This is a genomic window from Pseudomonas sp. SWRI81 (assembly GCF_014268545.1).
Classification (GTDB): domain Bacteria; phylum Pseudomonadota; class Gammaproteobacteria; order Pseudomonadales; family Pseudomonadaceae; genus Aquipseudomonas; species Aquipseudomonas hamedanensis.
Genome location: NZ_JABWQS010000046.1, coordinates 1 through 47,920, shown reverse-complemented (window position 1 = coordinate 47,920; position 47,920 = coordinate 1). Strand labels below are relative to the sequence as shown.

Here is a 47,920-nt window from a genome sequence, read left to right as displayed (position 1 = left end):
GCCCTGATGAAAAACCAGAGCGAATACCAATCGAAAGGGGGAGTTATGGCTTGATGACAACCATAGAATCTCCCACAATGGGTTTTGTGTCGAACCGTCAGATTTGCGACGTTCCCCATCCCCGCCACACCTTCACTTGTCCCCACCCCCTCGCCCGTGTAGAAAGCTCCTTCCAGAATTTCGCACAAGGACTTTCGATGAAGGCGTTGCCATGGCTCTATCTCGCGCTTCTCGGCCTCGGTTACGGACTGGCCCTGAGCTACGGCCAGCTCGGCTGGCTGGCACTGATCTCTGTCGGGCTTTTGTTATTCGCCGCGTTCGCTGTGCGCCAGCAACAGGTGCCGGTTGCGCGTTGGCTCGGCCATGGCCTGTTTATCGTGCTGGCTCTCGCGCTGGCGATGCACTGGCTGCCAGGTTTCGCCAACGGTCGCGCCATCGACCCGCAACGTTTCACGGACGATGCTGTGCCATTCGCGATGTACCTCAACCTCGACAAACCGCTGATTGGCTTCTGGCTGTTGCTGGTCTGCCCGTGGATTGTCGCGCGACGTTCGTTGCGCCTGAGCGTCTATGCCACCGCCCTCGCCCTGACCCTGAGCGCGGTCCTCGCCCTCGGCGGCGCATTGTTGCTCGGCGTGATCACTTGGGCGCCGAAGTGGCCTGATCAGGCCTGGCTGTGGGTGCTGAACAATCTGCTGCTGGTGACGCTGGTCGAGGAGGCGCTGTTTCGCGGCTATCTACAGGGCGGACTCAGCCGTCGCCTCAAGCACCTGCCCTACGGCGACAACCTCGCGCTGCTGTCGGCTTCGCTGTTGTTTGGCCTGGTGCACGCCGGCGCCGGCTGGACCTGGGTGTTGCTGGCGGGACTGGCCGGGGTCGGCTATGGTCTGGCCTACCGTTTCGGCGGACTGGGCGCGGCGATCGCCACGCATTTCGGCCTGAATCTGCTGCACTTCGGTCTTTTCACCTATCCGATGCTGGCCAGTTGATGCAAGCGCCGTTTTGCGACGGCCTACTTAAATCTGAAAAAAAACTTCAATAAAAACCTGTCAGCGCCGACAACCTTTCAAAGCCTTGCGGATTGAAAAACCATGCGTAACAACCAGCCCATTACACAACGCGAGCGGACCTTTCCAGCTCAGCAACGGTTGATTTCCACCACCGATGCCAAGGGCGTGATCACCTACTGCAACGACGCGTTTGTCGAGATCAGCGGGTTTTCGCGGGAGGAACTGATCCGCGCGCCGCACAATCTGGTCCGTCACCCTGACGTGCCGTCGGCGGTGTTTTCGCACATGTGGGGCACACTGAAACAAGGCTTGCCATGGATGGGCATTGTCAAGAATCGCTGCAAATCCGGTGACCACTATTGGGTTAACGCCTATGTCACACCGGTGTTTGACGGCAGCCAGGTGATCGGTTACGAATCGGTGCGTGTCAAGCCCACCGCCGAGCAGATCCGCCGCGCCGAAGCGCTCTACCAACGCATCAATCAGGGCAAGTCGGCGATTCCTTCGACGGACAAATGGCTGCCGATCCTGCAGGACTGGCTGCCGTTCATTCTGGTCAGCCAGTTGAGCTTCATGATCGGCGCGACGCTGAACTCGCAGTGGGGCTTCGCCCTCGCCGCCGGTTTGTCGGTGCCGCTGGGCCTGATGGGCCTGCAATGGCAACAGCGCGGACTCAAGCGTCTGCTGCGCCTGGCCGAGCAGACCACCTCTGACCCGCTGATCGCGCAGATGTACACCGACAGCCGTGGCGCGCAGGCGCGTCTGGAAATGTCGATCCTCAGCCAGGAAGCCCGCCTGAAAACCTGCCTGACCCGTCTGCAGGACACCGCCGAACACTTGACCGATCAGGCCAAGCAGTCCGACGCCCTGGCGCACAACAGCTCGACCGGCCTGGAACGCCAGCGCGTGGAAACCGAACAGGTCGCTACCGCCGTCAACCAGATGGCCGCCACCACCCAGGAAGTCGCCAGCCACGTGCAACGCACCGCTGACGCCACCCAGGAAGCCAATCGCCTGACCGGCCGCGGCCGCGACATCGCTGGCGAAACCCGCGAAGCCATTCAGCGCCTGTCCGTGGTCGTCGGTGAAACCGGCCTGACCGTGACGCAACTGGCCAAGGACAGCGACGAAATCGGCGGCGTGGTCGACGTGATCAAAGGCATCGCCGACCAGACCAACCTGCTCGCCCTCAACGCCGCCATCGAAGCCGCGCGTGCCGGTGAAATGGGCCGTGGTTTTGCCGTCGTGGCTGACGAAGTTCGCCAACTGGCGCAACGCACCAGCGAATCCACCGGGCAGATCCATGCCTTGATCGCCAAGCTGCAACAGACAGCGTCGAGCGCCGTGCAAACCATGGAAGCCGGGCATCGCCAGGCCGAAGAAGGCGTAGCGCGGGTATTGGAAGCGGATCAGGCACTGGTCGGCATCAGCGAAGCGGTCGCCAACATCACCGACATGACCACCCAGATCGCCGCGGCGACCGAAGAGCAAAGTGCGGTGGCTGAAGAAATCAGCCGCAACATCAGCAATATTTCGGAGTTGGCGGATCAGACCTCGGAACAGGCGCATAACTCGGCGTTGCTGAGTGAAGAGCTGACCAAGACTGCGAATACACAGTATTCGTTGGTGGCGCGGTTTAACCGCTGACAGCAAAAGATCGCAGCCTTCGGCAGCTCCTACAGATAATCGATGTAGGAGCTGCCGCAGGCTGCGATCTTTTAACCTTGAAAGCCCGGACGGCGAAAGCTGCCCGGTTTTTTTTGGTTCCGGGATTGCTGACGTCTGGCAGACCGCTATCGCGAGCAGGCTCACTCCTACACTGGATCTGCGGTGGCCACCCATTATGTGTCCGGCCACGGCCTCCTGTAGGAGTGAGCCTGCTCGCGATAAGGCCTTTTATACCTCACAAGATCATCACTCCATGTCCAGTCGCTTCCGAGCATTCTCGAGCAAGCATCCGCTCATGGTTTTTTCGCAATCACACCCGCCATGTATCCATGCAAATCACGAAAAATCCTTAACGCTCCAGATATGCGCCGGGATCTTCACGCCGTTCTCCTGCAAGTTTTTCGGTATTAGATTGCCGTTCGGGCGCAGGAATTCGATCGCCACGATAGTGGCACATTAATAGCCGCTACCCCTTCAGAATTCCTGCATGCGGACGACAACCTCCGCAAATCCATTCCTTGTTATGAGTCCTTCATGAAGAAGTTCGCTGTCCTGATGTTCGCCGTTCTGTTCCTGGCCGGATGCGCCAACCAGAAATTCAAGCCCGAATACCGTACCCAGATCCACACCGTGAAAATCCTCCCGGTGTCATGGAAACCCCGGGAAATGAGCTATATGGGCCGCGAACAAGCATGGGGCGCCGCCATTGGCGCGGGCGTCGGCACCGGCGTAGGGCTGGCGGCGGGCGCTGGCAAAATCGGTACGGCGGCACTCGGCGGTGCCGGTTTTGCCGCTGGTTTGAAGGCCGGCGACCTGGCCTCCATGTCGACTGTCGATGCGATTCTGTACAACATGGAAACCGCCAACATCAACCTCGGCGACTTGGTGAAAAAGAGCTTCGAAGAAAAACTCGCCGCCAGCGGCCGCTTCAAAATCGTCGGCGACAACGAACCAGCGGACGCGCAGATTGAACTGACCGTATTCAACTGGGGCTTCGCCCTGACCCAAGGCTTCAGCAGCGTGGTTTACCCGACCATCGCGGTCAACGGTGTGATGAAGCGCGGCGACGAGTTGATCTGGCAGCGCAACGAGCCGATCACCGCGTTTAACGGCGCCAACACCTACGGTTATGAGCCGCTGCGCTATCGCACCGAACCGGAACTGGTACGCACCGCGTTGACCGGTGTTTCACAGATTGTCGGCGACTATCTGGTCAAGGATTTGAACGAGTAAGGGTGATGGCGCTGCGCTGAGCCCAAGCAGGGTTATATGAATCGTAATGCCTCTTTCAATCGATCCCCCGGAGAGTTCTGTGCAGCGCATCATTCTTTGCATCAGCACATCGCTGCTGGCCGCTTGCGTCACCCAGCCCAAAAATACCGACCGCCAGGCAGTGTTGCTGGCCCAGCCGTTGACGCCCAACAGCCTGATGCGTGAAGGCGAAGTCATCAACTTTCAGGTGATCGAGCCGCGCGATCCGCAATCCGTGGTGGTACAGCGCTTCCAGTACTCGGCGGCCTGCAACACGGCGCAGATCAAAATTTGTGGAGTCTGGCAAGCCGCCATCGCGAGCAGGCTCACTCTTACAGTTGATCTGCGGTGATCGCAGATTTTGTGCCTGATCACGATCCCCTATAGGAGCGAGCCTGCTCGCGAAGAGGCCTTCCCTGCCGACGACGACCTCACTCAAGCAATGCAGACACTGCCTACAACTCGCCCAGAATGCGCCGACTGGTGCTCGCTGAGGCTAGGTTCTATCGTTTGCCGGTCAAAACTTATTCACATAAGCTGGTCAGCATGAATACACATCCTTCGGAGGCTCCGATGGCCACCACCCGAAAAACCGACAAACCCAGCAAAAAGGAAGTTCGCGAAGAACTGACATTCCTTGATGTTCGGCAAGCCGCGCGTGATGGGCAGAAAGTGTTCGATAAATTTGTGATCACTGGCAGGCTACTCATTACCGAGTAAATCAAAAAGATCGCAGCCTTCGTCGGCTTTTGCACGGTAACTGTAGGAGCCGCCGATTGCTGCGATCTTTAGATCTTGGAAGCCCGGACGGCGAAAGCTGTCAGGGCTTTTTGTTTTGATCTGAAATAGTGGGGTCTGGCAAGCCGCCATCGCGAGCAGGCGAAGGCCTACATTGGGTTTGCGGCGACCACAGATTGTGTGCCTGATCACGATCCCTGTAGGAGCGAGCCTGCTCGCGAAGAGGCCATAACAGCCAGCGAAATTACTGCGGCAACTTCAGCTTGTCCAACAGTCGATTGACCAACAGTTCGTTGAGCATGATCACTTGTTGCAGCGCAAGCAGTGGTTTGCGTTCCGGGCCGCCTATTGAATTGGCGATGTTGCCGGCCATGGCGTGGGCGTATGAAAGCGACTCGCAGGCCTCGATCAACAGGGTCTCGTCATCCAGCGAGGGATCGACAACATAGACGGGGCGATATTTTGGCGAACCTGGCGGTGCTGCCAGGTCTTCGGGCCGGAGGTAGTAATCGAGGGCGCGGTCGGTGGCTTCTTTGACTTTTTGCGGGTCGAGCGCGCGGTCGTGGGGGATTGGCGGGTTGGGGGTTACTTTGAACATAGATGAAGCTCCATATCGAAGAAATAGGAGCCATCACCCTCGCTACCAAACGACGGGTGGCGGCCATGCGCGGGTTGGTAGACCGGTCGATACGGAAACCCGGCGCTCACGAATGAGCCCCACGCATGTCCACCATATAAAACGCAGCCGCAAAAAGAGGCTGAATAAGGTGGCGCCATACGGCGGTACCGAAGCGGGCTACCAAACCCGATCACTGAGTTTGTCAGTGACGGAGAAACGATATAGCCAACCTCATAGCCGCGTAAGCCGGCGGATTCTGGCGTACGCGTAGGCAACGGCGCAAGGAGTTGTAGCCTGGATGGCGTAACGGATCGTGTAGTTTAAACGTGGTTATTTGATGATGTTTAAGTGCTGGGATTGCCTTTGACAGTCAGATGGCTTGATGTCGTCTGGAAGAGAGCTTTCGCGAGCAGGCTCGCTCCCACAGTTGAGCCGGGTACGTCAGTGAGGGATTGGTTGGCGCGGATGCCGCCATCGCTGGCAAGCCAGCTCCCACAGGGATTTGGTCCAACCGGTGGATATTGGTCGGTTGTCAGCGCGCTTTCGCGTGCAGGCTCGCTTCCACAGTTTTTGGCTGCATTGATATTGATGTCTCGATGCAGGACCTAGTGTGGGAGCGGGCTTGCTCGCGAAGGCGGTGTGTCAGGCAACCGAGAGGTTGGCTGTGCAGGCCTCTTCGCGAGCAAGCCCGCTCCCACAGGGATTGAGTACAACCGGTAGCGACTGGTCGGCTGTCAGGCCGCCTTCGCGAGCAGGCTCGCTCCCACAAAAGCAAAGCAGCGCAGCTGCCCGCGGCGAAGCCGCCCCACTCAACAATGAGCGTTAGCTCGAGTAAAGCTTTTGATCTTGATCCACGGGCGACTTCGGAAGGCTGAGCGCAGGGATTGATCCGGGCGTGGGAGCGCAGCGACCGTCTGGCGCAGCCAGACACAGCGGAAGGAGGTGCAGCGAAGCAAACCGGAGCCGCTGCGCCCGGATCGATCCCGGAGCGAAGGAACCCCGAGCCTAAGCGAGCGGGCCGAACGTAGGAGCAAGCCTTTTTGGTTACTTTTTCGGCGTCTGGAAAAAGTGACCCGCCGTAAGGGCGGAACCCTAAGTGGCCCTTACCGCAGCAACGGATATACACCCGAAAAATCAACGAAAAAAACAAGCCACCGCCTGCGCGGCGCTAGCCAAATGCTGTTCATGGGTAAACCCGGAAACCTTCAACGGCTTCAAATCATGATCACCTGCCGCCAGCCAAGTCACCTCAATACTCGGTGACAAGCTGTAAGCCGCAACCGCCTCACGATTACCCAGCGCATCCCGCTCCCCCTGCACAATCAACGTCCGCGTACGCAACGAAGCCAAATGCTCAACCCGCGGCTTCTCCGGCTTCCCCACCGCATAAAACGGATACCCCAGACACACCAACGCATCCACCCCCAACTCATCCGCCACCAAACTGGCCATCCGCCCGCCCATCGACTTGCCGCCAATCGCCAAAACCCCAGCGACATGACGCCGCACTTCGCCATACACCTCCCGCCAGCAATCCTGCAATTTCGGCGCAGGATTCGGCGGACGCTTAACCCCATCCACGCGCCGCTGCGCCATATACGGAAACTCAAAACGCACTACGTTGATACCCAGCGCAGCAAGACGCCCAGCCATATCCGACATCCAGTCACTGTCCATCGGCGCCCCCGCCCCGTGCGCCAGAATCAGAGTCGCACAAGCCTCACCAACAGCGGCGTCCCACAGCCACCCATGATCACGCACACACTGCGCCCATTGATCCCCGTCAATACTGGCCTTGTGCTGTTTGTCCATGCTTGCCTCGCTTTTAGTCTGCCTATAACTCCAGACGAAGGATTCGCGCCGTTCGCGCGCTCACTTCGGCTGAACCGTGGATGGGGAACCATGAACACTTCTATCAGTACCGCCTACAACTACAAGGTGGTCCGCCAATTCGCCATTATGACGGTGGTGTGGGGCATCGTCGGCATGGGCCTCGGGGTTTTTCTCGCGGCGCAATTGGTCTGGCCCGAACTCAACTTCAATTTGCCTTGGACCAGTTTCGGCCGTCTGCGCCCGCTGCACACCAACGCGGTGATCTTCGCCTTCGGTGGCTGCGCGCTGTTCGCCAGTTCTTTCTACTCGGTACAACGCACCTGCCAGACGCAATTGTTTGCACCAAAAATCGCCGCGTTCTGCTTCTGGGGCTGGCAACTGGTGATTCTGCTGGCGGCGATCAGCCTGCCGCTGGGTTACACCAGTTCCAAGGAATACGCCGAGCTGGAATGGCCGATCGACATTCTGATCACCATCGTCTGGGTCGCTTACGCGGTCGTGTTTTTCGGCACGATCATGCAGCGCAAGACCAAGCACATCTACGTGGGCAACTGGTTTTTCGGCGGGTTCATCATCACCGTGGCGATTCTGCACATCGTCAACAACCTTGAGTTGCCGGTGAGTTTCACTAAATCCTACTCGCTGTACGCCGGCGCAACCGACGCCATGGTGCAGTGGTGGTACGGCCACAACGCCGTGGGCTTTTTCCTCACCGCAGGCTTCCTCGGCATGATGTATTACTTCGTGCCGAAACAGGCCGAGCGGCCGGTGTATTCGTATCGCCTCTCAATCGTGCACTTCTGGGCGCTGATCACCCTGTACATCTGGGCCGGTCCGCACCACTTGCACTACACCGCGCTGCCGGACTGGGCGCAGTCGCTGGGCATGGTGATGTCGCTGATTCTGCTGGCGCCGAGCTGGGGCGGCATGATCAACGGCATGATGACCCTCTCGGGCGCCTGGCATAAGTTGCGCAGCGACCCGATCCTGCGCTTCCTCGTGGTGTCGCTGGCGTTCTACGGCATGTCGACCTTCGAAGGGCCGATGATGGCCATCAAGACTGTGAACGCCCTCTCCCACTACACCGACTGGACCATCGGCCACGTACACGCCGGCGCCCTCGGCTGGGTGGCGATGATCTCAATCGGCGCGCTGTATCACATGATTCCGAAAATCTTCGGCCGTGCGCAGATGCACAGCATCGGTCTGATCAACGCGCACTTCTGGCTCGCGACCATCGGCACCGTACTTTATATCGCCTCGATGTGGGTCAACGGCATTGCCCAGGGCCTGATGTGGCGCGCGGTCAACGAGGACGGCACGCTGACGTACTCCTTCGTTGAAACCCTGGTGGCCAGCCATCCGGGCTTTGTCGTGCGACTGGTCGGCGGGGCGATTTTCCTGAGTGGCATGTTGCTGATGGCTTACAACACCTGGCGCACCGTGCGGGCCTCGCAGCCTGCTGACGTCGTTGCTGCCGCGCAGATGGCCTGAGGAGTCCGCCATGAAACACGAAACGATTGAAAAGAACGTCGGCCTGCTGATGCTGCTGATGGTGTTCGCCGTGAGCATCGGCGGCCTGACCCAGATCGTCCCGCTGTTCTTCCAGGACGTCACCAACAAACCGGTGGAAGGCATGAAGCCCTACACCGCGCTGCAACTGGAAGGTCGCGACATCTATATCCGCGAAGGCTGCGTCGGTTGCCACTCGCAGATGATCCGCCCGTTCCGCGCCGAAACCGAGCGCTACGGGCACTATTCGGTGGCCGGCGAAAGCGTCTGGGATCACCCGTTCCTGTGGGGTTCGAAACGCACCGGGCCGGACCTTGCCCGCGTGGGTGCGCGCTACTCGGATGACTGGCACCGCGCGCACTTGTACAACCCGCGCAACGTGGTGCCGGAATCGAAGATGCCGGCCTACCCGTGGCTGGTCACGCAGGCGGTCGACAGCAGCCACACCGAAACCAAGCTGAAAACCATGCGCACCCTCGGCGTGCCGTACACCGACGACGACATCAGCGGCGCGGTCGCCAGCCTCAAGGGCAAGACTGAAATGGACGCGCTCGTCTCCTACCTGCAAGTGCTCGGCACTGCGATCAAGAGCAAGAGGTGAGCACGATGATCATTGAAATGAGTGCAGGCCTGATCCGCGGCCTCGGCACGGTCGTGGTGTTTGTCGCGTTTGTCGGTTTGACCCTGTGGGTGTTCAACCGCAAGCGCACCCCGGAATTCGCCGAAGCGCGCCTGCTGCCGTTTGCCGACGAACCCCAACCCGAAACAATTTCCGCCCCTGAAACAAGGAGTACCCGGCCATGACCACCTTCTGGAGTACGTGGATCTGCGTACTGACCATTGGCAGCCTGATCGGCCTGACCTGGCTGCTGATCGGCACGCGCCGGGGCGAGACCAAGGGCAGCGTCGACCAGACCATGGGCCACAGCTTCGACGGCATCGAGGAGTACGACAACCCGCTGCCGCAGTGGTGGTTCATGCTGTTCGCCGGGACGCTGGTGTTCTCGGTGGGCTATCTGATTCTGTATCCGGGCCTGGGCAACTGGAAAGGTATCCTGCCGGGTTACGAGGACGGCTGGACCGGCGTGCACGAATGGGAAAAGGAAATGAACAAGGCCGACGCACGGTTCGGGCCGATCTTCGCCAAGTTCGCGGCGATGCCGCTGGAAGACGTGGCCAAGGATCCGCAGGCGCTGAAAATGGGCGGTCGCCTGTTCGCTTCCAACTGCTCGGTGTGCCACGGCTCGGATGCCAAGGGCGCGTTCGGTTTCCCTAACCTCGCCGACAGCGAATGGCGCTGGGGCGGCGACCCCGAGACCATCAAGACCACGATCATGGGCGGGCGGATGGCGGCAATGCCGGCCTGGGGCGACGTGCTTGGCGAGGCCGGAGTGAAGAACGTTGCCGCGTATGTGCGCCATGAACTGGCCGGCCTGCCGCTGCCCGCCGACAGCAAGGCGGACCTGCAAGCCGGGCAACAGGCGTTCAGCACCACTTGCGTAGCTTGTCATGGCGCCACCGGCCAGGGCACGCCCGCCATGGGCGCGCCAAACCTGACCCATCCGGCAGGCTTCATTTATGGCACCAGTCTGACCCAACTGGAACAGACCATTCGCCATGGTCGCCAGGGCCACATGCCAGCGCAGAATGAATTGCTGGGCAACGATAAAGTGCAATTGCTTGCCGCTTATGTGTACAGCCTTTCGAAAACTAGTGAGCAATTGAGCGGCAAGCTTCAAGCTGAAAGCTCCAAGTAAAATCAACATATTTGTATACAATTCTGCAAGCGACTTGAACCTACTTGTCGCTTGCAGCTTACAGCTCCTAGCTGCTTCTTTTTGTCGCACCCCTTGCAACCTCTCCTTTCGAATCCCCGGAATCGGGTCTACGCTTCATCGAAGCGGACCGGCCAGCGTCGGTTTTCAGATCAATCCCGAGCGATGCGTTCGATGAACCGGTTGACAGATTCGCCGCAAACGCTGATGGATAACGGCTGTTGCGCCGATTGCGCTTCATCCCCCGATCACGACGCATGAAGATGGACCGTCGACCGCGATCCGCAGCGCTGGTTTTTTTCGCTCGGTGCGACATTTTGTCAGAGGTCATTTTTGACCCTACGCGGCGCATGGAAAGGCCGCAGAATCAGCGTTGGAAAGCATTGACCCAGGTCATGGCGCGTTGCAATGACCCCCTGCTCTCTGCATACTTGCGGCCGATTTTAATCCTAATAAAACACCCAAACCGTGGAACCTTAGAATGAGCACAGCAATCAGTCCGACTGCTTATAACTATAAGGTAGTCCGCCAGTTCGCCATCATGACGGTGGTCTGGGGGATCCTTGGCATGGGGCTCGGTGTCTTCATTGCCTCGCAACTGGTCTGGCCGGAATTGAACTTCGGTCTGCCGTGGACGAGCTTTGGACGCTTGCGCCCGTTGCACACAAACCTGGTGATTTTTGCCTTCGGTGGTTGTGCACTGTTCGCCACTTCCTACTATGTCGTGCAGCGAACCTGCCAGACGCGACTGATTTCCGACAGCCTCGCGGCCTTCACGTTCTGGGGCTGGCAAGCGGTCATCGTCGGCGCAATCATTACCTTGCCGCTGGGTTACACCACCACCAAGGAATACGCCGAACTGGAATGGCCGCTGGCCATTTTGCTGGCCATTGTCTGGGTCACCTACGGTCTGGTGTTCTTCGGCACCATCACCAAGCGCAAAACCAGGCACATCTATGTCGGCAACTGGTTCTACGGTGCGTTCATCGTCGTGACGGCGATGCTGCACATCGTCAACCACATGTCGCTGCCGGTCAGCCTGTTCAAGTCGTACTCGGCTTATTCGGGCGCCACCGACGCAATGATTCAGTGGTGGTACGGCCATAACGCGGTGGGCTTTTTCCTCACCACCGGTTTCCTCGGGATGATGTACTACTTCGTGCCGAAACAGGCCGAACGTCCGATTTATTCCTATCGTTTGTCGATCGTGCACTTCTGGGCGCTGATCACCCTGTACATCTGGGCCGGCCCGCACCACCTTCACTACACCGCCCTGCCGGACTGGGCACAATCGCTGGGCATGGCGATGTCGATCATCCTGCTGGCGCCAAGCTGGGGCGGCATGATCAACGGCATGATGACCCTCTCGGGCGCCTGGCATAAGCTGCGCACCGACCCGATCCTGCGTTTCCTCGTGGTGTCGCTGGCGTTCTACGGCATGTCGACCTTTGAAGGTCCGATGATGGCGATCAAGACCGTCAATTCGCTCTCGCACTACACCGACTGGACCATCGGCCACGTACACGCCGGCGCGCTCGGCTGGGTAGCGATGATCTCGATCGGCGCGATCTACCACATGATCCCGAAACTGTTCGGCCGTGCACAGATGCACAGCACCGGGCTGATCAACGCGCACTTCTGGCTCGCCACTATCGGCACCGTGCTCTACATCGCCTCGATGTGGGTCAACGGCATCACTCAGGGTCTGATGTGGCGCGCCATCAACGATGACGGCACCCTCACCTACTCGTTCGTCGAAGCGCTGCAGGCCAGCCACCCGGGCTTCATCGTCCGTGCGCTGGGCGGTGCGTTCTTCGCCAGCGGCATGCTGCTGATGGCGTACAACGTGTACCGCACCGTACGTGCGTCGGACCCGGTTGAAGCCGAAGCCGCCGCCAAGATCGCCGTCGTTGGAGCTCACTGATGAAGCATGAAGCTGTCGAGAAGAATATTGGCCTGTTGGCCTTCTTCATGGTGATCGCCGTCAGCGTCGGTGGTCTGACCCAAATTGTTCCGCTGTTCTTCCAGGACGTCACCAATAAGCCGGTCGAGGGCATGAAGCCACGCTCGGCGCTGGAACTGGAAGGCCGCGACGTCTACATCGCCAACGGTTGTGTCGGCTGCCACTCGCAGATGATCCGTCCGTTCCGCGCTGAAACCGAACGCTATGGCCACTATTCGGTTGCCGGTGAAAGCGTCTGGGACCACCCGTTCCTGTGGGGTTCCAAACGTACCGGCCCGGACCTGGCCCGTGTGGGCGGTCGTTACTCCGATGACTGGCAGCGTGCGCACTTGTACAACCCGCGCAACGTGGTGCCTGAGTCGAAAATGCCGGCTTACCCGTTCCTCGTGGAAAACAAGCTCGACGGCAAGGAAACCGCGAAAAAAATGGAAGTCTTGCGCACACTCGGCGTGCCTTACACCGACGAAGACATCGCCGGTGCACAGGATGCCGTGAAGGGCAAAACCGAAATGGACGCGCTGGTGGCCTATCTGCAAGGCCTGGGCACCATCATCAAAAGCAAACGGTGAATCTGATGGATATCGGGATGATTCGAGGCCTGGGCACCGTTGTCGTGATGGTGGCCTTTATCGGTCTGGCGTTGTGGGTGTTCAGCCCCAAGCGCAAGTCGGAGTTTGAAGACGCGACCTTGCTGCCTTTTGCGGATGATCCCGAAGCCATCAAGCACGTCGAGCAAGCTTCTAGGAGTAACAAAGAATGACTACATTCTGGAGTCTGTACGTCACAGTCCTCAGTCTCGGTACGATCTTCGCCCTGACCTGGCTGCTGCTGTCGACCCGCAAGGGCCAGCGCAGCGAACAGACGGACGAGACGGTCGGCCACTCCTTCGACGGGATCGAGGAGTACGACAACCCGCTGCCGAAATGGTGGTTCATGCTGTTCGTCGGCACCATCATTTTTGCCTTGGGTTACCTGGTGCTGTATCCAGGCCTGGGCAACTGGAAGGGCCTGCTGCCGGGCTACAACTACCTCGATACGGAAAAGCAGACCGCGTTCGCCAACGGTCAGACCGGCTGGACCGGCGTGCACGAATGGGAAAAGGAAATGGCGCGTTCGGACGCCAGGTTCGGTCCGATCTTCGCCAAGTTCGCCGCCATGCCGATCGAAGAAGTCGCCAAGGATCCGCAAGCACTGAAAATGGGCGGCCGTCTGTTCGCCTCCAACTGCTCCGTGTGCCACGGTTCCGACGCCAAGGGCGCCTACGGTTTCCCCAACCTGACCGACGCCGACTGGCGCTGGGGCGGTGAGCCGGAAACCATCAAGACCACCATCATGGGCGGCCGTCACGCGGTGATGCCGGCATGGGCGGAGGTGATCGGTGAGCAAGGCGTGGCTGATGTCGCGGCTTATGTAGTGACCAACCTGGATGGCCGCAAGCTGCCGGAAGACGCCAAGGCCGACCCGGCCAACGGCCAGAAACTGTTCGCCGCCAACTGCGTGGCCTGCCACGGCCCGGCCGGCAAAGGCACGCCAGCGATGGGCGCACCTGACCTGACCCATCCGGGCGCGTTCATTTACGGATCGAGCTTCGCGCAACTGCAGCAGACCATCCGCTACGGCCGTCAGGGCCAGATGCCGGCGCAGGAACAACTGCAGGGTAACGACAAGGTTCACTTGTTGGCGGCGTATGTGTATAGCCTTTCCCACGGCGAAAAAGCACCGGAGGCGGAGGCCGAGTAAAGCCTGCGCCTGAAGCAATACGAGACGGCCCCGCCAATGGGAATTGGCGGGGCCGTTTTGTTTGAGCAGAAGCATCAAGCGGTTTGCGCGTAAAGGCGATACTGGATACCTTCAATCCCGCAATAATTCAGAGGAGAACAATCATGGATAACCGATCAGAGCAAATGCCGGCACAAAGGAAGCGGAACACAAAAACCGATGAGAAAGGGTTAGGCGCCGAACTCCCTGAACAGGTGCCAGTGCCTTGCACACTAGTGCAAATAGCAAATATCGCCGACTTGTTACGCATGCCAGAGAACGACATCGATTTCTTTGTTGAGCGTGGATTAATCTTCACCAGGCAAGCGTTTGACTGATCCGCTTGTCCCAAAAGTTCGACCATACTTCATAAGTCAATTGATCCAAGTCACTACACCATCAATTGGTTTTCCCCAACGCGACCAAAGGTCGCACCCTTGAGCCAGAGCTGCAGGCGTATCATTGCGCCACTGCAACAGCCCTTTTTGACCTTGGTTGGCACGTATCGACCGAGGCATTTTTCCACTGCCGTGGGATGCAATGATGAGCAATCAGATTCCGGTACACGACGTCACGCCGCCGAGTAAAAACCCGAGCAACAGCGTCGATCTTTACGCCTCACGAGAAAAAATCTACACCCGCGCCTTCACCGGCCTGTTCCGCAATCTGCGGATGCTTGGCGGTGCGGCGCTGTTTCTGTTGTATTTCGGCACGGTGTGGCTGAACTGGGGCGGCCACCAGGCGGTGTGGTGGAACCTGCCGGAGCGTAAGTTCTTCATCTTCGGCGCTACGTTCTGGCCGCAGGATTTCATCCTGCTCTCGGGCCTGTTGATCATTGCCGCGTTCGGCCTGTTCTTCATCACCGTGTATGCCGGTCGCGTCTGGTGTGGCTACACCTGCCCGCAAAGCGTGTGGACGTGGATTTTCATGTGGTGCGAGAAAGTCACCGAGGGCGACCGCAACCAGCGCATCAAGCTCGACAAGGCGCCGATGAGCGCGAATAAATTCATGCGCAAACTGGCCAAGCACTCGCTGTGGCTGCTGATCGGTTTTGTCACCGGCATGACCTTCGTCGGTTACTTCTCGCCGATCCGCGAGCTGGTCATCGAGTTCTTCACCGGCCAGGCCGATGGCTGGTCGTATTTCTGGGTCGGTTTTTTCACCCTCGCCACGTACGGCAATGCCGGTTGGTTGCGTGAGCAGGTGTGCATCTACATGTGTCCTTACGCGCGCTTTCAGAGCGTGATGTTCGACAAGGACACGCTGATCGTTTCCTACGACCCGCGCCGTGGCGAAAGCCGTGGCCCGCGCAAGAAAGGCGTCGACTACAAGGCCCTGGGTCTGGGCGATTGCATTGACTGCACGATGTGCGTGCAGGTCTGCCCGACCGGCATCGACATCCGCGACGGCCTGCAGATCGAGTGCATTGGCTGCGCGGCGTGCATCGATGCCTGCGACAGCATCATGGACAAGATGGACTACCCGCGCGGGCTGATCAGCTACACCACCGAACACAACCTGTCCGGGCAGAAAACCCATAAACTGCGGCCACGCCTGATCGGCTATGCGCTGGTGTTGCTGGCGATGATCAGTCTGTTGGTCGCCGCGTTCTTCATGCGTTCGCTGGTCGGTTTCGACGTCAGCAAGGACCGCGTGCTGTACCGCGAAAACGCCGAAGGCCGGATCGAAAACGTCTACAGCCTGAAGATCATGAACAAGGATCAGCACGATCATACCTACGTGCTGGAAGCTGAGGGCCTGCCGGACCTGCGCCTGCAAGGCAAGCGCGAGATCAAGGTTGCCGCCGGAGATATCGTCAGCATGCCGGTCGAGTTGTCGAGCGCACCGGAGCAACTGCCATCGAGCACCAACGAGGTGAAATTCATCCTCAAGGACGCCGATGACGACAGCGTTCACGTTGAAGCCAAGAGCCGATTCATCGGCCCACAAATCCGTTGAGAGAACTGCACATGCCCGCTGCAAACGCTGCAAGTCCTTGGTACAAGCACCTCTGGCCATGGATCATCATCGCGATTCTGGCCTGCTCGGTGACCCTGACCCTGTCCATGGTGACGATTGCGGTCAACAACCCGGACAATCTGGTCAACGACAACTATTACGAAGCAGGCAAAGGCATCAACCGTTCGCTGGACCGCGAGTTGCTGGCGCAGAACCTGAAGATGCGCGCCAACTTGCACCTGGACGGCGTCACCGGCGAAGTCGACGTGCGCCTGAGCGGTGACAGCCAGCCGCAAACCCTGGAGTTGAATCTGATATCGCCAACCCAGCCGGAGAAGGACCGCAAGATCGTCCTGACCCGCAGCGACAGTGAAACCGGGCGCTACATCGGCCAACTCGGTGACAAGGTCGAGGGACGTCGGTTTGTCGAACTGCTCGGCAGTCAGGATGACCACGTGTGGCGTATGTTTGAAGAAGAACTGGTCAGCCATGACAAGGATCTGCTGCTCGGTGATGAGCCGCTGCAGGGCGCGGAAGATCTGAAGAAATAAGCCTGCCATTGTGGCGAGGGAGCTTGCTCCCGCCGGGGGCGCGAAGTGCCCCTGAAATTGGCTTCCTGGCTCATTCAGGCATAGTGAGTCTGCTGCTTTGCGACTGCTTCGCCGTCGAGCGGGAGCAAGCTCCCTCGCCACAATAGATTTCCATGGCAACAGAAATGACCACCCCACTTCCCTGCTACCACTGCGCCCTGCCCGTCCCGTCCGGCAGCCGCTTCACCGCCGTCGTACTCGGGCAGTCCCGCGAATTCTGCTGCCCGGGCTGTCAGGCCGTGGCCGAAGCCATCGTCGCCGGCGGTCTGGAAAGCTACTACCTGCATCGCAGCGAAGCCTCGGCCAACCCCGAAGCGCTGCCGGTGCAACTGAGCGATGAACTGGCGCTGTACGACCGCGCCGACGTGCAACAACCCTTCGTCCGCCACGAAGGCGATCTGGCCGAAACCACTCTGTTGATGGAAGGCATCAGTTGCGCTGCCTGTGGCTGGCTGATCGAGAAACACCTGCGCACGCTGCCGGCGGTCGCCGAGGCGCGACTGAACCTGTCCAACCATCGTCTGCACGTCAGCTGGGCCGACGCGCAATTGCCGCTGAGCCAGTTGCTCGCCGAACTGCGCCATATCGGCTACGCCGCCCATCCCTACCAAGCCGACCGCGCCAGCGAACAACTGGCCAGCGAGAATCGCCTGGCCCTGCGCCAGCTCGGCGTCGCCGGGTTGCTGTGGTTCCAGGCGATGATGGCGACGATGGCCACCTGGCCGGAATTCAACATTGACCTCAGTCCCGAACTGCACACGATCCTGCGCTGGGTCGCGCTGTTTCTGACCACGCCGATCGTGTTCTACAGCTGCGCACCGTTCTTCAAAGGCGCGATGCGCGATTTGCGCACCCGTCACCTGACCATGGATGTGTCCGTTTCTCTGGCGATCGGCAGCGCTTATATCGCTGGGATCTGGACGTCGATCACCGGGGTTGGCGAGCTGTACTTCGATGCGGTCGGCATGTTCGCGCTGTTTCTTTTGGCCGGGCGTTATCTGGAACGCCGCGCCCGCGAACGCACCGCCGCCGCCACCGCGCAACTGGTAAATCTGTTGCCGGCCTCGTGCCTGCGTCTTGATGCGAACGGCCAGAGCGAACGCATCCTGCTCAGCGAGCTGCGCCTGGGCGAGCGGATTCTGGTGCAGCCCGGCTCGATTCTGCCGGCTGACGGCAAAATCATCGACGGCCAGTCCAGCATCGACGAATCGCTGCTGACCGGCGAATACCTGCCGCAGCCACGAACCTTTGGCGATGCGGTGACTGCCGGCACGCTCAACGTCGAAGGCGCATTGACCGTGCAAGTGCAGGCGTTGGGACAGGACACGCGCCTGTCCGCAATTGTCCGCCTGCTCGACCGCGCCCAGGCGGAAAAACCACGTCTGGCAGAAATCGCCGACCGCGCCGCGCAATGGTTTCTGTTGCTGTCGCTGATTGCAGCGGCGGCCATCGGCCTGTTGTGGTGGCAGCTGGATGCTTCGCGGGCGTTCTGGATCGTCCTCGCCATGCTGGTCGCGACCTGCCCCTGCGCGCTGTCGCTGGCGACGCCAACCGCACTCACCGCCGCCACCGGCACGCTGCACAAACTCGGCCTGCTGTTGACCCGCGGCCATGTGCTTGAAGGCCTCAATCAAATCGATACGGTGATTTTCGACAAGACCGGCACCCTGACCGAAGGCCGTCTGGTCCTGCGCTCGATTCGCCCGCTAGGTGGCCTCGACAGCGATCAATGCCTGAGCCTTGCCGCCGCCCTGGAAAACCGTTCGGAACACCCGATTGCCCGGGCGTTCGGCCGCGCCCCGCTGGCCGCTGAAGAAGTCCACAGCACGCCGGGGCTGGGTCTGGAAGGCGTGGTGGACGGCCAGCGTTTGCGCATCGGCCAGGCAGCATTTGCCTGCGCCCCGAGCGGCGCGCCGGTGCCGTTGATGCCCGATGAAGCCGGGCAATGGTTGCTGCTCGCGGACACTGACGGCCCGCTGGCCTGGTTCGTCCTCGACGATCGCTTGCGCGACGACGCCCCCGCCCTGCTCGCGGCGTGCAAGGCACGTGGCTGGCGCACACTGCTGTTGTCCGGGGACAGTTCGCCGATGGTCGCCAGTGTCGCCGCCGAACTGGGCATTGATGAGGCCCGCGGCGGCTTGCGCCCGGATGACAAACTGCAAGTGCTGCAGCAACTGCACCAGCAGGGTCGCAAAGTGCTGATGCTCGGCGACGGCGTCAACGATGTGCCGGTGCTCGCCGCTGCGGACATCAGCGTGGCGATGGGTTCGGCCACCGATCTGGCGAAAACCAGCGCCGACGCGGTGCTGCTGTCCAACCGCCTCGACGCCTTGGTGCAAGCCTTCAGCCTGGCGCGACGTACCCGCCGGGTGATCATCGAGAACCTGTTGTGGGCCGCGCTGTACAATGGCCTCATGTTGCCGTTCGCCGCCCTCGGCTGGATCACTCCGGTTTGGGCCGCCGTCGGCATGTCGATCAGTTCGCTGACCGTGGTGCTCAACGCCCTGCGCCTGACTCGCGTGCCGGGCGCGCCAGCCGCGCGCACCTCGTCAGAAACCCGCCCATTGCCGGCCTGAGCCGCACGGGCCTGGAGTACAGATGCCAGCTCTCTACGTGATGATCCCCGCGGCCCTGCTGATCGTGGCCATCGCCGTGTACATCTTCTTCTGGGCGGTGGACAGCGGCCAGTACGACGACCTCGACGGCCCTGCCCACAGCATCCTCTTCGACGACCAAGACCCGAACCACACCGCTGCGGTGGACGAAGCCAACGCCGGCAAACCGGACGACAAGGCGCCACCCCATGCTTGAACTGGCGCCGTTACTGGTCTCGGCGCTGATCCTCGGCCTGCTCGGCGGCGGCCATTGTCTGGGCATGTGCGGCGGGTTGATGGGCGCCCTGACCCTGGCGATTCCCAAGGAACAGCGCAGCCGACGCTTTCGCTTGTTGCTGGCCTACAACCTGGGGCGGATTCTCAGTTATGCCACGGCAGGGTTGTTGATCGGGCTGGCCGGCTGGGCGCTGGCAAACAGCCCGGCGGCGTTGTTCATGCGGGTAGTGGCCGGGTTGCTGCTGATCGCGATGGGCTTGTATCTCGCGGGTTGGTGGAGCGGCCTCACGCGCATCGAATCCCTCGGGCGGGGGTTGTGGCGCTATATCCAGCCCGTGGCGAATCGCTTGCTGCCGGTGTCGAGTGTGCCGCGCGCCCTGCTGCTCGGCGCGTTGTGGGGCTGGCTGCCGTGCGGGCTGGTTTACAGCACGTTGTTGTGGAGCGCGAGTCAGGGCAATGCGCTGGACAGTGCGTTGCTGATGCTCGCGTTTGGTCTCGGCACCTGGCCGGTGCTGCTGGCCACCGGGCTGGCGGCTGAACGGGTCACGGCGATCCTGCGCAAACGCAGCGTACGCATGGCTGGCGGGTTGCTGGTCATCCTTTTTGGCCTCTGGACGCTGCCTGGGCCGCATCAGCATTGGTTGATGGGCCACTGATTATTCTGTGGCGAGGGGATTCATCCCCGTTCGGCTGCGCAGCAGTCGTAAATCGGTCTACAAAGTATGACTGGAGAAAAGAAGGGGGCGCTTCGCGCCCCAACGGGGATGAATCCCCTCGCCACAGGGACACTTCCGAGCACTGTTGATGCAAATCAACAGCCCCATCGCCGCACCCCGATAGACTCGCCACACTGCCAGCCTATCCGGGGGGAATGCCCGCATGCTCGACGCCATTCGTTGGGACACCGATTTGATCCGCCGCTATGACCTGGCGGGGCCGCGCTACACCTCGTATCCGACGGCCGTGCAATTTCACGGTCAGGTCGGCACCTTCGACCTGTTCCACGCCCTGCGCGACAGCCGCAAAGCCCTGCGGCCGTTGTCGCTTTATGTGCATGTGCCGTTCTGCGCAAACATCTGCTACTACTGCGCCTGCAACAAAGTCATCACCAAGGATCGCGGCCGTGCACAGCCGTATCTGCAACGGCTCGAGCAGGAAATCCAGCTGGTCGCCTGCCACCTCGACCCCGCGCAGACAGTCGAGCAGCTACATTTCGGCGGCGGTACCCCGACTTTTCTCAGCCACGACGAACTGCGCCAATTGATGGCGCACTTGCGCAAGCACTTCAATCTGCTGGAGGACGACTCTGGCGATTACGGCATCGAGATCGACCCGCGTGAAGCCGACTGGTCGACCATGGGCCTGTTGCGTGAACTGGGTTTCAACCGCGTCAGCATCGGCCTGCAAGACCTCGACCCGGCGGTGCAGCGTGCGGTCAATCGTCTGCAAAGCCTGGAGGAGACTCGGGCAGTGATCGACGCAGCGCGCACGTTGCAATTTCGCTCGATCAACATTGATTTGATCTACGGCTTGCCGAAGCAGACTCCAGACAACTTCGCCCGCACTGTCGACGAAGTCATCAGCCTGCAACCGGACCGGCTCTCGGTGTTCAACTATGCGCATCTGCCGGAACGCTTCATGCCGCAGCGGCGCATCAACAGCAGCGAGTTGCCGAGCCCGGCGCAAAAACTGGAGATGTTCCAGCGCACCATTGAACAGCTCACGACCGCCGGCTATCGCTACATCGGCATGGACCACTTCGCCCTGCCCGACGACGAACTGGCGATCGCCCAGGAAGAAGCCACCCTGCAACGCAACTTCCAGGGTTACACCACCCACGGTCATTGCGACCTGATTGGCCTGGGGGTTTCGGCAATCAGCCAGATCGGCGATCTGTACTGCCAGAACAGCAGCGATCTCAACGCCTATCAAAACACCCTCGCCAGCGCGCAACTGGCCACCAGTCGCGGCCTGGTGTGCAACGCCGACGATCGCCTGCGCCGCGCGGTGATCCAACAACTGATCTGTAACTTCAGGCTGGAATTCGCCACCATCGAACAGCAATTTAACGTCGATTTTCAGGGCTATTTCGGCGCGCTATGGCCGCAACTGCAGAGTATGGCCGAGGATGGCCTGATCAGACTCGAACGCGAACGCATCGAGGTGTTGCCGGCCGGACGCCTGCTGGTGCGCTCGGTGTGCATGGTGTTCGATGCCTACCTTGAGCAGCAGAACCGCCAGCGCTTCTCGCGAGTAATCTAGGGCTTGGTCAGGAGCGAGCCGACCTTGAAGTTTTGATCCGGGGTCAACGCCGACTGATTCATCACCTTGGACAGGGCAAGGTTGGCGGTGATCAGGCCACTGCTCAAGGCTGCGATGGCACCGCGCAGCGCGGCGAGCTTGTTGGTTTTTTCTTCATTGGACAGGGTCTTGTCGGACATCACAGCCGCCATGCGGGCTTTTTTCTCGACAATCTCTTTTTGTATTTTGCGGATCATTTTCAGCAACTGCTGGATGTTCTCCGGCAAGCCACTGTTGTCGATATCGCTGTTTTCGCCGCCGACCGCGGCAGATTTTGCAATGGCAGCACCGGACAGCGACACTTTGACGCCCTCGACCAAGGTCGGGGTTGCCTGCGTTGAAGAGTCGGCGTCGCGGTCAACGGCAGAGTCATTATTCAGACCCTCCGGCAACGCCGCAACGCCATGATTACCGGGGTTCAGCGTGCCAATGGCGCTCATCGAATCCTTCCTTCCGTGCGTTCTGATACCGGTTTATCGGCCGCCGGGGCTGCGGCTTTATGCCTGTAGGACAACGTCGTTGCACGCTGGCCTGAATGTCCTCCCGTGAGTTACCCTTACGGCTTATGTGTGTTTTCCCACAAGGATTTAAGAAATGTCCGAGCCAGTTAAACTGCGCGCTCACAACCAGGCCCATTGCAAGGATTGCAGCCTGGCCCCTCTTTGCCTGCCACTTTCTTTGAATCTGGAAGACATGGATGCGCTGGACGAAATCGTCAAACGCGGCCGCCCGTTGAAAAAGGGCGAGTTCCTGTTCCGTCAGGGCGACACGTTCGATTCCGTTTATGCAGTACGCTCCGGCGCCCTGAAGACCTTCAGCCTCAGCGACGGCGGCGAGGAGCAACTGACGGGTTTCCACTTGCCGAGCGAGCTGGTCGGACTGTCCGGCATGGACACCGAGAAACACCCGGTGTCGGCTCAAGCGCTGGAGACGACCTCGGTCTGCGAAATCCCCTTCGAACGCCTTGATGAACTGGCCTTGCAACTGCCGCAACTGCGCCGTCAGTTGATGCGCGTGATGAGCCGTGAGATCCGCGACGACCAGCAAATGATGTTGCTGCTGTCGAAGAAAACCGCCGACGAGCGCATCGCCACCTTCCTCGTCAACCTGTCGGCGCGTTTCCGTGCCCGCGGCTTTTCGGCCAATCAGTTCCGCCTGAGCATGTCGCGCAATGAAATCGGCAACTACCTGGGCCTGGCGGTGGAAACCGTGTCGCGGGTGTTCACGCGCTTCCAGCAGAACGAGCTGATCGCCGCCGAGGGCAAAGAGATCCACATCCTCGACCCGATTCAGCTGTGCGCCCTGGCCGGTGGCTCGATCGACGGCTGATCACGACCCGCGGTTGAGCGAATCGTTTCAGCCGCGGGTATACTGCGCCGTTTGCAGCCCTGCCAGGACACCCCGATGGTCTTCGACTCCTTCGACATCAAATCCCTGATCCGCCCCGTGATCGACTTCCCGAAACCGGGCGTGATCTTTCGCGACATCACCCCGCTGTTCCAGTCGCCAACGGCCCTGCGCCTGGTGATGGACAGCTTCGCCCACCGCTATGTCGAAGCCGACTTCACCCACATCGGTGCGATGGATGCCCGTGGCTTTCTGATCGGTTCGGTATTGGCCTATCAGTTGAACAAGCCGCTGGTGCTGTTCCGCAAACAGGGCAAACTGCCGGCCGACGTGCTGGCCGAAGGTTACGCGACCGAATACGGCGAAGCGTTTCTGGAAGTCCACGCCGACAGCCTGTGCGAAGGCGATTCGGTGGTGATGTTCGATGATTTGATCGCCACCGGCGGCACGCTGATCGCAGCGGCCAATCTGATTCGCCGCATGGGTGCGCGCGTGCATGAAGCGGCGGCGATTATCGACTTGCCAGAGTTGCAAGGTTCGCAGCGCTTGCAGGACATGGGCATTCCTACCTTCTGCCTGACGCAGTTCGCGTTGACCGACAAATAAGCAGCGCCCTTCTAGCCGCCATCGCGAGCAGGCTCACTCCTACAAGTTGGAACGCATTCCCCTGTAGGAGTGAGCCTGCTCGCGATGGGGCCGGCAGCTACACCGCAAAACTTAAAGCCCCATCTGCTTGCTGATGATTTCGTTCATCACCTCACGCGTCCCGCCGCCAATCGACAGGATGCGGTTATCCCGATACAGCCGCTCCACCAGGCTTTCGCGCATGTAACCCAGCCCGCCAAGAATCTGCACCGCCTCCGTGGTGATGCGGTCCGAGGTGTCGGTGGCGAAGTTCTTAGCCATGGAAATTTCCTTGATCACACTCTGCCCCGCCGCCATCTTCGCCGCTTGCCGATAAGTGAACTCCCGCGACACTTCCAGCGCCGTGGCCATCTCGGCGAGGCGATGCTTGATCACCTGAAATTTGCTGATCGGCTTGCCAAACGCCTCGCGCTCGCGCGCCCATTTCAGGCTCTGTTCCAGCGCCAGTTGCGAAGTCATGTTTGCCATCAGCGCCAGCGCCAGGCGTTCGCTCTGGAAATTGCCCATGATGCAAGCGAAGCCCATGTTCTCGGCGCCGATCAGATTGCCTACAGGCACGCGGCAGTCATCAAAGAATAATTCAGCGGTGTCCGACGCCCACCAGCCCATTTTCTTCAGCTGCCGGCCGACGGTGAAACCTGGCGTGCCCTTCTCGATCAGCAACAGGCTGATGCCGCCGAACCCCGGCGCGCCGGTACGCACCGCAACGGTGTAGAAATCGGCGCGCACGCCACTGGTAATAAAGGTTTTGCTGCCGCTGACCCGGTAGAAATCGCCGTCACGCACGGCGCGGGTTTGCAGGTTGGCGACGTCGGAGCCGCCACCCGGTTCGGTGACTGCCAGGGCGCTGATTTTTTCACCGCTGAGCACTGGCGGCACGACCCGCTCGCGAACCTCGGGCCGCGCCCATTTGACGATCGGCGGCAGGCCGATGTCCAGCGAGCCCAGACCGGCCACCAGGCCACCGGAGCCGCAGCGCATCAACTCCTCACTGGCGGCAATCTTGGCGAACAGATCGCCTTCATGGCTGCCGCCCAGGGCTTCGGCATAGCCGATGCCGAGAATGCCCGCCGCGCCGGCCTTCAGATACAGCTCGCGGGGAAAAATTTCGGCTTCTTCCCACTGATCAATGTCCGGCAGGATCTCGCGCTCGACGAAACGTCTGACGCTGTCGCGGACCAATTGGTGGCTGGGGTCGAAGTATTCCTGAAAGGCAGGCATGGGCGAGCTCCACGGAAGGGTTCGCCGACGTTAACCGAGCGCTTGCTTGGTTTTCAATGAAATTGTTTTGCGAGTCTCGGGGACCGAGTCGCGGCTATCGCGAGCAGGCTCACTCCTACAGGGTAACGCATTTCAATGTAGGAGTTAGCCTGCTCGCGATAGGGCCAGAACAGACGATGGAGATTTACAAGGAGATAGGCTTGCGCCCGGCAAACGAATGCGCCAGCGTCCCGCCGTCGACCAGCTCCAGCTCTCCGCCCAACGGCACGCCATGGGCAATGCGCGAAGCGATCAAGCCTTTGTTGCTGAGCAACTGCGCGATGTAGTGCGCTGTCGCCTCGCCTTCCACGGTCGGGTTGGTCGCGAGGATGACCTCGGTAAACGTCCCTGCCTCTTCAATCCGCGCCATCAGTTGCGGAATGCCGATTGCTTCGGGCCCCAATCCATCAAGCGGCGACAAATGCCCCTTGAGCACAAAATAACGGCCACGGAACCCGGTCTGCTCGACCGCGTAAACATCCATCGGCCCTTCGACCACGCACAGCAGCGTGTCGTCGCGCCGGCTGTCGGCGCATTGCGGGCAGAGATCGTCTTCGGTCAACGTGCGGCACTGGCGGCAGTGGCCGACCCCTTCCATCGCCTGGCTCAGGGCCTGGGCCAGGCGCGTGCCGCCGCTGCGGTCGCGTTCGAGCAACTGCAACGCCATGCGCTGGGCGGTTTTCTGACCCACGCCCGGCAAGGTGCGCAGGGCGTCGATCAGTTGGCGAATCAAAGGGCTGAAGCTCATGGGTAAACAGTCCGACTAAACAACGAGACGCGGTTTATACCCGCGCCTCCGGCCAGCGTCAAATCCTCAGTCCTGGGCGACCCGGACCACCAGTTTGCCGAAGTTGCGTCCCTCCAGCAGACCGATAAACGCTTCAGGCGCCTGCTCCAGGCCTTCGACCACGTCCTCGCGGAATTTGACCTTGCCATCGCGCACCCACGGCACCATGTGGCTGATGAATTCCGGCTGGCGATCGCCGTAGTCATCGAACACGATAAAGCCCTGGATGCGCACCCGCTTGGTCAACAGCGTGCGTTGCAGCAACGGCAGGCGATCCGGGCCTTTGGGAGTTTCCGAGGCGTTGTAACCGGCAATCAGACCGCACAGCGGAACGCGCGCCTTGGGATTGAGCAGCGGCACGACAGCGTCGAAGACATGACCACCGACATTTTCGAAATAGATGTCGATGCCCTCGGGGCAGGCCTTGGCCAGTTGTTCGGCAAAGTCTGCCGCCTTGTGGTCGATGCACGCGTCGAAACCCAGCTCTTCAACCACGTATCTGCATTTCTCGGCACCGCCGGCCACACCGACGACGCGCAAGCCCTTGATCTTCGCCACCTGACCGACCACCGAGCCGACAGCACCGGACGCTGCGGCCACCACCAGCGTTTCGCCTTCTTTTGGCTGGCCGATGTCCATCAGGCCCATGTAGGCGGTCATGCCCGGCATACCCAGGACGCCGAGGGCCATCGACGGGCTCGGCAGGCCGGCCGGGATCGGCATGATGTTGCGGCCGTCGCTGATGCTGTGGCTTTGCCAGCCGGTCGCGCCAACCACCAGGTCACCGGCATGGAATTTCGGATGATTGGAGCGTTCCACCCGGCTGACCGCACCACCGGTCATGACTTCGCCGATTTGCACCGGAGCCGCGTAGGACGGTGCGTCGCTCATACGCCCGCGCATGTACGGATCGAGCGACAGGTACAGGGTTTTCAGCAGCACCTGACCGTCCTGCAGGTCTGGCAGAGCTTCGCGCTCCAGGCGAAAGTTTTCCGGCGTCGGCGCGCCGGTCGGGCGCGAGGCGAGGACGAAGCGTTGGTTGAGGGTGAGAGGGTCGGACATGTCAGCGTCTCCTGTAATGGGAATTGGGCGGTATAGGGAGCAGACCTTTGCAGCGGTGCTGTGTTCGATGTTTTCTTCAACTGTGACCGAGACGCCCCCCTTCGCGAGCAGGCTCGCTCCCACTGATCGTTCCCGCGCTCTGCGTGGGAATGCCTCAAGGGACGCTCCGCGTTCCAGCTTGGGATTGGAACGCGGAGCGTCCCGGGCTGCATTCCCACGCAGAGCATGGGAACGATCAGCGTCGCGCAGAAACAAAAATGCCAGGCGCAAGGCCTGGCATTTTGTGTAGCTCATCTGTCGCCGGATGGCGAATCAGAACGGCAGTTTCATCCCCGCTGGCAGGTTCATGCCGGCGGTCATGCTGCCCATTTTTTCCTGGCTATTGGCTTCGATCTTGCGCACGGCGTCATTGACGGCGGCGGCGACCACAGCTTCGAGCATCTCTTTGTCGTCTTCGCTCAGGCCTTCGACCAGGCTTGGGTCGATGCTGACGCTTTTGACGTCGTGACGCCCGGTCATCACCACGGTGACCATATCGCCGCCGGCCTTGCCGGTGACTTCGGCGTTGGCCAGTTCTTCCTGCATCTTGGCCATTTTTTCCTGCATCTGCTGCGCCTGCTTCATCAGGCCGGCCATGCCACCTTTCATCATGGGAATCACCTCAAAAAGTACTTGGATCAAAACAGCGCCCGGCCAGCGAAGCCGAACGCCTTCAGTTATTTAGCCCTGAGTCACCAGGGCGTCGACAGGTTCAATAGTATCGTGTCGCACCACTGCACCGAACTGCTGGACCATTTGCTGGATGAACGGATCACCGTGGATCGATTCTTCCGCCTCGCGCTGTCGGTTCGCGCGTCGGCGGGACGCGGCCTGGGCGGGGGTTTCCTGCTCGGGCTTGATCAGCTCGATGGTCAGGGTCAGCGTGCGCCCGTGGAACTGGTTCAATGCATCATTCAGCCGGCGCTGTTGCGTGGCGTTGAATAACGCGCTGTGAGCCGGATCGAGGTGCATCAGCCAATGATCGCCATCGACCGCGATCAAGGTGCAGTTGGCGGCGATGCTGCCGGTCATGCCGGAAATCGGCAGTTTCGGAAACATTTCCAGCCATTGCAGGGCCAGACCGGTGGCCGGCGCGGCGGCCGGTTCCGGCTCGGGCGCAGGTGTCGGCTCGGCGGCGTGTTCGCTGGCCAATTCGTCGAGATAGCTGTAGGCCGAATCCATGTCCGGCTCGATGTAGTCTTCGTCCAGCGGCGGTTCGTCGTCCATGTCCATGCCCGGTGTGGCAGCATCGACGTCGGCGACCGACGGCTCGGGAATCGGCGCGGCGGCCCACTCCGGCGCGTCGGGGACGACGCTGTCCGGGGTGGGCAGCGGCATCGGCGGCAACTCGGGTTGCTCGGCGGCGGTTTCCAGCACCGGTTCGACGGCCGGTTGCTGCACCGGCGCCGGCTCAGGCTCGGCTTCTACCGGGTCGTTCCACGGCAGATCGACGGCAGCTTCAACAGCAACCGGCTCGGGCTCAGGTTCCGGTACAGGTTCAGCAACCGGCGCAACCGCTACTGGCTGAGGCGTCGGCGCGGTTATCGGTGCAGCCGGCGTCACGGGCGCAGGTGTCGGCGCAACCGCCGCAGCGACGACCGGGGCAGGCTTGGGCGCGGCAGCCACTGCGTTCGCGGAATCAACTGTGGCCTGGCTGATCCCCACTGGCTTTAGCGGTTGCCTAGGGGCGTCCGCGGTATCTGCCGGTCGGAACGCCAGCATCCGCAGCAAGACCATCTCGAAGCCACCGCGCGGGTCCGGCGCCAGTGGTAAATCGCGGCGACCGATCAGGCCCATCTGGTAATAGAACTGCACGTCTTCGGCGGGCAATGCCTGGGCCAGCGCCAACACGCGATCGCGGTCGCCATGGCCATTGTCGACACCTTCCGGCAAGGCCTGGGCAATCGCGACGCGGTGCAGTACGTTGAGAATTTCCGAGAGCACGCCATTCCAGTCCGGCCCCTGCTCGGCCAGATGCCGCACCGCTTCGAGCAGTGCCTTGGCATCACCTTCGATCAGCGAATGCAGGACGTCAAAGACCTGGCCGTGATCCAGCGTGCCGAGCATCGCCCGCACATCGGCGGCCAGCACTTTGCCCTCACCGAAGGCGATCGCCTGATCGGTCAGGCTCATGGCGTCACGCATCGAGCCATCGGCGGCGCGACCGAGCAGCCACAGGGCATCGTCTTCGAACGGCACGTTCTCGGCGCTGAGCACGTGGGTCAAATGCTCGACCACGCGCTCCGGCGTCATGTTCTTCAGTGAGAACTGCAAGCAGCGCGAAAGAATCGTTGCCGGAAGTTTCTGCGGATCGGTAGTCGCCAGGATGAACTTGACGTAGGGCGGTGGCTCTTCGAGGGTTTTCAACAGCGCATTGAATGAATGGCTGGACAGCATGTGCACTTCGTCGATCAGGTAGACCTTGAAGCGCCCACGGCTTGGCGCGTACTGCACGTTGTCGAGCAGTTCACGGGTGTCTTCAACCTTGGTGCGGCTCGCGGCGTCGATCTCGATCAGGTCGACGAAACGGCCCTCGTCGATTTCGCGGCACACCGAACATTCGCCACAGGGGTTGGAAGTGATACCTGTCTCACAGTTCAGGCATTTGGCAATGATCCGCGCAATCGTGGTCTTACCCACCCCGCGCGTACCGGTAAACAGGTACGCGTGGTGCAGCCGCTGGCTGTCCAAGGCATTGATCAGAGCCTTGAGCACATGGGTCTGGCCGACCATTTCGCGGAACGAGCGCGGACGCCATTTACGTGCAAGAACCTGATAACTCATCGAAAACCGTCGCAACGAAGGAAGCTGAAGCGGCTAATGCTAGCGGAGCAAGGGCAAAATTGCATCCGGTGTCCTCGTCTAATGTGGCTAAGCTGCATGGACAAAGGCTTTTATCGGCTCGGGACGGGCAATGACCAGAGCGTTAATGCGGTGGGCCATGGGGGCATTGCTGGGTATCAGCCTGAGCGCGACGGCAGCACCACCCCCCTTGCGCTTCGCCATGCCCGACAGCTGGGCCATGCCGATGGTGCAGTTCGAAGGCGGCCGGCCGACCCAGGGCATCCTCCACGACATCATGCTCAGCCTGGCGACGCAGGTCGGCGTACCGGCGCAATTCATCGTACTGCCGCGCGCTCGAATACAGAGCGCTATGGAACACGGCGAAATCGACGTGCGCTGCTATGCCGCGCAATCGTGGCTGCCAAACCAGTCCGGCGACTACCTCTGGAGCGTGCCGCTGTTTTTCCAACGCGATCTGTTGATCAGTCGCAAGAACCAACCTGCAACCACCGATCCTGCCACCCTGCCCCGCCAGGCCATCGGCACCGTCCTCGGTTACAGCTACCCCACCCTGCAACCGCTGTTTGACGCTGACCAACTGCAACGCGAAGACGCGCGCAATCAGGAGCAGGTGCTGGAAAAACTCCTGGCCGGGCGTTATCGCTATGCGGTGAGCAATCAGTGGACGCTGGACTGGGTCAACCAGCGTCTGATGCCGGAGCAGCAACTGCAAGGCGTCGCGGTGCTGCAGGAGCAGGAAGTCGGTTGCTATGTGAGGAACGATTCGCAAGTGCCGGTACAGCGCATCTTGCGCACGTTGTTGCGGATGAGGATGTCCGGGGAGATTGAGCAGATTATCCGGCTCTACACCGGCAATTCTGAAAACACCCCATAACCCCTGTAGGAGTGAGCCTGCTCGCGATGGCGGTCTGTCTGCCCACTAATAAGTTGACTGATACTCCGCTATCGCGAGCAGGCTCACTCCTACAGGGGGATTTACGTCAATCCGGCAAATCACAGACACAAAAAAACCGCAGTGGGCGAAACCCATGCAGTTCTGGTTGAAGCATTCAGTTGTTCGTTAAGGTGGTGCCCCCACCAGCCACACCCCGGCACACAATGTTCCCGCTGTGGCTGCTTCCTTCCGGATCTGACCAGGTTCACGGGTAATCGTTGCGGGGGGACCGATGGGGTCACCATAACGACGCTTGCCTGTCGGCGAGCCGCGCCATTGTACCTATCTGAGGTGAAGTTACAACCGTTGGTTGCAGATAAAAAACCTGAACGGCTTCAAGGACATAAACATCGCGGCTACAGCGCCAGCACCTCGTCCGCCCTGCCGCCGGCCTGCTGGATCACCAGATGGATAAAGTGCAGCTTGGCAATCGCCGGCGCCGGCAGGACGAACGGGTAGAAATCTGGCTGGCCCATGCTGCGCGACAACTCGTTGAGCATACCGGCCAGTTCGATCCAGGCGTTGACGAATGACAGGAATGCTTCACCGCCGGGATGCTGCGGGTCGTACAGGGTGCTGGTCGGAAACGGCTGATAGTCGAAGTCCATTTCCCGCGCACTCATGCCGAAGCCCAGCGCGGTGTCCACCGCGTCCATCATGTGCAGGTAATGCGCCCAGGTTTCCGCCCAGTCTTCCCACGGGTGCATGGTCGCGTAGGCGCTCACGTACTGTTGCGGCCAGTCCAGTGGCGCGCCCTGCTGATAATGACGATCAAGCGCCTCGGCGTAACTGGCACGTTCGTCGCCGAACAGGTGGCGGAACGCATCGAGCCAAGGGCCGTTGGCGATCAGTCGATCCCAATAATAGTGGCCGACTTCATGGCGAAAATGCCCAAGCAGTGTGCGATAAGGCTCGTGCATTTGCGCCCTCACCCGCTCTCGGTGGGCGTCGTCGGCCTCCTTGATGTCGAGGGTGATCAGGCCGTTGGCGTGGCCGGTCATGGGCGCGTTGCCTTCAAGGTCGACGCCGATGAAATCAAAGGCCAACCCGGTCTCGTCGTCCACGGTTTTCGCAATGACCGGCAGGCCGAGGGTGATCAATTGCGCGACCAGACGACGTTTGGCGATCTCGACCTTGCGCCAGCGCTCGTGGTTTTCTGGAACCGACAGGTCTGGGATGGTGCGATTGAGACTGCAGGCGACACACAGGCTGTCGTGGTCTTTGGCCGGCAGCAGCCAGTTGCACGCCGCGGGCATGTCGAGATTGGCGCAGCGGCGGAACAGACCGGCAGCGGGATCGACGTCGAGCGTCCAGGTGCCTTCCTGTGGTCCTGGCTGCAATGAGGTCAGGCGACTTTCTTCCGGCTGGTAGCCGAGTAACGCGTTGCAGGCCAGGCACTGGCTGTTGCGAAAGAACAGCGACTGCCCGCAACGGCACGGCCAGACTTTGCTGTTGCGTGAAGATCCGCCCGCAAACGGCGCGATGATGCGGGAACTGAGCTGCTCGAAAAAACGGTGCATGGCGATCTCTCCCTGGGACTGGCCAAGACTAGATCATCCTGAAGACAACATCGTTCCCGAATACAGCCTGCTGCTGAGTGACACCACTATTGTGGCGAGGGGATTTATCCCCGCTCGACTGCGCAGCAGTCGCAAAAAACCGTACACGCGATAGAAGTGAAATGATCGGTCGCAGGGTTTTGGGGTCGCTGCGCAACCCAGCGGGGATAAATCCCCTCGCCACAGGTGCTCATCCTGTCAGACAGCTATGCCATGGGTTTTAAGGAAAGCGATAAACGCCTCTTCATCCATGACCTTCACGCCCAGCTCGTTGGCCTTGGTCAGTTTCGACCCGGCACCTGGACCGGCGACCACACAATGGGTTTTCGCCGAGACTGAACCGGCGACCTTGGCGCCAAGGCTTTCGAGGTGATCTTTAGCCACATCCCGGCTCATCAGCTCGACCTTGCCGGTCAGCACCCAGGTTTCCCCGGCTAACGGCAGGCCTTCGACGACCTTCTTCTCGCTCTGCCAGTGCATGCCAAAATCGCGCAGCTGTTGCTCGGTTTGCTCGGCCAGTTGGCGATGCTCGGGCACGGCAAAAAATTCGCGCACCGAGTTGGCCTGTTTCTCCGGCAACGCCTGACGCATGTCCAGCCAGTCAGCGTTCATCACCGCTTCGAGCGAACCGAACTTGTCTGCCAGTTTTTGCGCGCCACCGGGACCGACGAAAGGAATATGCAGCTTGTCGAGCAAGCCGCCCAGCGTGGTGCTGGCGGCGAACTCGGCGCCCAGTTCGCCCTGATCCTGAATTTGCAGGCCGTGGCCCAGCAATTGGGTGATCACCTGCTGGTTGTGCGCGTCTTCGAAGAAGCTGTGAATCTCATGCGCCACTTCCAGGCCGACGTCCGGCAGGTAGGTCAGCACGTGCGGCAAGGCCAGTTGCACGCGTTCCAGCGATCCCAGCGAGCGCGCTAGCACCTTGGCCGTTTCTTCGCCAACATCGGGAATCCCGAGGGCGTAGATGAAGCGTGCCAGGCCCGGTTGCTTGCTGTCTTCAATGGCCTTCAAAAGCTTGTTGCTGGAGACCTCGGCGAAGCCTTCCAGATCGACGATGTCATCGAATTTCAACGCATACAGATCGGCCGGCGAGTTGACCAGACCTTCATCGACCAGTTGCTCGACGCTCTTGTCGCCCAGCCCTTCGATGTCCATCGCCCGGCGCGAGACGAAGTGAATGATCGCCTGCTTCAGTTGCGCGCCACAGGCCAGCCGCCCAACGCAGCGATACACCGCGCCCTCGCTGACGGTTTCCTTGCCCTTGCTGCGTTTGACCAGTTGCGTGCGTTCAACGTGCGAGCCGCACACTGGGCAGCTTTCAGGAATGGCGACCGGGCGCGCATTATCCGGGCGACGCTCGGTGACCACTTGCACCACCTGCGGAATCACGTCACCGGCGCGGCGAATGATCACGGTGTCACCGATCATCAAGCCCAGACGCGCGACTTCGTCCATGTTGTGCAGCGTGGCGTTGGCCACAGTGACGCCGGCGACTTTCACCGGCTTCAGACGCGCCACCGGCGTCACCGCGCCCGTGCGACCGACCTGAAATTCCACATCGAGCAATTCAGTGAGTTCTTCCATCGCCGGAAACTTATGCGCAATCGCCCAGCGCGGTTCGCGGGCGCGAAAGCCCAGCTCACGCTGGTCGGCAATGCTGTTGACCTTGAACACCACGCCATCGATTTCATAGGCCAGCGCATTACGCCGTGCGCCGATGTCGCGGTAGTACTCGAGGCATTCGTCGATGCCTTTGGCCAGCTTCAGCTCGTGGCTGATCGGCATGCCCCACTTTTGCAATTGCTTGAGGTTGCCAATGTGGGTGTCGGCAATATCGTGGGAGACCTGGCCAATGCCATAGCAGCAAAATTCCAGCGGCCGGTTGGCAGTGATTTTCGAATCCAGCTGACGCAGGCTGCCCGCCGCCGCGTTGCGCGGGTTGGCGAAGGTCTTGCCGCCAATCTCCAATTGCGAAGCGTTGAGGCGTTCGAAACCGGCCTTGGACATGAATACTTCACCGCGCACTTCCAGGGTCGCCGGCCAGCCCTCGCCGTGCAGCTTCAGAGGAATGTTGCGCACGGTGCGCACATTGACGCTGATGTCCTCGCCGGTGGTGCCATCGCCACGAGTAGCGCCGCGCACCAGCAGGCCGTCCTGATACAGCAGGCTGACCGCCAGGCCATCGAGCTTCGGCTCGCAGCTGTATTCCACCGCCGTTCCGCCACCGAAGAGATCGCCAGCGGGGATATCCAGACCTTCGGTCACGCGGCGATCAAACTCGCGCATGTCGGATTCTTCGAACGCGTTGCCGAGGCTGAGCATCGGGATTTCGTGACGCACCTGGGTGAACGCGGTCAGCGCCATGCTGCCGACGCGCTGGGTCGGCGAGTCGCTGGTGATCAGTTCCGGGTTGGCCGCTTCCAGTGCCTTGAGCTCGTGAAACAACCGGTCGTACTCGGCATCCGGAATGCTCGGCTCATCGAGGACGTGGTAACGGTAGTTGTGCTGATCCAGCTCAGCGCGCAGCTCTAGAATGCGGGTTTTGGCGGCGGTCATGGGTGTTCTCTCATAAAGCAAAAGAGCAGCCGAGGCTGCTCAATTTCTAATCAAATCGCTCAAGGCTGTAGACCCTGTGGCGAGGGAGCTTGCTCCCGCTCGGTGGCGAAGCCGCCGCAAATTCGGGGTCGCTTCGCAACCCGGCGGGAGCAAGCTCCCTCGCCACAGCCTTAGCGCTTCTGGGTCAGGGCGCGGCGTTCGAATTCGACGATGCGCTGACGGTAATGCTCGATGGTCTGCGCGGTCAGGACGCTGCGCTGATCATCTTTCAGTTCGCCGTTCAGTTCCTGGGACAGCTTGCGCGCTGCCGCGACCATCACGTCGAAAGCCTGCTTCGGATGACGCGGGCCGGGCAGGCCGAGGAAGAAGCTCACCGCCGGGGTGCTGAAATGGTCAATGTCGTCCAGATCGAAAATGCCCGGCTTGACCGCGTTGGCCATGGAGAACAGCACTTCACCGTTGCCCGCCATGCTTTCGTGGCGGTGAAAGATATCCATTTCGCCGAAACGCAGACCGCTTTCGAGGATGTTCTGCAACAACGCCGGGCCTTTGAAGCCGGCCGGGTCACGGCAGATCACGCTGATGACCAGGACTTCTTCGGCTTGCGGCTGATCTTTTTCCGCCACGGCCGCTGCAGGTTTGCTGTCGTCGGCAAAATCGTCGTCCCGGCTGCTGAAGCTCGGGCCACCGTCCAGATCCAGGTCAAGGTTCAGGTCGCCCTGGGCCGGACCGTTGCTGCCGCGCTTGCCACGCTTGGAGCCGGATTCGCGCGGCTCGCGGGCTTCGCGGTTGGGCATGCTCACCGACGGCAGATCGTGCTCGTCCAGTTGCGGTTCCTTGTGTGTGTCCAGTACACGGGCCGGGCCCAACAGCTCGGCGCTGGTGTCCTCGTCGGGCAAGTTGGACAGACTTCGGTCAAGACGGAATTTCAGTTTTCCCTTGCCGCCGCGCATACGGCGCCAGCCATCGAAAAGAATACCGGCTATCACAATGATGCCGATGACGATCAGCCACTCGCGCAGACCGATTTCCATGTAATCCCGTGCCTCTATAAAAAATGCTGAAAAATAAGGGGTTTACACTGCGTAAACCGCTTTAAAACGTGGCGCCAACTCTATGTTCTGACAGGCGTTTTGCCCACGTATACGAAAATTGACATTAAACTAGCACGACCAAAGGCAACTTTACACCGTCTGTCTCATTTGGCTTGCGCGAATATGTCGATTGGCCATCCAGCCGATGTCAGTAAAAGGTCCTACAGACCTGCAAAACTATTCCGACATCACGCCGATTCAGGCGTCAACCATCGCCATCGCCTCCTCGACATCCACCGCCACCAGCCGTGAGCAACCCGGTTCATGCATCGTCACGCCCATCAACTGTTCGGCCATTTCCATGGCGATCTTGTTGTGGGTGATGTAGATGAACTGCACGGTCTGGGACATTTCTTTGACCAGGCGCGCGTAGCGTCCAACGTTAGCGTCATCCAGCGGCGCGTCAACCTCATCGAGCATGCAGAACGGCGCCGGGTTCAGCTTGAAGATGGCAAAAACCAGTGCCAGCGCGGTCAGGGCTTTTTCCCCGCCGGAGAGCAAATGGATGGTGCTGTTCTTCTTCCCGGGTGGCTGCGCCATGATCGTCACCCCTGTATCGAGTAGATCTTCGCCCGTCAGTTCCAAATACGCGCGCCCGCCACCGAAAACTTTTGGGAAAAGCGCCTGTAAACCGCCATTGATCTGATCAAAGGTATCCTTGAATCGGTTACGGGTTTCCTTGTCAATCTTGCGGATGACGTTTTCCAGGGTCTCCAGGGCTTCGACCAGATCGGCGTCCTGTGCGTCCAGATAACGTTTACGCTCCGATTGTTGCGTGTATTCGTCGATGGCCGCGAGGTTGATCGCGCCCAGGCGCTGAATCCGCGCATTGATGCGTTCGAGTTCTTCTTCGGCTTCGCGTTCACTGGCTTGCGCCGTCAAGGTCGCGAGGACGCCGTTGAGGTCGTAGCCATCTTCGAGCAGTTGATCCTGCAAGGCCTTGCGGCGCACGGTCAGGGCTTGCCATTCCATGCGCTGTTGTTCGAGCTGGCCGCGAATCAACTGCGATTGCTGCTCGGCCTGGGTGCGGCGTTTTTCCGCGTCGCGCAGTTCGCGGTCGGCGTCTTCCAGGGCGATCTGCGCGGTCTTGAGTTCTTCATCGACGGTCATGCGCTTGTCGAGCAGTTCTTCGAGTTTCAGGCGCAGCTCTTCCAGCGGCGCCTCGCCCTCCTCTAGATTCAGACTCAACTGTTCGCGCTTTTCGGTGAGGCGCTCGGCCTGCATTTCCAGACGCTCCAGCGCCTGACGCGTGGAGTCGTGCTGGGCGCGCAACGAGCCCAGACGCACGGCCAGTTGATGAGCGTGATCCTTGTGCTGCCGCGCTTCCTGACGCACGCGGTCGAGGCGCTCGCGCAGGCTGTCGCGCTGGGCCAGCAGCAACTCGCGCTGCTCGGTGTCCAGCGCCATGGCATCCAGCGCTTCCTGCAATTGCATGCGTGCTTCGCCGACGTGTTCGTGCTCAAGCTCGCGCTGCTCGCCAAGCTCGACCAGCTCTTCATCCAGACGAGTGCGGCGCAAGGTGAGCTGCTCAGCCTTGGCTTTGCCCGCTGACAATTGCGCTTTCAGTTCACCTTGCTGGCGCGCTTCGTCTTGCAGCAAACGGCGCAGATGTTCGCGACCGTTTTCCTGCTGACGCTGTTGTGCGCGCAGGGTTTGCAGACGGGTCTCCATGGCCTCGACCGTGGCTTCGCGCTCTTCGCGCTCCAGCTGCAAATCTTCGATTTCCTGGCCCCGGGCGAGCATGCCGCTTTCCGCTTCGCTGGCCCGGCGCACCCGCAGGAAGTGCCGGCCAACCCAATAGCCATCGCGACTGATCAGGCTCTGGCCGTCGCTCAACTGACTGCGCAAGGCCAGCGCCTGCTCAAGGCTGTCGACCGGTTTGACCTGACCAAGCCACGGCGACAGATCGATCTGCGCCTCGACTTTATCCAGCAGACTGCCCGCCACGCGCACGCCATCGCTGGCCGGGCTGAGCAGGCGCAGATCGCCCTGAGTGAAACCGGACAAATCGAAGCCGCTGAAATCATCGACCAGCACCGCTTGCAGGTCGGCGCCGAGCACGGTTTCCACCGCCAGTTCCCAACCGGCCTCGACCTTCAAGCCCTCGGCCAGACGCGGACGCTCGGCGAGGTTGTGTTCTTTCAGCCATTCAGCGGTGCCAGTGCCCGGATCAAGTGCGGCCTGCTGCAAGGCTTCCAGCGACGCCAGACGTCCGTTGAGACGCTGTAGATCGCCCTGCGCCTGTTGCTGCGCGGTCAACGCCTGCTGCAACTCCTGACGCAATTGTTCAAGTTTTTCGACCTGCGCTTCTTCGCTGGTCTGCAAATCTTCCAGCGTCGCTTCGGATTCGGCGAGCTGCTCGTTGAGCGCCATGATCGCCGCATCTTCAGGGTCGGCCGAGAGCAACGCGCGCTCCTCAGCGAGGCGCTTCTGCCGATCGGCCAGACGCTCCATGCTGCTTTCCAGCTGCTGAATGCGCGACTGCTGCACTTCGGCCTGGCGACGCGGTTCGGCGGCGGTCAGGTTGAACGTGTCCCACTGCTCCTGCCAGCCGTGCATGGTGGTTTCGGCTTCTTCCAGGGCAGCGGCGGCTTCCTCGGCGGCGGCGCTGGTGACTTCCTGCTCGGGGGTGAGCATGTCCAGCTCTTCGCCGAGGGTCAGCAACAGCGTGCGGTCGTGGCCCAGGTGCGATTCGGTTTCCAGTCGCGCGCGTTCGGCTTCTTTCAGATCGTCCTGCAACTGGCGCAGACGCTGCTGCCCATGCTGGATGCTCTGCTCGACCCGGGCGATGTCGCCGCCGACCGAATAGAAGCGTCCCTGCACCAGATTGAAGCGCTCGGACAGCTCGTGATGGCCGTCGCGCAGGCGTTCGATGGCCGCATCGGCATTACGCTGCTCGGCGACCAATGCTTCGAAGCTGACTTCCTGGTTGCCGATGATCGACTCGCGCTGGCCGACCTGCTCGTTGAGATCCTGCCAGCGCAGGGCCGACAGTTGCGCCTTGAGCTGACGCTCTTCGGCTTTGAGTTCCTGATATTTCTTCGCGGCCTCGGCCTGGCGGTGCAAGCGCTCAAGTTGACGCTCAAGCTCTTCGCGCAGGTCGGTCAGGCGAGCGAGGTTTTCGTGGGTGCGACGAATGCGGTTTTCGGTCTCGCGCCGGCGTTCCTTGTACTTGGAAATACCGGCAGCTTCTTCAATAAAGTTGCGCAAGTCTTCCGGCTTGGATTCGATCAGCTTGGAGATCATCCCCTGTTCGATGATCGAGTAGCTGCGCGGGCCGAGGCCGGTGCCGAGGAAAATATCGGTGATGTCGCGCCGACGGCATTTGGTGCCGTTGAGGTAATAGGTGGTCTGGCTGTCGCGGGTGACTTTGCGGCGAATGGAAATTTCCGCATAGGCGGCGTATTCGCCAAGCAGCGTGCCGTCGGAGTTGTCGAACACCAGCTCGATACTGGCCTGACTTACCGGTTTGCGGCTGGTCGAGCCGTTGAAGATGACGTCGGTCATCGACTCGCCACGGAGGTTCTTCGCCGAACTTTCGCCCATCACCCAGCGCACGGCGTCGATGATGTTCGACTTGCCGCAACCGTTCGGCCCGACGACCGCCGCCATGTTACTGGGGAAGTTCACCGTGGTCGGGTCGACGAAGGATTTGAACCCCGCCAGTTTGATGCACTTTAGCCGCACGCTTAAGCAACCGTCAGCGCAGACACCACCAGATCACAACTGCGCTGGGCGTACGCCGTCAGCACGATGCGGATCTGCGGCAAATCACGGGCGAGCACGGCGGCGAGCAAGCGTTCGAACAGTTCGAGGAATTCGCTCATTTCCGCCTTGCGCTGCTCGAGCGCGAGGAAATACGCGCGACTCATCGCCGGTTGCAGGTTCTCGACGGTTTCCTGCAGGTACGGGTTATTGGCAAACGGATAGGCGGCGCGCATCACCGCGAAGCTGTCGTCGACGAAGGTGCGGATATCGCCGCGTTCGTAGCTGGCGGTCAGGCGCTGCTGAATCTGTACGAACGGCGCCATGTCCGACTGAACTTGCCAGCCGTTGGCGACCGCATTGCCGAGCAGGATGTACAGCTCGCTCATTAGTGTGCACAGGCTCTGCACCTTGTGCGGCGTCAGCTCGGTGACGTGAGCGCCACGACGCGGCAGGATCGCGATCAGGTGACGGCGCTCGAGGATCAGTAAGGCTTCGCGGACGGAACCGCGACTGACGTTGAGCGCCAGCGTGACCTTCTGTTCCTGGATGCGCTCTCCTGGCTTCATTTCGCCACGAATGATGCGTTCGGCGAGGTGGTGAGCGATTTGCTCGGCGAGGCTGTCCGGCGCCTTGAACGTCATGGTTGTCCTTCAAACTCTATCGATCTGTACAAGCGGCGCAGTGTAGCGCAAATGCACGGTCATGGCGGAGTGCCCACTCAGCGGTTTTTGGCACGAATCCCGCAAAAAAGCGCAGTGACCGATGAAGGTCAATACTGAATAGACACGCTGTTGATCGACGAAACGGATTTTCCTGACCTTTAAGTCAGAAAACCATTGACCGAAAAGTCAGACCTGCTAAATTCGGTTCACGTCGGTTAACAACAATAATGAGTCTGCGAGGCCTTCCGTGATCCAGTTTTTACTCAACCAGGAACTCCGTAGCGAGCACGCCCTGGACCCGAATCTGACTGTGCTCAATTACCTGCGCGAACACGTGGGCAAGCCCGGCACCAAAGAAGGTTGCGCCAGCGGTGACTGCGGCGCCTGCACCGTGGTGGTCGGCGAGTTGCAGATAGATGACGCGGGTCGTGAACACATTCGCTATCGCAGCCTCAATTCGTGCCTGACCTTCGTGTCGTCGCTGCACGGCAAACAACTGATCAGCGTTGAAGACCTCAAGCACAAGGGCGAACTGCACAGCGTGCAAAAGGCTATGGTCGAGTGCCACGGCTCGCAATGCGGTTTCTGCACCCCCGGTTTCGTCATGTCACTGTTCGCCCTGCAAAAGAATAGCGATGCGCCGGATCCGGCCAAGGCCCACGAAGCGCTGGCCGGCAACCTCTGTCGCTGCACCGGCTACCGGCCGATTCTGGCGGCTGCCGAACAATCCTGCTGCGGTAAGCCAGCGGATCAGTTCGACGCCCGCGAAGCCGAGACCATCGCCCGCCTCAAAACTATCGCGCCGACCGATATCGGCGAACTCAACAGCGGCGACAAGCGCTGCCTGGTGCCGCTGACCGTGGCCGATCTGGCCGATCTCTACGACGCTTATCCACAGGCGCGGCTGCTCGCTGGCGGCACCGATCTGGCGCTGGAAGTCACCCAGTTCCACCGCACCCTGCCGGTGATGATTTACGTCGGTAACGTAGCCGAAATGAAGCGCATCGAAACCTTTGAAGACCGCATCGAAATCGGCGCCGCCACCGCCCTCTCCGACTGCTACGCAGCCTTGACCGCCGAGTACCCGGACTTCGGCGAACTGCTGCACCGCTTCGCCTCGTTGCAGATCCGCAATCAGGGCACCCTCGGCGGCAACATCGGCAACGCCTCGCCGATCGGTGACTCGCCACCGCTGCTGATCGCGCTCGGCGCGCAGCTCGTGCTGTGCAAGGGCGAAACCCGTCGCACCCTGAACCTGGAAGATTACTTCATCGACTACAAAGTCACCGCGCGCCAGGAAAGCGAGTTCATCGAAAAGATCATCGTCCCGCGTGCCCGCGCCGAACAACTGTTCCGCGCCTATAAAGTCTCCAAGCGTCTCGACGACGACATTTCCGCCGTGTGCGCCGCGTTCAACCTGCGCGTGGAAAACGGCGTGATCAGCGACGCGCGCGTAGCCTTCGGCGGCATGGCGGCCATTCCAAAACGCGCCGCGCATTGCGAAGCCGTGCTCAATGGCGCGCCCTTCAACAACGCCGTGATCGAACGCGCCTGCGCCGCCCTGGCCGAAGATTTCACGCCGCTCTCGGACTTCCGCGCCAGCAAGGAATACCGCCTGCTCAGCGCGCAGAACCTGCTGCGCAAATACTTCATCGAACTGCAAACACCGCACATCGAGACCCGGGTGACCGCTTATGTCTAACCATCACGCCGTAGAGAAAACTCAGGCTGAATTGGCCGAACTGTTCGCCAAGGATCTGACCACCGGTGTCGGTCGCAGCGTCAAGCACGACAGCGCCGCCAAGCACGTGTCCGGTGAAGCGCAGTACATCGATGATCGCCTGGAATTTCCCAATCAACTGCACCTGTACGCGCGTCTGTCGGACCGCGCCCACGCGAAAATCATCAGCATCGACACGCAGCCGTGCTACGCCTTCGAAGGCGTGCGCATCGTCATTACCCACGAAGACGTGCCGGGCCTGAAAGACATCGGCCCACTGATGCCGGGCGATCCATTGCTGGCCATCGACGACGTGCAGTTCGTCGGCCAACCGGTGCTGGCGGTCGCGGCGAAAGATCTGGAAACCGCACGCAAAGCGGCGATGGCGGCGATCATCGAATACGAAGATCTCGAACCGGTGCTCGACGTCGTCGAAGCGCTGCGCAAACGCCATTTCGTGCTCGACAGCCACACCCATCAGCGTGGCGATTCGGCTTCGGCGCTGGCCACGGCTGAACACCGCATTCAGGGCACGCTCCACATCGGCGGCCAGGAGCACTTCTATCTGGAGACGCAAATCTCTTCGGTGATGCCCACCGAAGACGGCGGCATGATCGTCTACTGCTCGACGCAGAATCCGACTGAAGTGCAGAAACTGGTCGCCGAAGTGCTCGACGTGTCGATGAACAAAATCGTCGTCGACATGCGGCGCATGGGCGGTGGTTTCGGTGGCAAGGAAACCCAGGCCGCCAGCCCGGCGTGCCTGTGCGCGGTGGTCGCCCACCTCACCGGCCAGCCGACCAAGATGCGCCTGCCGCGCGTCGAGGACATGCTGATGACCGGCAAGCGTCACCCGTTCTACGTCGAGTACGACGTCGGCTTCGACAGCAGTGGGCGCCTGCACGGCATCAACATGGACCTGGCCGGCAACTGCGGTTGTTCGCCGGACTTGTCCGCGTCGATCGTCGACCGGGCGATGTTCCACTCGGACAATTCGTACTACCTCGGCGATGCGACCATCAACGGTCATCGCTGCAAGACCAACACCGCGTCGAACACCGCTTATCGTGGCTTCGGTGGCCCGCAGGGTATGGTCGCGATCGAGGAAGTGATGGACGCGATTGCCCGTCACTTGCAGCTTGATCCGCTGGCGGTGCGCAAAGCCAACTACTACGGCAAGACCGAGCGCAACGTCACTCACTACTACCAGACCGTCGAGCACAACATGCTCGAAGAGATGACTGCCGAACTGGAAGAAAGCAGCCAGTACGTCGAACGCCGCGAAGCGATCCGCCGCTACAACGCCAACAGTCCGGTCCTGAAGAAAGGCCTGGCGCTGACCCCGGTGAAGTTCGGCATTTCCTTCACCGCCAGTTTCCTCAATCAGGCCGGTGCGCTGATCCACATCTACACCGACGGCAGCATTCACCTGAACCACGGCGGCACGGAAATGGGCCAAGGCCTGAACACTAAAGTCGCCCAGGTCGTGTCTGAAGTGTTCCAGGTTGAAATCGATCGCGTGCAGATCACCGCGACCAACACCGACAAGGTGCCCAACACCTCGCCGACCGCTGCCTCCAGCGGCGCGGACCTCAACGGTAAAGCCGCGCAGAACGCTGCCGAGACCATCAAGAAGCGCCTGATCGAATTTGCCGCACGCCACTATAAGGTCAGCGAAGAAGACGTCGAATTCCGCAACGGTCATGTGCGCGTGCGCGAGCAGATCCTGACCTTTGAAGCGCTGGTCCAGCAGGCGTATTTCAATCAGGTGTCGCTGTCGAGCACCGGGTTCTACAAGACCCCGAAAATCTATTACGACCGCAGCCAGGCGCGGGGCCGTCCGTTCTATTACTTCGCGTTCGGCGCGGCGTGCTGCGAAGTGATCGTCGACACCCTGACCGGCGAGTACAAGATGCTGCGTACTGACATTCTTCACGACGTCGGCGCCTCGTTGAACCCGTCGATCGACATCGGTCAGGTCGAAGGTGGTTTCGTGCAGGGCATGGGCTGGCTGACCATGGAAGAACTGGTCTGGAACAACAAGGGCAAGCTGATGACCAACGGCCCGGCCAGCTACAAGATCCCGGCGGTGGCGGACATGCCGCTGGATCTGCGAGTGAAGCTGGTGGAAAACCGCAAGAACCCGGAAGACACGGTGTTCCATTCCAAAGCCGTCGGTGAACCGCCGTTCATGCTCGGGATTGCCGCGTGGTGCGCGATCAAGGATGCGGTGGCGAGCCTCGGTGATTATCGGCATCAACCAAAAATCGATGCGCCGGCGACGCCTGAGCGGGTGTTGTGGGGGTGTGAGCAGATGCGTCAACTGAAGGCTGTGAAAGCGGCCGAAGCTGAAACCGAGCTGGCTCCGCTGTAGACCGAGGCGCGGCCATTCGCGAGCAGGCTCGCTCCCACAGTAGACCTCCAGTGGGCACACATTTTGTGGATGACAGAGATCAACATGTGGGAGCGGGCTTGCTCGCGAAAAGGCCCGCACAGACAACGATGTTGTAGGGGTGAACTATGTACAACTGGATCGACGCCCTCGCCGACCTGCAAAACCAGGGCGAGCCCTGTGTGCTGGTGACGATCATCGAAGAACTCGGCTCGACGCCACGCAATGCCGGCTCGAAAATGGTCGTGAGTACCAACCGGACGTTCGACACCATTGGTGGCGGCCATCTGGAATTCAAAGCCATGCAGATCGCCCGCGAGATGCTCGCCAGCGGCAAGCAGGACACCCATCTGGAGCGCTTCAGCCTCGGCGCCAGCCTCGGCCAGTGCTGCGGCGGCGCCACGGTGCTGCTGTTCGAACCGATGGGCCAGGTGCAGGCGCAAATTGCCGTGTTCGGTGCCGGCCATGTCGGTCGCGCCCTGGTGCCGCTGCTCGCCAGCCTGCCCTGCCGGGTGCGCTGGATCGACTCGCGCGAGGCCGAGTTTCCCGAACACATTCCCCACGGCGTGCGTAAAATCGTCAGCGAAGAGCCGGTGGATGAAATCGATGACCTGCCCGTCGGCAGCTACTGCATCGTCATGACCCACAACCATCAACTCGATCTGGAGCTGACCGCCGCGCTGCTCAAGCGCAACGACTTCACCTGGTTCGGCCTGATCGGCTCGAAAACCAAACGCGCCAAATTCGAGCACCGACTGCGTGATCGCGGCTTCGACGCCAGCGTCGTGCAACGCATGCGCTGCCCGATGGGCATCGCTGAAGTCAAAGGCAAATTGCCTGTGGAAATCGCCATTTCCATCGCCGGCGAAATCATCGCCACCTACAACGCCAGTTTCGGCCAGCACAGCGCCCGCGCCGAACCGATTGCCAGACTGCTACCCGCCTCGCGCCGCAATCAGGCCGCCAAACTCAAAGCCTCAAACTGATTAGAGAACCCTCATGCCTCTGACTCGCAAAGCCTACCGCGCCGCCATCTTGCACAGCATCGCCGACCCCGCCGAGGTCGACATCGATGCCTCCTACGAATATTTCGAGGATGGCTTGCTGGTGGTCGATGACGGCAAAATCAGCGCCCTCGGCCACGCCAGCGACCTGCTGCCGACCCTGCCGGCGGATATCGAGATCAACCATTATCAGGATGCGCTGATCACTCCGGGCTTCATCGACACCCACATCCACCTGCCGCAAACCGGCATGGTCGGTGCCTACGGCGAGCAACTGCTCGACTGGCTCAATACCTACACGTTCCCGTGCGAAAGCCAGTTCGACGACAAGGCGCATGCCGACGAAGTGGCCGACATTTTCATCAAGGAACTGCTGCGCAACGGCACCACCACCGCGCTGGTATTCGGCAGCGTGCACCCGCAATCGGTGAACTCGTTTTTCGAAGCGGCCGAAAAGCTTGATCTGCGGATGATCGCCGGCAAGGTGATGATGGACCGCAACGCCCCGGACTACCTGATTGACACTGCCGAATCCAGCTACGTCGAGAGCAAGGCGCTGATCGAGCGCTGGCACGGCAAGGGTCGTTTGCACTATGCGGTGACGCCGCGTTTCGCACCGACCAGCACCCCGGAACAACTGACCCTCGCCGGGCAGTTGCTGAGCGAATACCCGGATCTGTACATGCAGACCCACATCAGCGAAAACCTCAAGGAAATCGAATGGGTCAAAGAGCTGTTCCCGGAGCGCAAGGGCTACCTCGACGTTTACGATCACTACCAACTGCTCGGTGAACGCTCAGTGTTCGCCCACGGCGTTCATCTGTGCGATGAAGAATGCGCGCGGCTGGCGCAAACCGGTTCGGCGGTCTCGTTCTGCCCGACTTCGAACCTGTTCCTCGGCAGCGGTCTGTTCAACCTGCCGATGGCCGAGAAGCACAAGCTCAATGTCGGCCTGGGCACTGACGTTGGCGGCGGCACCAGTTTCTCGCTGCTGCAAACCCTCAACGAAGCCTACAAAGTGATGCAGTTGCAAGGCGCACGCTTGAGTCCGTTCAAGTCACTGTACCTGGCAACCCTGGGCGGCGCGCGGGCGCTGCGGCTGGAAGACCGGATCGGCAACCTGCAACCGGGCAGTGATGCCGACTTCCTGGTGCTGGATTACAACGCCACGCCGTTGCTCAGCTATCGCTTGAAGCAGGCCAATAACATTGCCGAGACGTTGTTTGTGTTGATGACGCTGGGGGATGACCGGACAGTGGCGCAGACATATGCGGCGGGGGCGCTGGTGCATCAGCGCTAAGCTTGCCCAAGGCATAAAAAATCCCCCGGAGGTGTTCAGCCCCGGGGGATTTTTATTGCTTGTCCGATTGCTATCGCGAGCAGGCTCACTCCTACAGTGATCTTTGTTGGTCACACATTTTGTGGCCACTGAAGATCCACTGTAGGAGTGAGCCTGCTCGCGATTGGAGCGTCCCGGTTTCAGGTCAGAGCTTGGCGCTCGACCGTCCCGGCTTCTTGGTCTGCAACAAATGCGAAAACACCGCATGCAGGTCATCCGACGCGCCTTCCTCGTCGAGGTTGAGCTTGCTGTCGATGTGGTCCATGTGGTGCATCATCAGATTCACCGCCAGCTCAGCGTCGCGCTTCTCGATCGCGTCGATCAACTGGGTGTGCTCGTCATACGAACAGTGCGAGCGGTTGCCGCTTTCATACTGGGCAATGATCAGCGAGGTCTGCGAGACCAGGCTCCGCTGGAAGCTCACCAACGGTGCATTTTTTGCCGCTTCGGCCAGTTTCAGGTGGAATTCGCCCGACAGACGAATGCCGGCGCCGCGATCACCACGGGAGAAACTGTCGCGCTCGTCATTGACCATCTGCCGCAGTTCGGCGATCTGCTCGGCGGTGGCGTGTTGCACCGCCAGTTCGGTGATCGCGCGCTCGACCAGACGGCGGGCCATGAACACCTGACGGGCTTCTTCAACGCTCGGGCTGGCAACCACCGCGCCACGGTTGGGCCGCAACAGCACCACGCCTTCATGGGCCAGACGCGACAGCGCGCGGCGAATGATGGTGCGGCTGACCCCGAAGATTTCCCCCAGCGCTTCTTCGCTCAATTTGGTGCCGGGCGCCAGGCGCTGTTCGAGGATCGCCTCGAAGATATGCGCGTAGACAATATCGTCCTGGGTTCCGCTGCGGCCGGCTTTGCCTGCTCGCGGTTGTTTCTTGAGGGGTTGCAACTGTTCGTTCATGGGCACTCGAGTCGGGAAAACTGCGGCGAATAGACCGTGACTGTAATACGGCACAGTAGGTCGCTGGCAAGTATCGCGTAAAAAACAGCGCGATTGTACACAATGAATGGTGGCAACACGACTGTACGGCTGTTTGCGACTTCGGCTGTATTGCAACGGTTTGTCAGGTTTGAGTTTAGGCTTGATCGCAGAATCCGCCTTCTATGCACAATCCCTGTAGGAGCGAGCCTGCTCGCGAAGGCGCCAGGCCAGGCAATGCAGAACTACTTGAACCGCCGCTCTCACAGGT

The 47,920-nt window shown here is 60.6% G+C and carries 41 protein-coding genes, 1 other RNA gene and 1 pseudogene; 27 read left to right on the top strand and 16 right to left on the bottom strand.

Going from position 1 to position 47,920, the window contains the following annotated elements:
* Nucleotides 1-197 precede the first annotated feature (197 nt).
* Complete coding sequence (locus HU765_RS22765; protein ID WP_186623116.1) at nt 198-989, top strand: CPBP family intramembrane glutamic endopeptidase; 792 nt, start codon at nt 198-200, stop codon at nt 987-989.
* Nucleotides 990-1,091: 102 nt separating this feature from the next.
* Nucleotides 1,092-2,657, top strand: coding sequence for a PAS domain-containing methyl-accepting chemotaxis protein (locus HU765_RS22760; RefSeq protein WP_186623115.1), 1,566 nt, complete (start codon nt 1,092-1,094; stop codon nt 2,655-2,657).
* Nucleotides 2,658-2,971: 314 nt separating this feature from the next.
* Here HU765_RS22760 and HU765_RS26940 read toward each other — a convergent pair.
* Nucleotides 2,972-3,125: pseudogene (locus tag HU765_RS26940) on the bottom strand (cytochrome C); the annotation flags it as partial.
* Nucleotides 3,126-3,212: 87 nt separating this feature from the next.
* Here HU765_RS26940 and HU765_RS22755 point away from each other — a divergent pair.
* From HU765_RS22755 to HU765_RS22745, 3 genes are all read left to right on the top strand, one after another.
* Nucleotides 3,213-3,911 (top strand): hypothetical protein, encoded by a 699-nt coding sequence (locus tag HU765_RS22755; protein WP_093102949.1) that lies wholly within the window; start codon nt 3,213-3,215, stop codon nt 3,909-3,911.
* 79 nt (nt 3,912-3,990) lie between these two features.
* On the top strand, nt 3,991-4,281 hold the full coding sequence (locus HU765_RS22750; RefSeq protein WP_186623114.1) for a hypothetical protein: 291 nt from the start codon (nt 3,991-3,993) through the stop codon (nt 4,279-4,281).
* A 221-nt stretch (nt 4,282-4,502) separates the two neighbouring features.
* A complete protein-coding gene (locus HU765_RS22745; RefSeq protein ID WP_186623113.1) occupies nt 4,503-4,649 on the top strand; it encodes a hypothetical protein in 147 nt (48 codons plus the stop codon).
* A 262-nt stretch (nt 4,650-4,911) separates the two neighbouring features.
* Here the strand turns inward: HU765_RS22745 and HU765_RS22740 are convergent, their stop codons facing one another.
* Nucleotides 4,912-5,265 carry a hypothetical protein gene (locus tag HU765_RS22740; RefSeq protein ID WP_186623112.1) on the bottom strand — a complete coding sequence of 118 codons (354 nt, stop codon included), beginning with the start codon at nt 5,263-5,265 and terminating at the stop codon, nt 4,912-4,914.
* A 1,155-nt stretch (nt 5,266-6,420) separates the two neighbouring features.
* Entirely contained in the window at nt 6,421-7,098 is a 678-nt protein-coding gene (locus HU765_RS22735; protein ID WP_186623111.1) for an alpha/beta family hydrolase, read from the bottom strand.
* Nucleotides 7,099-7,188: 90 nt separating this feature from the next.
* On the opposite strand from HU765_RS22735, the gene ccoN (HU765_RS22730) reads away from it, so the two are divergent.
* From ccoN (HU765_RS22730) to hemN, 15 genes are all read left to right on the top strand, one after another.
* Entirely contained in the window at nt 7,189-8,613 is a 1,425-nt protein-coding gene (ccoN, locus tag HU765_RS22730; protein WP_186623110.1) for a cytochrome-c oxidase, cbb3-type subunit I, read from the top strand.
* Nucleotides 8,614-8,623: 10 nt separating this feature from the next.
* Nucleotides 8,624-9,232 carry a cytochrome-c oxidase, cbb3-type subunit II gene (gene ccoO, locus HU765_RS22725; RefSeq protein ID WP_003223389.1) on the top strand — a complete coding sequence of 203 codons (609 nt, stop codon included), beginning with the start codon at nt 8,624-8,626 and terminating at the stop codon, nt 9,230-9,232.
* Nucleotides 9,233-9,237: 5 nt separating this feature from the next.
* Entirely contained in the window at nt 9,238-9,435 is a 198-nt protein-coding gene (locus tag HU765_RS22720) for a cbb3-type cytochrome c oxidase subunit 3 (protein WP_186623109.1), read from the top strand.
* Nucleotides 9,432-10,388, top strand: coding sequence for a cytochrome-c oxidase, cbb3-type subunit III (gene ccoP, locus HU765_RS22715; protein ID WP_186623108.1), 957 nt, complete (start codon nt 9,432-9,434; stop codon nt 10,386-10,388). The genes HU765_RS22720 and ccoP (HU765_RS22715) overlap by 4 nt, the downstream gene beginning before the upstream one ends.
* Before the next feature lie 499 nt (nt 10,389-10,887).
* The gene (gene ccoN / locus HU765_RS22710; RefSeq protein ID WP_186623107.1) at nt 10,888-12,330 is read left to right on the top strand and encodes a cytochrome-c oxidase, cbb3-type subunit I; all 1,443 of its coding nucleotides are present in this window, start codon (nt 10,888-10,890) and stop codon (nt 12,328-12,330) included.
* A complete protein-coding gene (gene ccoO, locus HU765_RS22705) occupies nt 12,330-12,938 on the top strand; it encodes a cytochrome-c oxidase, cbb3-type subunit II (protein ID WP_007917161.1) in 609 nt (202 codons plus the stop codon). The genes ccoN (HU765_RS22710) and ccoO (HU765_RS22705) overlap by 1 nt, the downstream gene beginning before the upstream one ends.
* A 5-nt stretch (nt 12,939-12,943) precedes the next feature.
* The gene (locus HU765_RS22700; RefSeq protein WP_003175465.1) at nt 12,944-13,129 is read left to right on the top strand and encodes a CcoQ/FixQ family Cbb3-type cytochrome c oxidase assembly chaperone; all 186 of its coding nucleotides are present in this window, start codon (nt 12,944-12,946) and stop codon (nt 13,127-13,129) included.
* Complete coding sequence (gene ccoP / locus HU765_RS22695) at nt 13,126-14,109, top strand: cytochrome-c oxidase, cbb3-type subunit III (RefSeq protein ID WP_186550963.1); 984 nt, start codon at nt 13,126-13,128, stop codon at nt 14,107-14,109. The genes HU765_RS22700 and ccoP (HU765_RS22695) overlap by 4 nt, the downstream gene beginning before the upstream one ends.
* Nucleotides 14,110-14,252: 143 nt before the next feature.
* Nucleotides 14,253-14,465 carry a hypothetical protein gene (locus tag HU765_RS22690; protein WP_186623106.1) on the top strand — a complete coding sequence of 71 codons (213 nt, stop codon included), beginning with the start codon at nt 14,253-14,255 and terminating at the stop codon, nt 14,463-14,465.
* 205 nt (nt 14,466-14,670) lie between these two features.
* Nucleotides 14,671-16,086, top strand: coding sequence for a cytochrome c oxidase accessory protein CcoG (ccoG, locus tag HU765_RS22685; protein WP_186623105.1), 1,416 nt, complete (start codon nt 14,671-14,673; stop codon nt 16,084-16,086).
* A gap of 11 nt (nt 16,087-16,097) precedes the next feature.
* Nucleotides 16,098-16,637 (top strand): FixH family protein, encoded by a 540-nt coding sequence (locus tag HU765_RS22680; protein ID WP_186623104.1) that lies wholly within the window; start codon nt 16,098-16,100, stop codon nt 16,635-16,637.
* 164 nt (nt 16,638-16,801) lie between these two features.
* A complete protein-coding gene (locus HU765_RS22675; RefSeq protein ID WP_186623103.1) occupies nt 16,802-19,252 on the top strand; it encodes a heavy metal translocating P-type ATPase in 2,451 nt (816 codons plus the stop codon).
* 22 nt (nt 19,253-19,274) lie between these two features.
* The gene (gene ccoS, locus HU765_RS22670) at nt 19,275-19,487 is read left to right on the top strand and encodes a cbb3-type cytochrome oxidase assembly protein CcoS (RefSeq protein WP_039763029.1); all 213 of its coding nucleotides are present in this window, start codon (nt 19,275-19,277) and stop codon (nt 19,485-19,487) included.
* A complete protein-coding gene (locus tag HU765_RS22665; RefSeq protein WP_186550958.1) occupies nt 19,480-20,163 on the top strand; it encodes a sulfite exporter TauE/SafE family protein in 684 nt (227 codons plus the stop codon). Before ccoS ends, HU765_RS22665 begins: the two co-directional genes overlap by 8 nt.
* A 223-nt stretch (nt 20,164-20,386) precedes the next feature.
* Nucleotides 20,387-21,769 (top strand): oxygen-independent coproporphyrinogen III oxidase, encoded by a 1,383-nt coding sequence (gene hemN / locus HU765_RS22660; protein ID WP_186623101.1) that lies wholly within the window; start codon nt 20,387-20,389, stop codon nt 21,767-21,769.
* On the opposite strand, the gene HU765_RS22655 is transcribed toward hemN, so the two are convergent.
* Nucleotides 21,766-22,248: a hypothetical protein gene (locus tag HU765_RS22655; protein ID WP_186550956.1), complete on the bottom strand. Its 483-nt coding sequence runs from the start codon at nt 22,246-22,248 to the stop codon at nt 21,766-21,768. The genes hemN and HU765_RS22655 overlap by 4 nt on opposite strands.
* Nucleotides 22,249-22,402: 154 nt before the next feature.
* On the opposite strand from HU765_RS22655, the gene fnr reads away from it, so the two are divergent.
* Nucleotides 22,403-23,137 carry a fumarate/nitrate reduction transcriptional regulator Fnr gene (gene fnr / locus HU765_RS22650; RefSeq protein ID WP_186550955.1) on the top strand — a complete coding sequence of 245 codons (735 nt, stop codon included), beginning with the start codon at nt 22,403-22,405 and terminating at the stop codon, nt 23,135-23,137.
* 75 nt (nt 23,138-23,212) lie between these two features.
* Nucleotides 23,213-23,761, top strand: coding sequence for an adenine phosphoribosyltransferase (locus HU765_RS22645; RefSeq protein WP_024012326.1), 549 nt, complete (start codon nt 23,213-23,215; stop codon nt 23,759-23,761).
* A gap of 111 nt (nt 23,762-23,872) precedes the next feature.
* Here the strand turns inward: HU765_RS22645 and HU765_RS22640 are convergent, their stop codons facing one another.
* The 5 genes from HU765_RS22640 to dnaX all read right to left on the bottom strand — a co-directional run bounded on the left by HU765_RS22640 (nt 23,873) and on the right by dnaX (nt 29,732).
* Nucleotides 23,873-25,021, bottom strand: a complete 1,149-nt coding sequence (locus HU765_RS22640; protein ID WP_186623099.1) for an acyl-CoA dehydrogenase family protein — start codon at nt 25,019-25,021, stop codon at nt 23,873-23,875.
* Nucleotides 25,022-25,205: 184 nt separating this feature from the next.
* Nucleotides 25,206-25,808, bottom strand: a complete 603-nt coding sequence (gene recR, locus HU765_RS22635; RefSeq protein WP_186623097.1) for a recombination mediator RecR — start codon at nt 25,806-25,808, stop codon at nt 25,206-25,208.
* A 66-nt stretch (nt 25,809-25,874) separates the two neighbouring features.
* Nucleotides 25,875-26,909 carry an NADP-dependent oxidoreductase gene (locus HU765_RS22630; RefSeq protein WP_186623095.1) on the bottom strand — a complete coding sequence of 345 codons (1,035 nt, stop codon included), beginning with the start codon at nt 26,907-26,909 and terminating at the stop codon, nt 25,875-25,877.
* Between the two features lie 312 nt (nt 26,910-27,221).
* Nucleotides 27,222-27,560 carry a YbaB/EbfC family nucleoid-associated protein gene (locus HU765_RS22625; RefSeq protein ID WP_003223337.1) on the bottom strand — a complete coding sequence of 113 codons (339 nt, stop codon included), beginning with the start codon at nt 27,558-27,560 and terminating at the stop codon, nt 27,222-27,224.
* Nucleotides 27,561-27,629: 69 nt separating this feature from the next.
* The gene (gene dnaX / locus HU765_RS22620; protein WP_186623092.1) at nt 27,630-29,732 is read right to left on the bottom strand and encodes a DNA polymerase III subunit gamma/tau; all 2,103 of its coding nucleotides are present in this window, start codon (nt 29,730-29,732) and stop codon (nt 27,630-27,632) included.
* Between the two features lie 145 nt (nt 29,733-29,877).
* On the opposite strand from dnaX, the gene HU765_RS22615 reads away from it, so the two are divergent.
* Nucleotides 29,878-30,627, top strand: a complete 750-nt coding sequence (locus tag HU765_RS22615; RefSeq protein WP_186623117.1) for a transporter substrate-binding domain-containing protein — start codon at nt 29,878-29,880, stop codon at nt 30,625-30,627.
* A gap of 198 nt (nt 30,628-30,825) precedes the next feature.
* On the opposite strand, the gene ffs is transcribed toward HU765_RS22615, so the two are convergent.
* The 6 genes from ffs to HU765_RS22585 all read right to left on the bottom strand — a co-directional run bounded on the left by ffs (nt 30,826) and on the right by HU765_RS22585 (nt 40,245).
* Nucleotides 30,826-30,922, bottom strand: an RNA gene (gene ffs, locus HU765_RS22610) — signal recognition particle sRNA small type.
* 121 nt (nt 30,923-31,043) lie between these two features.
* Nucleotides 31,044-32,207, bottom strand: coding sequence for a putative zinc-binding metallopeptidase (locus HU765_RS22605; protein ID WP_186623090.1), 1,164 nt, complete (start codon nt 32,205-32,207; stop codon nt 31,044-31,046).
* 237 nt (nt 32,208-32,444) lie between these two features.
* Nucleotides 32,445-34,802 carry an NAD-dependent DNA ligase LigA gene (gene ligA, locus HU765_RS22600; protein WP_186623089.1) on the bottom strand — a complete coding sequence of 786 codons (2,358 nt, stop codon included), beginning with the start codon at nt 34,800-34,802 and terminating at the stop codon, nt 32,445-32,447.
* A gap of 170 nt (nt 34,803-34,972) precedes the next feature.
* Complete coding sequence (gene zipA, locus HU765_RS22595; RefSeq protein WP_186552533.1) at nt 34,973-35,836, bottom strand: cell division protein ZipA; 864 nt, start codon at nt 35,834-35,836, stop codon at nt 34,973-34,975.
* A gap of 258 nt (nt 35,837-36,094) precedes the next feature.
* Entirely contained in the window at nt 36,095-39,583 is a 3,489-nt protein-coding gene (gene smc / locus HU765_RS22590; protein WP_186623087.1) for a chromosome segregation protein SMC, read from the bottom strand.
* 2 nt (nt 39,584-39,585) lie between these two features.
* Nucleotides 39,586-40,245: a GntR family transcriptional regulator gene (locus HU765_RS22585; protein ID WP_186623084.1), complete on the bottom strand. Its 660-nt coding sequence runs from the start codon at nt 40,243-40,245 to the stop codon at nt 39,586-39,588.
* A gap of 268 nt (nt 40,246-40,513) precedes the next feature.
* On the opposite strand from HU765_RS22585, the gene xdhA reads away from it, so the two are divergent.
* The 4 genes from xdhA to guaD all read left to right on the top strand — a co-directional run bounded on the left by xdhA (nt 40,514) and on the right by guaD (nt 46,682).
* Nucleotides 40,514-41,968, top strand: coding sequence for a xanthine dehydrogenase small subunit (xdhA, locus tag HU765_RS22580; protein ID WP_186623082.1), 1,455 nt, complete (start codon nt 40,514-40,516; stop codon nt 41,966-41,968).
* On the top strand, nt 41,961-44,360 hold the full coding sequence (gene xdhB, locus HU765_RS22575) for a xanthine dehydrogenase molybdopterin binding subunit (RefSeq protein ID WP_186623080.1): 2,400 nt from the start codon (nt 41,961-41,963) through the stop codon (nt 44,358-44,360). Before xdhA ends, xdhB begins: the two co-directional genes overlap by 8 nt.
* A gap of 146 nt (nt 44,361-44,506) precedes the next feature.
* A complete protein-coding gene (xdhC, locus tag HU765_RS22570; protein WP_186623078.1) occupies nt 44,507-45,364 on the top strand; it encodes a xanthine dehydrogenase accessory protein XdhC in 858 nt (285 codons plus the stop codon).
* 13 nt (nt 45,365-45,377) lie between these two features.
* Complete coding sequence (guaD, locus tag HU765_RS22565; protein ID WP_186623076.1) at nt 45,378-46,682, top strand: guanine deaminase; 1,305 nt, start codon at nt 45,378-45,380, stop codon at nt 46,680-46,682.
* 184 nt (nt 46,683-46,866) lie between these two features.
* Here the strand turns inward: guaD and HU765_RS22560 are convergent, their stop codons facing one another.
* Nucleotides 46,867-47,631 carry a GntR family transcriptional regulator gene (locus HU765_RS22560; protein ID WP_186623074.1) on the bottom strand — a complete coding sequence of 255 codons (765 nt, stop codon included), beginning with the start codon at nt 47,629-47,631 and terminating at the stop codon, nt 46,867-46,869.
* Nucleotides 47,632-47,920 lie beyond the last annotated feature (289 nt).

What these genes read in the sequence shown, in the direction of transcription:
- xdhC (WP_186623078.1), top strand. Translation starts at nt 44,507, where the DNA reads ATGTACAACTGGATCGACGCCCTCGCCGACCTGCAAAACCAGGGCGAG.
- HU765_RS22615 (WP_186623117.1), top strand. Translation starts at nt 29,878, where the DNA reads ATGCGGTGGGCCATGGGGGCATTGCTGGGTATCAGCCTGAGCGCGACG.
- ligA (WP_186623089.1), bottom strand. Translation starts at nt 34,802, where the DNA reads ATGACCGCCGCCAAAACCCGCATTCTAGAGCTGCGCGCTGAGCTGGAT.
- HU765_RS22765 (WP_186623116.1), top strand. Translation starts at nt 198, where the DNA reads ATGAAGGCGTTGCCATGGCTCTATCTCGCGCTTCTCGGCCTCGGTTAC.
- HU765_RS22630 (WP_186623095.1), bottom strand. Translation starts at nt 26,909, where the DNA reads ATGTCCGACCCTCTCACCCTCAACCAACGCTTCGTCCTCGCCTCGCGC.
- guaD (WP_186623076.1), top strand. Translation starts at nt 45,378, where the DNA reads ATGCCTCTGACTCGCAAAGCCTACCGCGCCGCCATCTTGCACAGCATC.
- ccoP (WP_186623108.1), top strand. Translation starts at nt 9,432, where the DNA reads ATGACCACCTTCTGGAGTACGTGGATCTGCGTACTGACCATTGGCAGC.
- HU765_RS22675 (WP_186623103.1), top strand. Translation starts at nt 16,802, where the DNA reads ATGACCACCCCACTTCCCTGCTACCACTGCGCCCTGCCCGTCCCGTCC.
- ccoO (WP_003223389.1), top strand. Translation starts at nt 8,624, where the DNA reads ATGAAACACGAAACGATTGAAAAGAACGTCGGCCTGCTGATGCTGCTG.
- HU765_RS22640 (WP_186623099.1), bottom strand. Translation starts at nt 25,021, where the DNA reads ATGCCTGCCTTTCAGGAATACTTCGACCCCAGCCACCAATTGGTCCGC.
- hemN (WP_186623101.1), top strand. Translation starts at nt 20,387, where the DNA reads ATGCTCGACGCCATTCGTTGGGACACCGATTTGATCCGCCGCTATGAC.
- ccoN (WP_186623110.1), top strand. Translation starts at nt 7,189, where the DNA reads ATGAACACTTCTATCAGTACCGCCTACAACTACAAGGTGGTCCGCCAA.
- HU765_RS22735 (WP_186623111.1), bottom strand. Translation starts at nt 7,098, where the DNA reads ATGGACAAACAGCACAAGGCCAGTATTGACGGGGATCAATGGGCGCAG.
- HU765_RS22755 (WP_093102949.1), top strand. Translation starts at nt 3,213, where the DNA reads ATGAAGAAGTTCGCTGTCCTGATGTTCGCCGTTCTGTTCCTGGCCGGA.
- HU765_RS22645 (WP_024012326.1), top strand. Translation starts at nt 23,213, where the DNA reads ATGGTCTTCGACTCCTTCGACATCAAATCCCTGATCCGCCCCGTGATC.
- HU765_RS22605 (WP_186623090.1), bottom strand. Translation starts at nt 32,207, where the DNA reads ATGCACCGTTTTTTCGAGCAGCTCAGTTCCCGCATCATCGCGCCGTTT.
- HU765_RS22665 (WP_186550958.1), top strand. Translation starts at nt 19,480, where the DNA reads ATGCTTGAACTGGCGCCGTTACTGGTCTCGGCGCTGATCCTCGGCCTG.
- ccoS (WP_039763029.1), top strand. Translation starts at nt 19,275, where the DNA reads ATGCCAGCTCTCTACGTGATGATCCCCGCGGCCCTGCTGATCGTGGCC.
- HU765_RS22700 (WP_003175465.1), top strand. Translation starts at nt 12,944, where the DNA reads ATGGATATCGGGATGATTCGAGGCCTGGGCACCGTTGTCGTGATGGTG.
- ccoG (WP_186623105.1), top strand. Translation starts at nt 14,671, where the DNA reads ATGAGCAATCAGATTCCGGTACACGACGTCACGCCGCCGAGTAAAAAC.
- HU765_RS22745 (WP_186623113.1), top strand. Translation starts at nt 4,503, where the DNA reads ATGGCCACCACCCGAAAAACCGACAAACCCAGCAAAAAGGAAGTTCGC.
- HU765_RS22760 (WP_186623115.1), top strand. Translation starts at nt 1,092, where the DNA reads ATGCGTAACAACCAGCCCATTACACAACGCGAGCGGACCTTTCCAGCT.
- HU765_RS22625 (WP_003223337.1), bottom strand. Translation starts at nt 27,560, where the DNA reads ATGATGAAAGGTGGCATGGCCGGCCTGATGAAGCAGGCGCAGCAGATG.
- HU765_RS22680 (WP_186623104.1), top strand. Translation starts at nt 16,098, where the DNA reads ATGCCCGCTGCAAACGCTGCAAGTCCTTGGTACAAGCACCTCTGGCCA.
- zipA (WP_186552533.1), bottom strand. Translation starts at nt 35,836, where the DNA reads ATGGAAATCGGTCTGCGCGAGTGGCTGATCGTCATCGGCATCATTGTG.
- HU765_RS22690 (WP_186623106.1), top strand. Translation starts at nt 14,253, where the DNA reads ATGGATAACCGATCAGAGCAAATGCCGGCACAAAGGAAGCGGAACACA.
- recR (WP_186623097.1), bottom strand. Translation starts at nt 25,808, where the DNA reads ATGAGCTTCAGCCCTTTGATTCGCCAACTGATCGACGCCCTGCGCACC.
- HU765_RS22585 (WP_186623084.1), bottom strand. Translation starts at nt 40,245, where the DNA reads ATGACGTTCAAGGCGCCGGACAGCCTCGCCGAGCAAATCGCTCACCAC.
- HU765_RS22560 (WP_186623074.1), bottom strand. Translation starts at nt 47,631, where the DNA reads ATGAACGAACAGTTGCAACCCCTCAAGAAACAACCGCGAGCAGGCAAA.
- ccoN (WP_186623107.1), top strand. Translation starts at nt 10,888, where the DNA reads ATGAGCACAGCAATCAGTCCGACTGCTTATAACTATAAGGTAGTCCGC.
- ccoO (WP_007917161.1), top strand. Translation starts at nt 12,330, where the DNA reads ATGAAGCATGAAGCTGTCGAGAAGAATATTGGCCTGTTGGCCTTCTTC.
- HU765_RS22740 (WP_186623112.1), bottom strand. Translation starts at nt 5,265, where the DNA reads ATGTTCAAAGTAACCCCCAACCCGCCAATCCCCCACGACCGCGCGCTC.
- dnaX (WP_186623092.1), bottom strand. Translation starts at nt 29,732, where the DNA reads ATGAGTTATCAGGTTCTTGCACGTAAATGGCGTCCGCGCTCGTTCCGC.
- ccoP (WP_186550963.1), top strand. Translation starts at nt 13,126, where the DNA reads ATGACTACATTCTGGAGTCTGTACGTCACAGTCCTCAGTCTCGGTACG.
- HU765_RS22655 (WP_186550956.1), bottom strand. Translation starts at nt 22,248, where the DNA reads ATGAGCGCCATTGGCACGCTGAACCCCGGTAATCATGGCGTTGCGGCG.
- HU765_RS22720 (WP_186623109.1), top strand. Translation starts at nt 9,238, where the DNA reads ATGATCATTGAAATGAGTGCAGGCCTGATCCGCGGCCTCGGCACGGTC.
- fnr (WP_186550955.1), top strand. Translation starts at nt 22,403, where the DNA reads ATGTCCGAGCCAGTTAAACTGCGCGCTCACAACCAGGCCCATTGCAAG.
- xdhB (WP_186623080.1), top strand. Translation starts at nt 41,961, where the DNA reads ATGTCTAACCATCACGCCGTAGAGAAAACTCAGGCTGAATTGGCCGAA.